51 protein-coding genes (2 of these 51 cut by a window edge) are annotated in these 57,671 nt (G+C 60.6%); 19 read left to right on the top strand and 32 right to left on the bottom strand.

The genetic code is table 11. From position 1 onward, the window contains the following. The 4 genes from ACINK1_RS03905 to uxaC form a co-directional block, all read right to left on the bottom strand. Positions 1–319 carry the start of an ABC transporter permease gene (locus tag ACINK1_RS03905; protein WP_376801028.1) on the bottom strand. 581 nt of this gene lie to the left of the window's left edge, so 319 of the gene's 900 nt are visible here — the first part of the coding sequence; its start codon is at positions 317–319; its stop codon lies off the left edge, out of view. Then, positions 319–1,389, bottom strand: a complete 1,071-nt coding sequence (locus tag ACINK1_RS03900; RefSeq protein ID WP_376801029.1) for an ABC transporter ATP-binding protein — start codon at positions 1,387–1,389, stop codon at positions 319–321. The genes ACINK1_RS03905 and ACINK1_RS03900 overlap by 1 nt, the downstream gene beginning before the upstream one ends. Before the next feature lie 76 nt (positions 1,390–1,465). Next, positions 1,466–2,656 carry an ABC transporter substrate-binding protein gene (locus ACINK1_RS03895; RefSeq protein ID WP_376801030.1) on the bottom strand — a complete coding sequence of 397 codons (1,191 nt, stop codon included), beginning with the start codon at positions 2,654–2,656 and terminating at the stop codon, positions 1,466–1,468. A 38-nt stretch (positions 2,657–2,694) separates the two neighbouring features. Beyond that, positions 2,695–4,095: a glucuronate isomerase gene (gene uxaC / locus ACINK1_RS03890; RefSeq protein ID WP_376801031.1), complete on the bottom strand. Its 1,401-nt coding sequence runs from the start codon at positions 4,093–4,095 to the stop codon at positions 2,695–2,697. 96 nt (positions 4,096–4,191) lie between these two features. Between uxaC and ACINK1_RS03885 the strand changes: the two genes are divergently transcribed. Together ACINK1_RS03885 and uxuA are read left to right on the top strand one after the other, a co-directional pair. Then, complete coding sequence (locus ACINK1_RS03885) at positions 4,192–4,917, top strand: GntR family transcriptional regulator (RefSeq protein WP_376801032.1); 726 nt, start codon at positions 4,192–4,194, stop codon at positions 4,915–4,917. A gap of 14 nt (positions 4,918–4,931) precedes the next feature. Next, on the top strand, positions 4,932–6,131 hold the full coding sequence (gene uxuA / locus ACINK1_RS03880; RefSeq protein WP_376801078.1) for a mannonate dehydratase: 1,200 nt from the start codon (positions 4,932–4,934) through the stop codon (positions 6,129–6,131). Here uxuA and ACINK1_RS03875 read toward each other — a convergent pair. From ACINK1_RS03875 to ACINK1_RS03860, 4 genes are read right to left on the bottom strand one after another with little or no spacing between them, the layout of a single operon-like run. After that, the gene (locus ACINK1_RS03875; protein WP_376801033.1) at positions 6,121–6,729 is read right to left on the bottom strand and encodes a sarcosine oxidase subunit gamma; all 609 of its coding nucleotides are present in this window, start codon (positions 6,727–6,729) and stop codon (positions 6,121–6,123) included. The genes uxuA and ACINK1_RS03875 overlap by 11 nt on opposite strands. Then, positions 6,722–9,706 carry a sarcosine oxidase subunit alpha family protein gene (locus ACINK1_RS03870; RefSeq protein WP_376801034.1) on the bottom strand — a complete coding sequence of 995 codons (2,985 nt, stop codon included), beginning with the start codon at positions 9,704–9,706 and terminating at the stop codon, positions 6,722–6,724. The genes ACINK1_RS03875 and ACINK1_RS03870 overlap by 8 nt, the downstream gene beginning before the upstream one ends. Next, a complete protein-coding gene (locus ACINK1_RS03865) occupies positions 9,703–9,984 on the bottom strand; it encodes a sarcosine oxidase subunit delta (RefSeq protein WP_376801035.1) in 282 nt (93 codons plus the stop codon). Before ACINK1_RS03865 ends, ACINK1_RS03870 begins: the two co-directional genes overlap by 4 nt. A 12-nt stretch (positions 9,985–9,996) precedes the next feature. Further along, the gene (locus ACINK1_RS03860) at positions 9,997–11,247 is read right to left on the bottom strand and encodes a sarcosine oxidase subunit beta family protein (RefSeq protein WP_376801036.1); all 1,251 of its coding nucleotides are present in this window, start codon (positions 11,245–11,247) and stop codon (positions 9,997–9,999) included. A 163-nt stretch (positions 11,248–11,410) separates the two neighbouring features. On the opposite strand from ACINK1_RS03860, the gene ACINK1_RS03855 reads away from it, so the two are divergent. Together ACINK1_RS03855 and ACINK1_RS03850 are read left to right on the top strand one after the other, a co-directional pair. After that, positions 11,411–12,001, top strand: coding sequence for a helix-turn-helix domain-containing protein (locus ACINK1_RS03855; RefSeq protein WP_395759973.1), 591 nt, complete (start codon positions 11,411–11,413; stop codon positions 11,999–12,001). Continuing rightward, a complete protein-coding gene (locus ACINK1_RS03850; RefSeq protein ID WP_376801038.1) occupies positions 11,998–12,516 on the top strand; it encodes a GNAT family N-acetyltransferase in 519 nt (172 codons plus the stop codon). Before ACINK1_RS03855 ends, ACINK1_RS03850 begins: the two co-directional genes overlap by 4 nt. A 12-nt stretch (positions 12,517–12,528) precedes the next feature. On the opposite strand, the gene ACINK1_RS03845 is transcribed toward ACINK1_RS03850, so the two are convergent. Further along, a complete protein-coding gene (locus ACINK1_RS03845) occupies positions 12,529–13,611 on the bottom strand; it encodes a BMP family ABC transporter substrate-binding protein (protein WP_376801039.1) in 1,083 nt (360 codons plus the stop codon). 104 nt (positions 13,612–13,715) lie between these two features. Next, the gene (locus ACINK1_RS03840) at positions 13,716–16,130 is read right to left on the bottom strand and encodes a transketolase (protein WP_376801040.1); all 2,415 of its coding nucleotides are present in this window, start codon (positions 16,128–16,130) and stop codon (positions 13,716–13,718) included. Positions 16,131–16,324: 194 nt separating this feature from the next. Between ACINK1_RS03840 and ACINK1_RS03835 the strand changes: the two genes are divergently transcribed. Next, positions 16,325–17,974: a SulP family inorganic anion transporter gene (locus tag ACINK1_RS03835; RefSeq protein ID WP_376801041.1), complete on the top strand. Its 1,650-nt coding sequence runs from the start codon at positions 16,325–16,327 to the stop codon at positions 17,972–17,974. On the opposite strand, the gene ACINK1_RS03830 is transcribed toward ACINK1_RS03835, so the two are convergent. Further along, positions 17,971–18,768 (bottom strand): SDR family NAD(P)-dependent oxidoreductase, encoded by a 798-nt coding sequence (locus ACINK1_RS03830; RefSeq protein WP_376801042.1) that lies wholly within the window; start codon positions 18,766–18,768, stop codon positions 17,971–17,973. The two genes, ACINK1_RS03835 and ACINK1_RS03830, sit on opposite strands and share 4 nt — an antisense overlap. A gap of 77 nt (positions 18,769–18,845) precedes the next feature. Here ACINK1_RS03830 and ACINK1_RS03825 point away from each other — a divergent pair, with 77 nt between their 5' ends. Then, positions 18,846–20,123, top strand: a complete 1,278-nt coding sequence (locus ACINK1_RS03825) for an FAD-dependent monooxygenase (protein WP_376801043.1) — start codon at positions 18,846–18,848, stop codon at positions 20,121–20,123. Between the two features lie 12 nt (positions 20,124–20,135). Here the strand turns inward: ACINK1_RS03825 and ntrC are convergent, their stop codons facing one another. Genes ntrC through dusB form a run of 3 tightly spaced genes read right to left on the bottom strand, consistent with a single transcriptional unit; the run spans position 20,136 to position 23,732 of the window. Beyond that, complete coding sequence (gene ntrC / locus ACINK1_RS03820; protein ID WP_376801044.1) at positions 20,136–21,584, bottom strand: nitrogen regulation protein NR(I); 1,449 nt, start codon at positions 21,582–21,584, stop codon at positions 20,136–20,138. 4 nt (positions 21,585–21,588) lie between these two features. After that, positions 21,589–22,719, bottom strand: coding sequence for a nitrogen regulation protein NR(II) (locus tag ACINK1_RS03815; RefSeq protein ID WP_376801045.1), 1,131 nt, complete (start codon positions 22,717–22,719; stop codon positions 21,589–21,591). After that, the gene (dusB, locus tag ACINK1_RS03810; RefSeq protein WP_395759972.1) at positions 22,716–23,732 is read right to left on the bottom strand and encodes a tRNA dihydrouridine synthase DusB; all 1,017 of its coding nucleotides are present in this window, start codon (positions 23,730–23,732) and stop codon (positions 22,716–22,718) included. Before dusB ends, ACINK1_RS03815 begins: the two co-directional genes overlap by 4 nt. A 118-nt stretch (positions 23,733–23,850) precedes the next feature. Between dusB and ACINK1_RS03805 the strand changes: the two genes are divergently transcribed. Continuing rightward, positions 23,851–25,083, top strand: coding sequence for a bifunctional 2-C-methyl-D-erythritol 4-phosphate cytidylyltransferase/2-C-methyl-D-erythritol 2,4-cyclodiphosphate synthase (locus ACINK1_RS03805; RefSeq protein WP_376801047.1), 1,233 nt, complete (start codon positions 23,851–23,853; stop codon positions 25,081–25,083). A gap of 4 nt (positions 25,084–25,087) precedes the next feature. Continuing rightward, positions 25,088–25,573 carry a CinA family protein gene (locus tag ACINK1_RS03800; protein WP_376801048.1) on the top strand — a complete coding sequence of 162 codons (486 nt, stop codon included), beginning with the start codon at positions 25,088–25,090 and terminating at the stop codon, positions 25,571–25,573. A 47-nt stretch (positions 25,574–25,620) separates the two neighbouring features. Here ACINK1_RS03800 and ACINK1_RS03795 read toward each other — a convergent pair whose 3' ends face one another. The 12 genes from ACINK1_RS03795 to eno all read right to left on the bottom strand — a co-directional run bounded on the left by ACINK1_RS03795 (position 25,621) and on the right by eno (position 39,073). Continuing rightward, on the bottom strand, positions 25,621–27,873 hold the full coding sequence (locus ACINK1_RS03795; RefSeq protein ID WP_376801049.1) for a spermidine synthase: 2,253 nt from the start codon (positions 27,871–27,873) through the stop codon (positions 25,621–25,623). Positions 27,874–27,939: 66 nt separating this feature from the next. After that, positions 27,940–28,407, bottom strand: a complete 468-nt coding sequence (locus ACINK1_RS03790) for a type II toxin-antitoxin system RatA family toxin (RefSeq protein ID WP_376801050.1) — start codon at positions 28,405–28,407, stop codon at positions 27,940–27,942. Beyond that, positions 28,407–29,369: a lipoyl synthase gene (gene lipA / locus ACINK1_RS03785; RefSeq protein WP_376801051.1), complete on the bottom strand. Its 963-nt coding sequence runs from the start codon at positions 29,367–29,369 to the stop codon at positions 28,407–28,409. The genes ACINK1_RS03790 and lipA overlap by 1 nt, the downstream gene beginning before the upstream one ends. Positions 29,370–29,577: 208 nt before the next feature. Then, positions 29,578–30,642 (bottom strand): sensor domain-containing diguanylate cyclase, encoded by a 1,065-nt coding sequence (locus tag ACINK1_RS03780; RefSeq protein ID WP_376802922.1) that lies wholly within the window; start codon positions 30,640–30,642, stop codon positions 29,578–29,580. A gap of 214 nt (positions 30,643–30,856) precedes the next feature. Further along, positions 30,857–31,279, bottom strand: a complete 423-nt coding sequence (locus ACINK1_RS03775) for a hypothetical protein (protein ID WP_376801053.1) — start codon at positions 31,277–31,279, stop codon at positions 30,857–30,859. Between the two features lie 55 nt (positions 31,280–31,334). Beyond that, on the bottom strand, positions 31,335–32,774 hold the full coding sequence (lpdA, locus tag ACINK1_RS03770; protein WP_376801054.1) for a dihydrolipoyl dehydrogenase: 1,440 nt from the start codon (positions 32,772–32,774) through the stop codon (positions 31,335–31,337). Positions 32,775–32,798: 24 nt separating this feature from the next. Continuing rightward, a complete protein-coding gene (locus tag ACINK1_RS03765; protein ID WP_376803762.1) occupies positions 32,799–33,377 on the bottom strand; it encodes a hypothetical protein in 579 nt (192 codons plus the stop codon). A 16-nt stretch (positions 33,378–33,393) separates the two neighbouring features. Continuing rightward, positions 33,394–34,722 (bottom strand): pyruvate dehydrogenase complex dihydrolipoamide acetyltransferase, encoded by a 1,329-nt coding sequence (locus tag ACINK1_RS03760; RefSeq protein ID WP_376801056.1) that lies wholly within the window; start codon positions 34,720–34,722, stop codon positions 33,394–33,396. Between the two features lie 12 nt (positions 34,723–34,734). Continuing rightward, on the bottom strand, positions 34,735–36,165 hold the full coding sequence (locus tag ACINK1_RS03755; RefSeq protein ID WP_376801057.1) for a pyruvate dehydrogenase complex E1 component subunit beta: 1,431 nt from the start codon (positions 36,163–36,165) through the stop codon (positions 34,735–34,737). A gap of 15 nt (positions 36,166–36,180) precedes the next feature. Continuing rightward, entirely contained in the window at positions 36,181–37,227 is a 1,047-nt protein-coding gene (gene pdhA / locus ACINK1_RS03750) for a pyruvate dehydrogenase (acetyl-transferring) E1 component subunit alpha (RefSeq protein ID WP_376803761.1), read from the bottom strand. 165 nt (positions 37,228–37,392) lie between these two features. Then, positions 37,393–37,725 carry a septum formation initiator family protein gene (locus ACINK1_RS03745; RefSeq protein ID WP_376801059.1) on the bottom strand — a complete coding sequence of 111 codons (333 nt, stop codon included), beginning with the start codon at positions 37,723–37,725 and terminating at the stop codon, positions 37,393–37,395. 76 nt (positions 37,726–37,801) lie between these two features. After that, a complete protein-coding gene (gene eno / locus ACINK1_RS03740; RefSeq protein WP_376801060.1) occupies positions 37,802–39,073 on the bottom strand; it encodes a phosphopyruvate hydratase in 1,272 nt (423 codons plus the stop codon). 133 nt (positions 39,074–39,206) lie between these two features. Between eno and queF the strand changes: the two genes are divergently transcribed. Beyond that, positions 39,207–39,659, top strand: a complete 453-nt coding sequence (gene queF, locus ACINK1_RS03735; RefSeq protein ID WP_376801061.1) for a preQ(1) synthase — start codon at positions 39,207–39,209, stop codon at positions 39,657–39,659. On the opposite strand, the gene ACINK1_RS03730 is transcribed toward queF, so the two are convergent. The 5 genes from ACINK1_RS03730 to tpiA all read right to left on the bottom strand — a co-directional run bounded on the left by ACINK1_RS03730 (position 39,644) and on the right by tpiA (position 44,722). Next, positions 39,644–40,831 (bottom strand): MFS transporter, encoded by a 1,188-nt coding sequence (locus ACINK1_RS03730; protein ID WP_376801062.1) that lies wholly within the window; start codon positions 40,829–40,831, stop codon positions 39,644–39,646. The two genes, queF and ACINK1_RS03730, sit on opposite strands and share 16 nt — an antisense overlap. Next, positions 40,828–41,670, bottom strand: a complete 843-nt coding sequence (gene kdsA, locus ACINK1_RS03725; RefSeq protein WP_376801063.1) for a 3-deoxy-8-phosphooctulonate synthase — start codon at positions 41,668–41,670, stop codon at positions 40,828–40,830. Before kdsA ends, ACINK1_RS03730 begins: the two co-directional genes overlap by 4 nt. Before the next feature lie 82 nt (positions 41,671–41,752). Beyond that, complete coding sequence (locus ACINK1_RS03720) at positions 41,753–43,381, bottom strand: CTP synthase (RefSeq protein WP_376801064.1); 1,629 nt, start codon at positions 43,379–43,381, stop codon at positions 41,753–41,755. 114 nt (positions 43,382–43,495) lie between these two features. Beyond that, a complete protein-coding gene (secG, locus tag ACINK1_RS03715) occupies positions 43,496–43,882 on the bottom strand; it encodes a preprotein translocase subunit SecG (protein WP_376801065.1) in 387 nt (128 codons plus the stop codon). Between the two features lie 84 nt (positions 43,883–43,966). Beyond that, positions 43,967–44,722, bottom strand: a complete 756-nt coding sequence (gene tpiA / locus ACINK1_RS03710) for a triose-phosphate isomerase (protein WP_376801066.1) — start codon at positions 44,720–44,722, stop codon at positions 43,967–43,969. Between the two features lie 156 nt (positions 44,723–44,878). Between tpiA and ACINK1_RS03705 the strand changes: the two genes are divergently transcribed. From ACINK1_RS03705 to lexA, 8 genes are all read left to right on the top strand, one after another. Beyond that, positions 44,879–46,768, top strand: coding sequence for a SurA N-terminal domain-containing protein (locus ACINK1_RS03705; protein WP_376801067.1), 1,890 nt, complete (start codon positions 44,879–44,881; stop codon positions 46,766–46,768). Then, on the top strand, positions 46,768–48,282 hold the full coding sequence (trpE, locus tag ACINK1_RS03700; RefSeq protein ID WP_376801068.1) for an anthranilate synthase component I: 1,515 nt from the start codon (positions 46,768–46,770) through the stop codon (positions 48,280–48,282). The genes ACINK1_RS03705 and trpE overlap by 1 nt, the downstream gene beginning before the upstream one ends. Before the next feature lie 45 nt (positions 48,283–48,327). After that, positions 48,328–48,933 carry an aminodeoxychorismate/anthranilate synthase component II gene (locus tag ACINK1_RS03695; protein WP_376801069.1) on the top strand — a complete coding sequence of 202 codons (606 nt, stop codon included), beginning with the start codon at positions 48,328–48,330 and terminating at the stop codon, positions 48,931–48,933. Positions 48,934–48,940: 7 nt separating this feature from the next. Then, the gene (gene trpD / locus ACINK1_RS03690; RefSeq protein ID WP_376801070.1) at positions 48,941–49,969 is read left to right on the top strand and encodes an anthranilate phosphoribosyltransferase; all 1,029 of its coding nucleotides are present in this window, start codon (positions 48,941–48,943) and stop codon (positions 49,967–49,969) included. Between the two features lie 3 nt (positions 49,970–49,972). Then, positions 49,973–50,788 carry an indole-3-glycerol phosphate synthase TrpC gene (trpC, locus tag ACINK1_RS03685; protein ID WP_376801071.1) on the top strand — a complete coding sequence of 272 codons (816 nt, stop codon included), beginning with the start codon at positions 49,973–49,975 and terminating at the stop codon, positions 50,786–50,788. Next, positions 50,785–51,282: a cyclic pyranopterin monophosphate synthase MoaC gene (gene moaC / locus ACINK1_RS03680; protein WP_376801072.1), complete on the top strand. Its 498-nt coding sequence runs from the start codon at positions 50,785–50,787 to the stop codon at positions 51,280–51,282. The genes trpC and moaC overlap by 4 nt, the downstream gene beginning before the upstream one ends. Next, positions 51,276–52,472: a gephyrin-like molybdotransferase Glp gene (glp, locus tag ACINK1_RS03675; RefSeq protein ID WP_376801073.1), complete on the top strand. Its 1,197-nt coding sequence runs from the start codon at positions 51,276–51,278 to the stop codon at positions 52,470–52,472. The genes moaC and glp overlap by 7 nt, the downstream gene beginning before the upstream one ends. A 113-nt stretch (positions 52,473–52,585) precedes the next feature. After that, the gene (lexA, locus tag ACINK1_RS03670) at positions 52,586–53,305 is read left to right on the top strand and encodes a transcriptional repressor LexA (protein ID WP_376801074.1); all 720 of its coding nucleotides are present in this window, start codon (positions 52,586–52,588) and stop codon (positions 53,303–53,305) included. Between the two features lie 125 nt (positions 53,306–53,430). On the opposite strand, the gene ACINK1_RS03665 is transcribed toward lexA, so the two are convergent. After that, positions 53,431–55,632, bottom strand: a complete 2,202-nt coding sequence (locus ACINK1_RS03665) for a ComEC/Rec2 family competence protein (RefSeq protein ID WP_376801075.1) — start codon at positions 55,630–55,632, stop codon at positions 53,431–53,433. 104 nt (positions 55,633–55,736) lie between these two features. Between ACINK1_RS03665 and gltX the strand changes: the two genes are divergently transcribed. Next, positions 55,737–57,158, top strand: a complete 1,422-nt coding sequence (gene gltX, locus ACINK1_RS03660; RefSeq protein ID WP_376801076.1) for a glutamate--tRNA ligase — start codon at positions 55,737–55,739, stop codon at positions 57,156–57,158. Between the two features lie 199 nt (positions 57,159–57,357). Continuing rightward, positions 57,358–57,671, top strand: the 5' end (the start) of a protein-coding gene (gltA, locus tag ACINK1_RS03655) for a citrate synthase (RefSeq protein WP_376803760.1). The gene runs 979 nt beyond the window's last position; the window shows 314 of its 1,293 coding nt (coding positions 1–314); the start codon lies at positions 57,358–57,360; the stop codon falls past the right edge of the window.

The following is a 57,671-nucleotide window of genomic DNA, read 5'->3' as shown; positions in this document are numbered from 1 at the left end:
GACGACGCATCAGCCGGACCCTGAGCGCGATGGGGACGGCCATGACGAGGTTGAGCAGGGTCACCGGCAGTGACAGCCACAACGTCTTGGCGATCGTTTCATAGAGAAACGGGTCGGAAAAGAATGTCGCGTAATTGGCGAGTATCCCCCCTGCTTTGGGTGTCAGTGACAGCCACAGGCCATAGGCGAACGGATAGATAAACAATCCCAGCACCAGCAACAGCGCCGGCACCACCAGCAGCGTCAGCCCGTCGAGACCATGCCCGGACAGCAAGGCGAGAATCGACCGGCGCTCGGCGCTTTGGCTGGCCGGCACCATCACGACACCTCCGGAAAAACGACTGCCCGCATGGGATCGGCAGCCAACTGGATCCGCGCGCCATTGGTAAGGGGGTGATCAGACACAAATGCCAGCGCCGCCCCCTCCTCGCTCATTGCAAAGCCGACGAATTCACGGCCGCGAAATTCGCTGGATATGATCTTTGCCCTGATCGGCCCGTCTGGTGACGGTGTCATATCCTCGGGGCGCACCGCCATCACCGCTTTCTGTGACATCGCCAGGCGTCCGCGCGCCTGTCCCGATACCTGCTTGCCACCGGCAACCGTTAAGCCCGCCAGATCGCCATCCTGCCTCGACACCGTGCCGCTGATCACATTGCGAAAGCCCATGAACGCGGCAACGTCGAGATGATCAGGTCTGGCGTAGAGCGCATCCGGAGCGCCGACCTGGCGTACCACCCCGTCTTTCAGCACGACGATGCGGTCGGCCAGCGACAGCGCTTCCTCCTGATCATGGGTGACATAGATCGTCGTTGCCCCCAGCGTTTGATGAATGCGCTTGATCTCGGCCCTCATCTCAAGACGCAGCTTGGCATCAAGATTGGATAGCGGCTCATCCATCAGCACCAGTGGCGGCTCGATGATAATGGCGCGCGCAATCGCCACCCTTTGCTGCTGCCCGCCCGAGAGCTGCCCCGGCAATTTATGCTCCTGCCCCTGCAGATGGACGAGCGCGACCGTCTCCCCAACCCGCCGCGCGATCTCGTCGCGCGCTATTCCCCGCATCGCCAGGCCAAAGCCAATATTTTTAGCGACACTCATATGTGGAAACAGCGCGTAATTCTGGAAAACCATACCAAAACCGCGCTGCTCAGGTCGCAAGCTGTCGATGCGCCGCTCATCGAGAAAAATGCTGCCGCTTGTGGCAGCAAGCAGACCAGCCAATATGTTGAGCGTCGTCGATTTGCCGCAACCCGACGGGCCAAGCAGAGCGATGAATTCGCCTTGCGCAATCGACAGGCTGACATCGCGCAAGGCGGCGACGCCGCCAAAGGTTCTGCCAAGACGCTCAAGGCGCAGTTCGCGGAACTGGCCGGCATGGATGCTCATGATGATTTCCGTCGCAAGATGAGGCAGCGGGCGCCGGCATGTCGCGCGCCAGCGCCCTCAGCGTTTTCGGCCATGATCAGCGCCGTTTGGAGCCACCAACCTGCTCGTCCCACAGGCGGAAGGCCTGCACCATGACGTCCGGATCAAGCGGCAGCTCGACCGGGCTGCCGGCGATCATCGCGTCATATTCCGGCCGCCCGAATTCCTTCAACGCGTCCTGACTGGCCTTGGGCGCCATGGCGAGCGTCACCCCCTTGACCGCCGGACCGGGGTAGAAGTAGCCCTCATCATAGGCATAAGCCTGCTGGGCTGGCTGCAGCATGAAGCTCATCAAATCGAGAATAACCGCCAGCTTTTCCTCGCCGAGTCCCTTGGGAACGCACATATAGTGCGCATCCGCCACCCATGAGAAGCCAGCCAGCGAGAAGACCGCCGCTTCCTTCGGAACGATGCCAAGCACGCGCGGATTGATGTCCCAACCTGTCGTCGTCACCACCATGTCGCGGGTGCCATCACCGAATTCCTTCATCGTCGGCGTCGTGCCGGAAGGATAGTATTCGATGTTCTCGCCCAGCGCCTTCAGATAGGCCCACGTCTTGTCCCAACCCTTCACCGGATCCTTGGGGTTGGCATCCTTGAGAATATAGGGAAGCCCCATCATGAAGGTGCGGCCGGGCCCCGAATTGGCGGGACGCGCGTAGATGAGCTTGTTCTTGTTCTGCTTGGACCATTCCAGCAGCTCCTCCGCCGTCTTCGGCACGTTGCGCACGCGCGCCGGCATGTAGGAGAGCAGCGGCCCCGACGGGTAATAGGTCACAACCACCCCCTGCCCGCGCGCCAGTCCCTGCATGCGCGCCGCCGGTTCGAGATAGATATCCTGCAGTTTCGGCAAGCCGCCAGCGTGGGCTGGCAGCAATTCCACCCAGAGATTTTGATCGATGCCGGCAGACAGCGCATCGGTCCCTGTCAGCACCAGATCGATATCGACGCGGTTGGCCGCCTGCTGGGCCTTGAGCTTGGCCGGCAATTCGGGCGCCGGCGCCTTGGTGTAGGTCATGCGCGACACAAGATTGGGCTTTGCCGCACGATAGGCTTCGAGCGCCGGTTGGGTCAGTGCAAGATTGCCGGCCACATCGATGATATTGAGGGCCACAGGTTGCTTGGGCAAAGCCAGCCCCTGCGCCAGCGTCGTGCCATTGAAAAGGCCCGCTCCGGCCATTCCCGCACCAAGCACACCCAATCCACGCCGTGTGATCAAGTCCGTCATCGTAAATCCTCCCTTACGTTCTTGTTTTCAAGTCAAATTCAAAGGCGGTAGGCGTTTTCTGCCAGATGCAAGGCAAGGTCGGCAGCGACCTCATGCGCTTCGCTGATATCGAGCCGGTGTTCGCTCACGAGTTTAGACAGAAATGCGCAGTCACACCGCCTTGCCATGTCATGGCGTGCGCCGATCGACAGGTACGCGCGTGTATCATCATTAAAGCCGACAGTATTATAAAAGCCGGCGGTTTCGGTTGTCAGCTCACGAAACCGGCGCATGCCTTCGGGTGCGTCGAAAAACCACCAGGCAGGCCCAAGCTTCAACGCCGGATAGACACCGGCAAGCGGCGCGAGTTCCCGGCTGTAAGCGCTCTCATCGAGCGTGAAGACGATGATCGTCAGCCCGCGCTCATGGCCGACAGCATCAAGAAGGGGCTTCAGCGCCCGTACATAGTCACCTGGTGTTGGAATATCAGCGCCCTTGTCGCGCCCAAAACGCGCCAGAAGCTGCGGACTGTGATTGCGCATGGAGCCGGGATGAAGCTGCAATACGAGCCCGTCATCAAGGCTCATGCGCGCGAATTCGGTGATCATCTGTCCACGGAAAGCGTCGGCGTCATCCGCGCTGGCAGCCCCGCCGGCAACCTTGCGAAACAGCGCCTCGGCCGCCGCCCTGTCGAGGTTCATGGTACGTGCGGTTGCGTGACCATGGTCAGAGGCGGTCGCACCATTGGCGATAAAATAGGCGCGGCGCTGCCGGTGCGCGGCCAGGTACCCCGACCAGCTGCGTGCATCTTCGCCCGTCATCTCCCCCAGATGATCGAGCTGATCCTGAAAGCCAGCGAACTCAGGATCAACAACCGCGTCCGGCCGGTAACAGGGCACCACCCTCCCATGCCAGCCGGAGGCGCGGATCGTCTGATGATGGGCAAGATCGTCAAGCGCGCCATCCGTCGTCGAGATCGCCTTGATATTGAACCGTTCATAGATCGCGCGCGGCCGGCAGGCAGGGGTCACGAGCGCGTCTGCAATGCAATCAAACAAACGGTCTGCATTGTCAGGGCACAGACGCTCATCAATGCCAAAGACATCTTCGAGCGCCTGCTCGAACCATAACCGGGTTGGCGTGCCGCGAAAGAGATACCAGTGCGCTGCAAAGCGCCGCCAGATTTGACGCGGGTCCGTCTCCACCGGCCCTCCATCGACGCGCGCCACCCCCAAATCCTCAAGCGCCACACCTTGCGAATAAAGCATGCGGAACACGTAATGATCTGGCTTCACGAAGAGAGAGGCAGGATCGGAAAACGGCGCATCGAGCGCATACCATGCCGGGTCGGTATGCCCGTGCGGACTGACGATCGGCAGCCCCTTGACCTCCGCAAAGAGTTCTCGAGCGATGGCGCGCTGTTGCGGTTCGGCGGGAAACAATCGGTCAGGGTGCAACATTTTGCGCGGCATTACTCATTTGACGATCAATCAAACGATACATTAGTATATTAGTATGTCAATGTCGGGCGGTATCTCGCCCCGATCATTGGACTGATGGCGTCGGAGCATGTGAGGGATATGAAGAGCGCAACCGACATCACCCGCGCGCGCGCCGCGCGCCCGGCGCGCGAAACAGCGGCCTCGGTGATTCTGGCGCGATTGCGCACCGCCATCCTCGACCTGAGCCTGCCGCCTGGCACGGCATTGATCGAAAAGGACCTGACCGAGCGCTTTGGCGTCAGTCGTACCCCTGTCCGGGAAGCGATCATCCGGCTTGCCGAGGAACGCCTCGTCGATATTTTTCCCCAATCTGGCACCTTTGTCGGGCGCATCCCGCTGGCTGCCCTGCCTGAAGCAGTCATCATCCGCAAAGCGCTCGAAACGGCCGCCCTCGATCTGGCTGTCGATCGCGCCGATGCCTCGTCATTTGCAGCCTTTGATGCCTTGATTGCGCGCCAGACTGCCTTGGCTGACCTCTCTGACCAGAATGGGTTCCATGCCGCCGACGAGGAGTTTCATGAGCTGATCGCCCTCACCAGCGGTCACCCCGGCATCTGGCGCGTGGCGCAGCAGGCAAAAATGCAGATCGACCGCTGCCGGCGACTGACGCTCCCCGAACCGGGGCGCATGCACCAGGTGATCGCCGAACACCGCGCCATTCTGGCAGCCCTTCGCGCAGGCGAGCGCAAGGTGGCCAGAAATGCCCTTGATACCCATCTGTCTGCGGTTATTCCCGATGCCGACGCCATCCGCCGCCAATATCCCGATTACTTCACCTGACGGAGCAAATAATGCTGAGACAAGCCTGGCGCTGGTTTGGTCCCCGTGACCCGGTACCGCTCGACCATATCCGCCAGGCCGGCGCGCACGAGATCGTCACCGCCCTGCACGACATCCCCATCGGCGACGCGTGGAGCGACAAGGCCGTCTACGAGCGCAAGGCGTTGATTGAAAATCGCGCGCCGGGCCTGACGCCGCTCAGCTGGACGGTGGTTGAAAGCATTCCCGTTCCTGACGATATCAAGCGCCTGGGTGGGGCGGCCAAACACTCCATCGCCGCCTGGATCGCCAGCCTCGAGGCAGTCGCGCGCCAGGACATCAGGATCGTCTGTTATAATTTCATGCCGGTCGTTGACTGGGCGCGCACCGATCTCGACGCGCCGCTGCCCACCGGCGCCACCGCGTTGCAGTTTGATCATGTGCGCTTTGCTGCCTTTGAGCTGTTCATCCTCCAGCGTCCCGGTGCCGAACATGATTTCGACGAAGCAACAAAAATCGCCGCCAAAGCTGCCTATGAGGCGATGGAGCAGAAGGATGTCGACTATCTGGTGATGGTGATCGCCAGTGCGCTCCCGGGATCGACCACTGAACCGCTGACCATTCCCGCATTCCGGGACAGGCTGGCGCAATACCGTGATATCGATCACAAACGGCTTGCTGCAAATCTCCACGAATTTCTTGTTGAGGTTGCACCGGCTGCCGAAGGGCTGGGCGTGACGCTGACCCTCCATCCCGACGACCCGCCGCGCTCGCTCTTTGGCCTGCCGCGTGTCGCCTCGACAGCAGATGACTATGCTGCCCTGTTTGCTGCCGTTCCGTCACCTGCCAATGGAATGTGCTTTTGCACCGGCAGCCTTGGCGTGCGCCCCGACAATGACCTTGTATCGATGGCGGAGCGGTTTGCGCCCCGTATCGCCTTTGCTCATTTGCGGGCAACCCGGCGCGCGGATGACGGGCTGTCGTTCCATGAAGCCGACCATCTGGATGGCGATGTCGACATGATTGCGGTGCTTGGCGCGCTCATGCGCGAAAATGCCAGGAGGCGCGAGGCGGATCGTATTGTCATGCGTCCCGATCACGGGCACCGCATGCTGGATGACCTCGCCAAGCGCGTAACGCCAGGCTATTCAGCCATCGGGCGCTTGAAAGGGCTGGCCGAGCTGCGCGGTATCATGACGGTGCTCGATCAGGACATTCGCGGCGTCAGACGCTGATATCACAGCCGTACTCGCCGCACGACGAGGTGAGCCACGACCACAGGCTGCCGGCCGTGCTGGCTGCCGATATCATTTCAAACGTCGGTTTGTCGTCAATCAGCGCCAGGTGCAGCCCGATATGAGAGGCACTTGTCTGTGCAGCCGCGCCAACCTTGAAGGCGCCAGGATGCAGATCGATGGCGATGCCCTTGGCAAGCGCCGCCCGCGCCCGTGGACCTGAGATGTCCGCAAGAAAAAGTCCGTCGCCAAGTTCGGTGACCACCGCAGATTCCTGCAATTCGGCGATCGCCGCGCGCAGCGTCGCTTCGCTGTTGTGACCGCGCACCACCAACCGCCACTGACCGGGCGAAATACCGGTAATCGACAGCGTATCCCTCGCCACGCGCTGCGGCTGATCGGCAACCGGCGCGCCGACCATGCGGGCCAATACCAGAAGTAATGCCGCATTCTGGCCCTTGCGCGCGCTCACATGCGCAACCGCGATGTCGCCAACCACGCGAATGGTAACGCCCGCTTCACCGATGAGCTTGCCATGGCGGCCGGGCACCATGATGCCGGCAAGCGCGAAGCGCTTTGTCAACATTGCCTCAGCCATGGAGCCGCTCCCCCTTTGGATCAAAGAAGACCGGGTTGCATACCTCGACCTCGACCTCGCTCTGGCGCAGAAGATCGCAGGCGCGGATGATCTCGCCGTGACGCTTGTCGCCGGCCGACAGGAGACCAAGGCCGATCCATTGCTCGAGCATCGGCGAATAGCTGGCCGATGTCACATAGCCCTGATCATTGGCGGTGACGGCTGGCTCATGCCGGCCAACCAGATGCCCTCCAGCCTTGAGCCGGTGCGAGCGGTCAACCGGCTTCAGGCCTACCAGCTGCCAGCGCCTCTCATCACGCAGTGCCGGGCGCTCTTCCATGACGCGTCCGATATAGTGCTTTTTCGTCGACATCATGCGGCCAAGACCAAGGTCCCGCGCCGTCGTCGTGCCATTGAGTTCACTGCCCGTCACATGGCCCTTCTCGATGCGCATCGCGTTCAATGTCTCAAGACCATAGGGCGTGATGCCAAATTCACCGCCCGCCGCCATCAGCGCCCGCACTGTCGCATCGCCATAGCGCGCCGGAACCGCGAGTTCATAGGCAAGCTCGCCCGAAAACGAGATGCGATAGAGCCTGGCCGGCAAACCGCCTGAAATGGTGATCTCGCGCGCGCCCATATAGGGAAAAGCCTCATTGGAAATATCGTGCTGGCGATCGACCAGTCGTTGCAACACGTCCCGGGAGCGCGGGCCAGCCAGCGAATATTGCGCCCAATGCTCGCTCACTGATACCATGTGGAGATCAAGATCCGGCCACAGCGCCTGATGACAGAATTCGAGATGCTGCATCACCTTCGATGCATTGGATGTCGTTGTTGTCATGAGGAAATGGGCGGGTGCCAGACGCGATGTCGTGCCGTCATCCATCACGAACCCGTCTTCGCGCAGCATCAACCCGTAACGCGCCCGCCCGACCGCCAGTGTCGAGAAAGTGTTGCAATAGACCCGATCCAGAAACACACCGGCATCCGCCCCCTGAATGTCGATCTTGCCGAGTGTCGACACATCGCACAGACCGACTGACGAGCGTGTAGCCTTCGTCTCGCGGATGACACTTTCAACCCAATCGCTTTCGCCGGCCTTGGGAAACCAGGCAGCGCGCATCCACGCGCCGGCTTCCATGAAGACCGCGCCCTGCTCTTGCGCCCAGTGATGAGCTGGCGTCAGCCTTGTCGCACGAAAATCCTTGCTGCGATGATGGCCGGCAAGGGCGCCGAAACTGACCGGCGTATAGGGCGGGCGATAGACCGTTGTGCCGGTCTGCGCGATCGATTTGCCACGCGCTGCCGCCAATAAGGCCATGCCGTTGATATTGGCTGTTTTTCCCTGATCCGTCGCCATTCCAAGTGTGGTGTAGCGCTTGGCAAGCTCGGGCGAGGAATATCCTTCGCGCGCCGCCAGAGCGATATCCTTGGCGGTCACATCGTTCTGAAAATCGACAAAGACCGGGCCGGCAGCCGTGCGCGGCAAGGTTATCACGCCGACCGCCGCAGAGGTTTCAGGACATAGAATTGGCTCGGCCGCCGGCGCGCTGAAACCACAAGCCTGCGCGGCCTCGATCCCCGCCCTCTGCCCGGCCGCTATACAGGCGCCCAGCGCGAAATCACCGCAAGCTGCCCCCGCAACCGCCAGTCCCGCGGGAAGGTTCTGGCCAGGAACGAACGCCTGCAGCTGCTCATCCCATTGCGGACGCGCGCCCAGATGCGAGGTGAGATGGATAAGCGGACTGAAGCCACCCGACATCCACACCCCGTCGCAGGCATGACGCGTGTTAGAGCCAGTCGCATTGCGGATGGTAATTGCGCCAACGCGGTGGCCTCCATGCGCCTTGACGACGTCGCCGCCGCAATAAATCGCTGCCCCGCTGCGCCGGCCAAGGCTCAGCAGCGCCTCATCAACCTCGCTGCGCGTGTCGACAATCGCAGCGATCGCCACACCAGCCGCCAGCGCCGCATCGACGCTTGCCCAGCCATCATCGCATGAGGTCGCGATGACCACGCGCCCGGCAGGCTTCACCGCAAAGCGCTGGAGGTAGGTCCGCGCTGCACTGGCCAGCATGATTCCCGGCAGATCATTATTGGCGAACATGAGCGGGCGTTCGCCGGCGCCAGACGCCAGCACGGCGCGCCGCGCATGGATACGCCAATGGCGCTGGCGCGGCTCGAAGGCGGGTACCGACAAGAGATGATCGTTGACCCGCTCGACCGCGCCGTAGGTCGCCCCATCATAGACGCCGTAGATGGTTGTGCGCGGCATGATCTGCACATGAGGCATGGCGGCAAGCTCGGCGATCACGCCATTTACCCATGCCGCCGCCGCTGTTCCATTGATGTTGCCGCCATCGCCATGGAGTTGGCCACCGGCTGCAAAATCCTCATTGGCGAGGATAATTCGTGCGCCCGCCCGCCCTGCCGTCAGCGCCGCCATCAGCCCGGCCGGCCCGGCGCCAATCACCAGAATGTCGCAATGGGCAAACGATTTTTCGTAATGATCAGGATCATCCGCGCCGGCCGCACGGCCAAGCCCGGCGGCACGGCGGATCAGCGGCTCGTAGACCTTCTCCCAGAAGGATGCCGGCCACATGAAGGTTTTGTAGTAGAAGCCGGCCCCCAGAAATGGTGCTGCCCAGCGATTAAGCGACAGCAGATCAAACCCCAATGACGGCCAACGGTTCTGGCTCTGCGCCTCCAGCCCGTCGAAAAGCTCGATGGTTGTTGCCCGCGTATTGGGCTCACGCGCGGCGCCACGGCGCAATTCAATGAGCGCGTTGGGCTCCTCGGCGCCGCTCGATAACAGGCCGCGCGGGCGATGATATTTGAACGAGCGCCCGACCAGCGACACGCCGTTTGCCAGCAGGGCAGAGGCAAGCGTATCGCCAGCAAAGCCGGTATACTCGCGCCCGTCGAAGCGAAAGTGACAGGGGCGTTTGCGGTCGATAAGGCCGCCTGTCGCGAGGCGATACGGTTGAGCGCTCACGAGGCGGCCTCGATGTCTTGCGCTGCACACCGTGCCGTCTCGACACCATGCACCGCATGGGTCAACGTATCCCGGGTCACTACCAGCCATTGTCGGCATCCGCCCTGATGGTACCAGAGCTCACGATGGCGTCCGGCGGGATTATCGCGCAGATAGACGTAATCATAGAAGAGCGCGAACGTCGCCTCAGCCGGGTGCTTCATCATTGCGTCAGCATCGCCAAGAACGACGAATTCGTCATTCCATCGCTCGCCGCAATAAGGACAGCCGATACGCATCCTTATCTCTCCTTAATGCTGATTGGGCTGGGCGCCGGTGCCGCGCTCATCGATGAGATGACCGGTGGCGAAGCGATCAAGACGATAGGCGGCGTTCAGCTGATGCGGCTCGTTGCGGGCAATGGTGTGGGCAAAACACCAGCCAGACGCCGGCGTCGCCTTGAACCCGCCATAGCACCAGCCACAATTCACATAGAGGCCGTCAATCGGGGTCAGCCCGATGATGGGGGATCCATCCATACTCATATCCATGATGCCACCCCATTGCCGCAGCATGCGCAGACGCCCGAGTCCCGGCCACATCGCCATACCAGCCTCGAACACATCCTCGATGGTGTAGAGATTGCCGCGCTGCGCATAGGTGTTGTAGCCATCGATATCGCCACCGAAAACCAGTCCGCCCTTATCCGACTGGCTGATGTAAAAATGTCCGGCGCCATATAGGATAACCTGATTGATCAGAGGCTTGACCCCTTCGGACACGAAAGCCTGCAAGACATGGCTCTCGATCGGCAGCCGTAAACCGGCCATGGCGGCAACCCGCGAGGAATTGCCCGCGCAGGCAAGGCCGATCTTTCTGGAACGGATGAATCCGCGGCTGGTTTCAACCCCGACCGCCTTGCCATGTTCAACCTTGATCCCAGTGACCTCGGTATTCTGCAGGATATCGACGCCGCGCTGATCAGCGCCCCGCGCATAGCCCCAGGCCACCGCGTCATGGCGTACCGTCCCGCCGCGCCGCTGCAGCAGGCCGCCATGGATGGGAAAGCGCGCATTGTCGAAATCGAGAAAGGGCGCAAACGAGCGCACGCCCTCGCGGTCAAGATATTCCGCCTTTACCCCTTCAAACATCATCGCATTACCGCGACGCACGTAGCGGTCGCGATCTGAATCACTATGGAAGAGGTTGATGACACCACGCTGGCTTACCATGGCGTTGTAGTTGAAGTCCTGCTCCAGCCCTTCCCACAGCTTCAGCGAGTGTTCGTAGAAGGGGATATTTCCCGGCAGAAGGTAATTCGAGCGGATGATCGTCGTGTTGCGACCGACATTGCCCGAGCCGATATAGCCTTTTTCGATCACCGCTATGTTGGTGAGCCCATGCTCTTTTGCCAGATAATAAGCGCTCGCCAGCCCATGGCCGCCACCGCCAACGATGATCGCATCATATTCGGCCTTGGGCTCCGGATCACGCCAGGCAGGCGTCCAGCCCTTGCCTCCACTCAGGCCCTCGCGCAAAACCGACCACAGCGAATAATGCATCAAGGCAAGTCCCGAAATCAGAGAAAGTTCACCATCCCGCGTAGCTGATCCCTCGTTCCTGTTCAACCGGGCATACGCCGCTGCCGAACAACTCGACAGCACGAGGGAATGTACTAAATCCATTATAATGGACAATCGCGCATTCGTCTTTTATATAAGACAGATGATCGATGGCGTGAACCTCCTGTTGTCTGAGCGCTTGAAGATCGAGCGCATGGCGAAGGGCTGGTCGCTTGCACAACTCTCTGAAAAATCGCAAGTTTCGCGTGCCATGATTTCGCGCATCGAGCGTGGCGAAGTCAGTGCCACAGCCTCGCTTCTGGCCAAGCTTGCCGACGCTTATGGCCTGGCCCTTGCCGATCTTTTTGCCCCCCGCCATCCCCGCAACGTCGTTTCACCGCTGCGGCGGCGAAGCGAACAGACCGTTTGGCAAGACCCGTCCTCGGGTTATTCCCGGCGAGCGATCGTCAACAGCGCCCCCTCCTGCCCGCTCAATGTCGTCGAAATTGACTTTCCGGCAGGCGCGACCGTGTTATTCGACCATTCCGGGGATGGCGGGCAGAAGCAAAATGTCTGGCTCCTTGAAGGCAGTTTACGCATGACCATTGGCGAAGATATCTACGACATGTGCCCCGGTGATTGCCTGACCATGGCGCTTGACCGGCCCCTCGCCTTTCACAATCCCGGAAACAGGCCGGCCCGCTACGCCGTCATCCTGTGGTCTACAACGAAACCAGACGCTTTGACGCCATGACAGTCACCATCCATCGCCTCGATCACGAAACACCCGAAATAATTGCCGCGCTGGCCGATCTGCTGCGCGACTGTGTGGCCGCTGGCGCATCTGTCGGCTTCATGCAGGCGCTCGATCCGGCCGACGCACGTGTCTTCTGGCGCACAGCAATCGCAGCCGCGCTCGCAGGCGAACGCACGCTGATGATTGCCCGCCTGGACGACAGGGTCATCGGCACAGCGCAGATGATCCCGGCAACCATGCCCAACCAGCCGCACCGCGCCGATATCGCCAAGGTTCTTGTATCACCCGAGGCGCGGCGCCGAGGCGTCGGTGGCGCATTGATGCAGGCTTGCGAGGTGGAAGCCCTGCGCCAGGGTCGCTGGCTGCTGACGCTTGATACCGTCATCAACAGCGCCGGCGAAGCGCTTTACACCGCGCTTGGCTGGCAGCGCGCCGGGCCCATCCCCGACTACGCCCTGATGCCTGATGGTAGCCTGTGCACTACCATGTTCATGTGGAAGCGCCTGACTTGACGCAAAACAGCGTCAGCTCGGGATTTTGTCCTCGATGCCTTTCACATACCAATTCATCTTATGCAGATCATCATCGGCCATCGTCTGCCCGGCGGCAGCCTTGAGCGCCCCCGACTGATCCATGATCGGGCCGGTGAAGGGATGCAGCGTCTTGGCCTTGATGGCTGATTGAGTCGCGGTTGCCATCGCCTTGACGTCGTCCGGCATGTTGGTATAGGGCGCCATTTCGACCATGCCGCTGTCAAAGCCGCCCCACACCGATCCGCTCTTCCAATTGCCCTCGAGCATCGCTTTGACGCGCGACACATAATAGGGCGACCAGTTATCGATGATGGCGGTCAGTTGTGCCTTGGGTCCGAAGCGCTCCATATTGGAGGCCTGACCGAAGGCCTTGAGACCGCGCTGCTCGGCCACCTGCATCGGCGCCGGGCTGTCGGTATGCTGGGCGATCACATCAACGCCCTGATCAGCCAGAACTTTCGCGCCGTCTGCCTCCTTGCCCGGATCATACCATGAGCTGACCCACACCACCCGCATCTTGATGTCGGGGCGTACCGATTGCGCGCCCAGCATGTAGGCGTTGATGCCCTGGATCACTTCGGGAATGGGAAAGGCGCCGACATAGCCGATGATGCCGGTCTTCGACATTTTGGCAGCAATTTGCCCGGTAACATAACGGCCTTCGTAAAAGCGCGCATCGTAAGTGGCGAGGTTATCCAGCCTCTTGTATCCTGTTGCGTGCTCGAAGAGGACGCCAGGGGTGCGTTTTGCCACCGCTTCCGTCGGGTTCATAAACCCGAATGACGTGGTGAAGATCAGCTTGTGGCCGGTCCGCGCCAACTGGGCGATGACCCGCTCGGCATCCGGCCCCTCGGCGACCTTCTCGACAAAACTGGTCTCGACCTTGTCCTTGAATGCCGCCTCGATCGCGAGCCGCCCCTGATCATGCTGATAAGACCAGCCATGATCACCCACCGGGCCGACATAGATGAAACCGATCTTCGTTTTCGCCTGCGCCCAGGCGCCACCACCAAGACCAGCGCCCGCCAGCGCCGTTCCGCCCGCCAAACCCAGAAAACCGCGCCGTGCTATCATCACTCTGCTACTCCCTTTGCGAAAGCCAATATCACCAGACTAATCGACAAATCTGGCGTTGCGAAGCGATCATTTTAGGCAAATCACAACTCATCGTTTCCGCCTCAGCGCCGCCGCTTCGGCCGCGCTGACAACGCGGCACGGGCTGCTTCAACGATTGCCGTCTTGTCGATCCGGTGCAGACGGTAGGCATCAGCGATCGTGCCGGTCTGACCGAAATTCTCGACGCCGAGGCCATGAACGGCGTGGCCGTGAACACCACCAAGCCAGGCAAGCGTGGCCGGGTGACCATCGATCACCGTCACCAGCCGCGCATCGCTTGCAAGCGGCGCGAGCAATTGCTCGATATGCGCCGGCGCGTCAAAGGCGCCAAGCTGGCGCGCCCGCTGCGCTGCCGTCCACCCGGCATGCAAACGATCAGCAGACGTTACCGCAAGCAGGCCCGCACCAGGGCAAAAGGACAGGATCTCCCCCACCGCCGCTGCAGCATCGGGCGCGACAACGCCCTGGTAAATCACCGCCAGTGGCGAGCCCTCCACAGGCGGGCGCAGCCAGTACGCGCCATCGATAATCGAATTGCGCAGCGGCTCATCCATGGAACGGATAAGCTGGTCGAGCGGGCGCGTCGACAGGCGCAGATAGACCGAGCCCCCTTCCCGCTCATGGACCCAGTCGCCAGCCTTGGCTTTCCCTTCGCGCTGGATATAGGCAAAGCCCCATTCAAGGATGGCGGCCAGTTCGTCAACAAAAGCGGGCTCGAACGCCGCCAGCCCGTCTTGCGACATGCCGATGAGAGGCGTTGCAATCGACTGATGCGCCCCGCCTTCGGGCGCAAGCGTGACCCCCGACGGGGTGGCGACCAGGACAAAGCGTGCATCCTGATAGCAGGCGTAATTCAACGCATCGAGACCACGCGAGATAAACGGATCATACAGCGTACCAATGGGGATCAGGCGCTCGCCAAAAAGCGTATGCGACAGGCCAAGCGCCGCCAGCATCAAAAACAGATTGTTCTCGGCAATTCCCAGTTCGATATGCTGGCCGCGACTGCTCGCTTCCCAACGCTGCGGCGACATCAGCTTGCGCAGGGCAAAAATATCCTCGCGGGCATTGCGCGCGAAAAGCCCACGCCCGTTGACCCACGGCCCGAGATTGGTCGAGACCGTCACATCGGGCGATGTCGTGACGATGCGGTCGGCAAGGGCGGAATTGCTTTTGGCGATTTCAGCAAGAAGTTTTCCAAAACCCTCCTGCGTCGACATGGCGCCCCGAATGGCTGGTAGCGGCACTGTGCCAACCGGCACCAGCGGCGCGGACAAGCGCCGCGGTCCTTTTTGACTGAAGGGCACCGTGGTCAGCGCTGCTTCCAGATCGGCTTGCGCTCTCTGCATGCCTGAAAAACGCTGCCATTCAGCGCCATCCAGGATGCCCATGTCATCGCGCAGTTTTGCCCACTGGTCCTTTGTCATCAGACCGGCATGATTGTCTTTGTGCCCGGCAAAAGGCAGACCATGACCCTTGATCGTGTAGGCGATGAAGCACACCGGGCGATCGCTTGGCGCATTTTCGAACGCCTCGACGACCAGCGCCATGTCATGACCGCCGAGATTGGTCATCAGGCGATGCAACTCGCCATCATTATAGCCTTCAATCAGCTTCAACGTGGCTGTTTCGCCGGAAAGATCGGCCTGCAGCTGATTGCGCCAGGCCGCGCCGCCCTGGAATGTCAGGGCTGAATAGAGGAGGTTCGGGCATTCATCGATCCATTGGCGCAGCCGCTCGCCGCCCGCCTCCTTGAAAGCAGCCTCCAGGAGGTAACCATATTTGAGGGTGATGACCTCCCAGCCAAGATCGCGGAACACCGATGCATGCTTTTGAAAGAGCTGGTCGGAGACGATCGAATCGAGGCTTTGCCGATTGTAATCGATCACCCACCAGCAATTGCGGATATTATGTTTCCACGCCTCCAGCAGGCACTCGAAGATGTTACCCTCATCGAGTTCGGCGTCCCCCATCAACGCCACCATGCGCCCCGGCGCCCATCCTTTCATAAGCCCCTTTTCACCCAGATAATCCTGCACCAGCGCCGCAAAGGCGGTAACCGCAACGCCAAGCCCGACCGAGCCGGTCGAAAAATCGACGTCGTCGATATCCTTGGTGCGCGAGGGATAAGACTGAGCCCCGCCAAGGCCACGAAAATTCTGCAATTTCTCGACGGTCTGGTTTCCGAGCAGATATTGAATGGCATGAAACACCGGGCTTGCATGCGGTTTCACCGCCACCCTGTCCTCGGGCCGCAGGATACGCAGATAAAGCGCCGTCATCACTGTCACCAGCGAGGCGGAGGAGGCCTGATGACCGCCGACCTTTATACCATCATCATGGTGGCGAGCATGATTGGCATGATGGATAGTATGGGCAGCCAGCCACAGAATTTTTCGCTCAAAAGCCTCGAGTGTGGCAATGTCCATCACCCTATCAGCCCCCGCTCCGGCGGCCTGTCTTGCACGTGCTGGCATGAATTCCTCAAGTGTCTGGCAGCGTTGGGCTTTACAATTCGCGCTCGCCGGATGCACGCTTGAGCGCTTCGCAGCAAGCGCGTACCAACAACCGCCGGCCGATCATCCATGAACCTAACCGGAAAGTCCAAGGGGGCAAGGCATTGAATAACAGGACTATTGACGGCACGCGCCACTCACTGAACCGGCAAAAGTTGATCGGGCAGTTCACGCCCAAGCTCGTTTCAGTATTTCGCGAGGGCTATCGCTGGGATGATCTGCGCGCCGACACGTTCGCCGGCTTGACGGTGGCGATTGTCGCCCTGCCGCTCGCCATGGCAATCGGTATCGCATCGGGCACGACGCCCGACCGTGCTCTGATCACGGCCATCATCGCCGGAGGCCTCATCTCGGCACTGGGCGGCTCGCGGGTGCAGATCGGCGGTCCGACGGCTGCCTTCATCGTCGTCGTTTTCAATGTCATCCAGACGCACGGCATCGATGGGCTTATCCTTGCCACCTTTATCGCCGGCCTGATGCTGATATTGGTAGGCTTTCTGCGTCTAGCCGTTCTCATCAAATACATTCCCCATCCGGTGATCGTCGGCGTGACAGCGGGCATCGCCGTATCCATTTTTGTCTCGCAGATCCGCGAACTGCTCGGCGTCAACGTCAACATTCCCGGCGAATTCCTGGGCAAGATGGAAGTCCTTTGGGCCGCCCTCCCTCAGACGCGCCCGCAAACAGTGCTGGTTGCAGCGCTGTCACTGGCGCTGGTGCTGGGCATCAAACGCTACCTGCCGCGCCTGCCCAACATGTTGACAGCTGTTGTCATCGGCTCTCTGGCCGTCAGCATGCTCGGCCTTGACGCCGACACCATCGCTACCCGCTTCGGCGGAATTCCTTCGAGCTTTCCCTCGCCCGTTTTTCCATCGATCGATCTGCCCCGCATCATCGCTATCCTGCCAAGCGCTGGAACGATCGCCCTTCTCGCCGGTATCGAATCCCTGCTGTCGGCCGTCATCGCCGACGGGTTGACCGGGCGGCGCCACCGCTCCAATTGCGAATTGGTGGCGCAGGGCGTAGCCAATTGCGCCAGCGCCCTTTTTGGCGGCATCTGCGCCACCGGCGCCATTGCGCGCACCGCCACCAACATCCGCGCCGGCGGGCGAACCCCGGTTGCCGGCATCGTGCATGCCGTCTTCCTGCTTTTGTTTATGCTGGTCGCATCGCCCCTGCTGTCCTACATTCCTCTGGCGACCCTCGCAGCCATCCTCTCCGTCGTTGCCTGGAACATTGCGGAAGTACATGCCATTGGTGACATCCTGCGCCATGCCCCGCACGGCGACAGGCTGGCGCTGGTGGCAACCTTTTTTCTTGCCGTGTTCACCGATATCACCCAGGCGATTGAAATCGGCATCATCATCTCGGCGCTCTTCTTCATGCATCGTATGGCCGAGACTGTCGGCATCAGGCAGCATCGAGAAGACACCGTGCCGCCGGACCAAGAGCGATTTGATGCGGCGTTGACGAATAATGACTATGTCGTTTTTCGCATTCTCGGGCCTTTCTTTTTCGGTGCCGCCTCCAAAGTTATCCAGACGATGGAGGACACAGGCATCAGCCCCAGAGCCTATGTACTTGATTTCAGTGAGGTCCCGTTTGTCGATTCGACCGCTATGGCAGCCTTGACCGGGTTTGCCAGCAAGGCGCGCAAGAGCGGATCACGGCTGATCATCGCCGGCGCCGCGCCGGCATTGAGCACCAAGCTGACAACCATGAACGGCGAGCTGAGTGGAATGGAACATGCAGCCTCCGTGGCAAGCGCTGTTGCCAGCCTCCACCGCGCCGCCAGCCAGGCTTAAAACCCGTCATACCCTTCTACCGGCCCGACGAAGTGCCGGTATGTCTGTGCCACCAGCCAGCCGGCATCAACCGGCAGGGTATGCCCGGTGATGGCGGCTGACTGTTTTGACAACAGAAACAAAATCCCGTCGGCGATGTGCTCAGGCATCACCTGCATGTCGAGCGCATGCGCCCTGCGAATACGTTCACCATCACGCTCGCCCGTCTGGATCTTGGCCAGCAAGGGCGGCGTCATTGTGTAGGTCGGCGCCACCGCATTGACCCTGATGCGATGGGGACCGTATTCCACCGCCAGCAATTCGGTCAGGCCGCGTATCGCCACCTTGGACGGATTATAAGCCGGCAAAGGAAGAGGTTTGAAGGAATTGATCGAACCGACATTGACAACCGCCCCGCCACTGCCTGCCGCGATCATGCGCGGGCCGAGTGCGCGGATCATGATGTAGGTGCCACGGTAATTGACCCGCCAGATTTCATCGTGGCGGTCCATGTCCGATAACCATGACACCTTGGGCGCTTCCAGAATTCCGGCGCAGTTGACAAGACCATAGGGTACGCCGCGCTGGGCGATGATGGCTGAAACGGCCGCCTCGACGCTGGCATCATCGCGGACATCAACCGGCTGGAAAGTGACCTGCTCTCCCTCCCTGGCAAGTTCATCAACCGTCTGACGCCCGTGCGGCGTGTCGAGATCGGCCACCACAACGCGATAGCCTTCAGCCGACAGTTTTCTGACGGTTGCCAATCCGATACCGCTCGCTCCACCGGTCACCACCACCAATGCATCCTGCACCTGACCCGTCTCCTTGTGTTTGCCTGCGCCAACGCGGCACGTTGCGGGAACGCTCACTTCGTGGAAAACAGTAGCACATGGAGATTATTGGCAGGCAAGGGCAAAGCCCCGCGCCGACAAGCGAACCAAAGACCGACGATCACTTTGATTGTCTGGTGCTGGGCGGCGGCCCCACCGGCCTCGTTACCGCGTTGCTGCTGGCCCATCAGGGGTTGCGGGTTGCGGTGCTGCGCCCGGTGACCCGCGAGCCGGCGCAATTTGCCCGCACGACCGCCTTGCTGACGTCATCGATCACCCTGGTTCGTCATCTGCGTATCTGGCCGGCCCTTGCCGATGCGGTTGCGCCGTTGAAAAAAATGCGCCTGATCGATGATCGGGATCGCCTGATCAGAGCGCCAACGGTGACCTTTGATGCTGGCGAACTCGGTCTTGAGGAATTCGGCTTCAACATTCCGAATGCCGCACTCAATAGGGCGCTTGAAGCGGTTGCCGCTCAGACAGCCGGCCTCACGCTGATCGGAGGCGAAGCCACGGAGATTGCCAGCGACCGCGATAACGCGCACGTCCTTTGCGCCGATGGTCGCTCTCTTTCCGCAAATCTCGTCATCGGCGCCGATGGCCGGCAATCTATCGCCCGCAAGGCCAGCGCTATCGCGACCCGCTCCTGGCGCTATCCACAAACGGCATTGACGGTCAATCTTGCTCACAGCGTCGATCATCTTGGCATATCGAGCGAATTTCACACACGCTCAGGGCCTTTCACTCTGGTGCCCCTGCCAGGGCAGGCTTCAAGTCTCGTTGCCGTGGTATCGCCAGATGACGGTCAACGCCTGATGAGCCTTGAGCCGGATGTGCTCGCTCAGGAACTCACGCGTCGCGCGCATCATCTGCTTGGCCCTCTGACGCTGACGTCAAAGCCGGCGGCCTTTCCTCTCAGCGGCCATGCGGTGACAGGCTTTGCCCGCGGGCGCATCGCGCTTGTAGGGGACGCCGCGCATGGCCTGCCGCCGATTGGCGCACAGGGCCTTAATCTCGGATTGCGCGATGCCGTGCATCTGGCCGACGCTGTTCTGGCCGGACGACGCCACTCCAGTGACGTTGCCCATCCTGCCGTTCTGTCCGCCTATAACCGCTCACGACGCGCCGATGTGTGGAGCCGCACCGCCGCCATCGATATCGTCAACCGCAGCCTGCTGGCTACGCTGCTGCCCTTTGACGCCGCGCGCAGCCTGATACTGTCAGCCGCGCGTGACATTCCCCTGCTGCGTCGCCAATTGATGCAGGCTGGCCTGCCACCACCTGCCTTCGAAGCAGCGATGCGGCGCCTTGGCATTCGCGCTGATGATGCGAGCTGACCAGTTGCCGCGCTAAAGGCGCGGGCTGCGCGACACGTGCAGGTCAAGGTCGCGGATTTTCTTGCGCAACGTATTGCGGTTGAGACCCAGCATCTCGGCAGCCTTGATCTGGTTGCCGCGCGTCGCTTCGAGCGAAGCGGCGATCAACGGATATTCAAGGTCACGCAGGATGCGATGATAAAGACCGGGCGGCGGTAATTTATCACCAAACCCCACAAAGTAATTTGTCAGATATCGCTCGATGGCCGTCGACAGCGTCTCATCACTCTCACTGATGAGATCGCCAGCGCCAATGACGGTCGGCTGAGCCAGTTCCTGATCAATCAGCGCCGTCGTCACCACATCCTGCGGGTAGAGCGCGGTCAGGCGCCGGATCAGGTTTTCAAGTTCGCGCACATTGCCAGGCCAGCGGAAGCGCTTCATCCGCTCCAGAGCGGCAGCCTCGATGTCCTTGCGCGGCAATCCTTCCTCGGCGGCACGCGCAAAGAAATGACGCACCAGATCGGGAATGTCTTCCACCCTTTCGCGCAACGGCGGAATTCGGATGGGGACAACATTGAGCCGGAAGAACAGATCCTCGCGAAACAATCCCTGATTGATCAACTGACGCAGATCCTTGTTGGTCGCAGCGACGATCCGCACATCCGATTTGATCGGCGTGCGCCCGCCCACGCTGGTGTATTCGCCCTGCTGGAGGACGCGCAATAACCGGGTCTGAGCCTCCATCGGCATGTCGCCGATCTCATCAAGGAACAGCGTGCCACGCTCTGCTTGTTCAAAGCGACCCACCGAGCGCGCCTGCGCCCCGGTAAATGACCCCTTTTCATGCCCGAAAAGTTCCGATTCAATGAGATCACGCGGAATGGCAGCCATGTTGATGGCAATGAACGGGCCATTGCGTCGCTTGCCGTAATCATGAAGCGCGCGTGCCACCAGCTCCTTGCCGGTGCCCGATTCTCCGCTGATCATCACCGTCAGATCGGTTTGCATGAGGCGCGCAAGAATGCGGTAGATTTCCTGCATCGCCGGTGAACGGCCAATCAGCGGCAGCCGCTCGACATCCTCGTCAATTTCGGGCTTGCCCGCCTCGCGCCGCGGTTCGGCCAGGGCTCTGCCAACGATGCTGATCAATTCCTTCAGATCGAACGGTTTGGGCAGATATTCATAAGCGCCTTTTTCCGACGCACGGATCGCTGTCATGAAAGTATTCTGGGCGCTCATGACAATGACCGGCAATTCGGGGCGCAGCCGACGAATACGTGGCAGGATTTCAAACAGATTGTCATCTGGCATGACGACATCCGAAATCACCAGATCACCATCGCCATTCGAAACCCAGCGCCATAATGTTGCGGCGTTCGACGTCAGGCGCACATCATGCCCTGCCCGCGACAGCGCCTGGTTGAGCACCATGCGGATTGCCGCATCATCATCGGCTACCAGAATACATCCGCGCGACATGTGTTTATCCCTTGATTTCAGGAGCGGAACGACGAAATTTCGGCAACAGCACGCGAAACGTTGTGCGTGACGCCTGCGGATCAAGTTCGATCACGCCACCATGCGAGCCGATGATCTTGGCAACCAGCGCCAGCCCCAGCCCGGAGCCGGAGACCTTGGTCGTGACGAAGGGATCAAACAGACATCCCCGCATATCTTCAGCCACGCCCGGGCCGTTATCGCGTACACAAAATTCAAGCGGCAGGCTGACGCGCTCGCTCGATCCGGGAAGCGTCAGCCGCACACCCTGCCGGAAGGCTGATGACAACGTGATTTCCGGATCCTTGACGTCGCGCACCGCTTCGGCAGCGTTCTTCACGAGATTAAGAAAGACCTGCACCAGCTGATCGCGATTGCCCATGACAGATGGCAGCGACGGATCGTAATCCTCGACAAAACGCACACCTTTGGCAAAGCCCGATTGGGCAATGCGTTTGACATGCTCCAGCACCATATGGACGTTGACCTGTTCTCGTTCGATCGGTCGCTCGTCGGAGAAGACTTCCATGCGCTCGACCAGCCGGACGATACGATCCGCTTCCTCGGTGATGAGCGTGGTCAGGCTGCGGTCATCGCCTGAAACAGCCGTCTCGAGCAGTTGCGCGGCACCGCGAATGCCCGACAGAGGGTTTTTGATTTCATGCGCCAGCATGGCGGCGAGCCCCGTCACCGACCGCGCCGCGCCGCGATGCGATAACTGCCGGTCGATTTTTTCGGCAATTCCCCGCTCCTGCAACATGACGACAACATGATCGGGCGGCACAGCCAGCGGCGCTGCGTAGATATCGACGATCCGCCCCGCTCCCAGGCGCGGGCTGCCGATGTCGACGCGATATTCGTTGACCGGAGCGTGGCGCTGCCGTGCCTGCTCGACAAGTGACAACAACGGACTGCCGAAGGGAGCGATGTCATCGAGCGTCTGGCGGCGCAGCAGCGACAATGACGTCTGCAGAAAGCTTTGCGCCGCATCATTGGCCGTCACGATCAACGCTTGCGGGTCAATCAGCAGAACGGGATGCGGCAACGCATTGAGGATAGCATCGTCAAACGATACGAATGGAAAGGATACCAATTCACTGCTCGTCTGCGGTATCATGCAGCCCTCCTCTGTGGCGGGCTGTCAAACAGATCGTCGATGGCCTGCTGAACGCCGGCAGGGTCATCTGCGGACAATAATCGCTGCCGCACATCGCCCGCGATGTCATCGCGATGGAACAGCCGGTTCACATAAGCGGCAAGATGCTTGCGCACGATCCGCCGCCCCAGCACCGTGCCATGGTGCGCGAGACTGTCATCATAATGGGCACGCATGATCAACCTGATCTCGTTTGCTGTCGGTTGCACGCCTGGACCCTCTATGCCCGCCAGGCTTTGGGCGATGTTGCCAACCAGCCAGGGCTGACCGATCGATGCGCGCCCGATCATCACGCCATCGGCTTTGCTCAACGCCAACGCGTTCTGCGCGCTGGCCACATCGCTGACGTCACCATTGACGATGACAGGAACCGATACTGCGGCTTTGACCGCGCCGACCGCCAGCCAATCCGCCTGGCCCTGATAGAACTGCGCTCGCGTACGCCCATGAACGGTCAGGGCGGCAGCGCCTGCCTCGGCGGCGCGCCTGGCAATGAGCGGCGCATTGCGCGATGCGTCATCCCACCCCAGCCGCATCTTGACGGTGACGGGTATGGCGACTGCAGCAATCACCGCTTCCAGCAGGCGCAGTGCCTGGTCAGGCTCGCGCATGAGCGCCGCGCCCGCCCATCCATTGATCACGCGTTTTGCCGGGCAGCCCATATTGATATCGATGATGTCGGCACCCTCGCCTTCCGCCAGACGCGCCGCGCCCGCCAGGCTTGTCGCGTCGCACCCCGCGAGTTGAATGATTTTTATTCCAGCGCCGCTTGCCGCAATCTTGCGCCGCACGGCCGCTGTCTGCTGGAGCATCTCCCCACTCGCCACCATTTCCGCGACGACCGCCGATGCGCCAAACCGCATGGCGAGTTTGCGGAACGGCGCGTCAGTGACGCCAGCCATCGGCGCCAGCAGCACCCGGCCTGCCAATGCGATCCCACCAATTTTCAGCTTTGTGTCAGACAAACGCACCATCGACTGCTTAATTATTAATCATATCATCTACTGCCCAGACCTTAGCCATATCCCTTTTGCGCTGCAACATCATTTTAATCGTGATACGACAGCCCGTTTTTGTCTGTCGGGGTCCTTCATGAATGAGTCTTCTGCACAAGGCGCAAATGCGGCTCTGGTTGTCGCGGCCGGGCGTGGTGTCAGAGCCGGCGGTGGCCTGCCCAAGCAGTATCGCACCGTGGGTGGCCAGCCGATCTTGCGGCGCACCATCGAAAACTTGCTGAATATGCCTTTTTTTGCACGCGTTTTATGCGTCATTCATCCCGATGATGCCGCTTTATACGCGATGGCGATCGACGGCCTGAGTGGAGCGGAGCGGCTGCTCCCGCCCGTTACAGGCGGCGCCAGCAGGCAGGCATCGGTCAAGGCGGGTGTCGAGGAACTGGCAAGACTAGAATTCAAGCGGATCGTAGTCCATGACGCGGTGCGTCCCTTTGCCACTGCGACCTTGTTCGAGCGGGTTATTGAGGCCTTGGCAGGAGCGCCGGGGGCGATCGCCGCGCTGCCGGTGAATGACACATTGAAGCGCGGGTCAACCGGTCACATGATCACTGATACTATTGACCGCGCCGGATTGTTTGCCGCCCAGACACCCCAGGCCTTCCGTACCGATGCCTTGCTTGCGGCTCATCGTCTGGCAGCAACAGCCCAGCGCGAGGATTTTACCGACGACGCTTCGCTTCTCGAGTGGCAGGATCAGCCCGTCGCTCTGGTGGATGGTGAGGTTGATAATTTCAAGATAACCGCGCCCGCTGATTTTGCCCGCGCCGAGCGCCTGCTGTCGGCCCATGAGCGGCAGATCATCCGCACCGGCCTTGGCTATGATGTCCACGCCTTCACCGACGGTGATCACGTGACGATTGGCGGCATCAAAATTTCTCATAATCGCGGTGTTCTTGCCCATTCCGATGGTGATGTCGTCCTCCATGCCCTGACCGATGCCATACTGGGGGCTTTATGTGATGGTGATATCGGTCGCCATTTCCCACCATCCGATGAACGGTGGCGCAACGCACCCTCTGATCAGTTTCTTGCTTTTGCCGCCGCAAGAGTGCGCGAGAAAGGCGGTTTACTCATCAATCTGGACGCCACTTTGATCGCCGAAGCCCCGCGTGTCGGCCCGCATCGCGAGGCGATCCGTCGCAAGATCGCCGAGGCGGCGATGCTCCCGGTCAACGCCGTCTCGATCAAGGCGACCACCTCGGAACAGCTTGGTTTTGTCGGCCGACGCGAAGGTCTGGCCGCCATGGCGCTCGCGACCATTTCGCTGCCGGCCTCGGCGCCGAACGGCAATGACGCGGGCGATGAGTGAGGCCATGGACACAAATGAAGATATCGCTTCGCAGGTGATCACCCTTTGCCGGGCACAAAACATCAGGATCGCAACGGCTGAATCATGTACAGGCGGTCTCATCAGCGCCGCCCTTACCGCAATCCCGGGCTCATCCGACGTCCTCGACTGCGGCTTCGTCACCTATTCCAACCTGGCAAAAATGGCCATGCTCGGTGTTTCTGAAACCGCTCTCGCGCGTCATGGCGCGGTCAGCGAGGAAGTCGCGCGCGCCATGGCCGAGGGGGCGCTGGCGCGCTCGCCTGCATCCCTCGCCGTTGCCGTCACCGGCATTGCCGGGCCTAATGGCGGTTCGGCAGAAAAGCCGGTCGGACGGGTGCATGTTGCCGTTGCGCGCCATGGCAGGCCAACCATCCATGAGCGGCTCGACCTTGGCGATCTGGGTCGCTCAGCGGTGCGCGAGCGGACCGTCAACCGCGCCCTGGAATTGCTCAGAAACGCCGTTGCTTAGAAAATGCCGCGAAAAAGAGGAAAGCGGCTTTTCGCTAACAGCATGCGCTAGCGCTTCGACCACAACCGGCGATAGATGGCGGCTGGCAGATCGGTAAAATCATCGCTCCATGGCTTCACGTCAGCCACCGGCGCAAGTGACCACCATTTCGCGCGCTGTATCAGGTCATCAAGATCGGCAGGGGCGCGGGCAAGCGCGATCACATCGGCTGCTGACCGATACGTGTTCTTAAAATCATCGTTGGTGGATAAGCGCCTTGCGCCCGTCAAGCCCAGTACCTCGGCATTTGCGGCAACCACCGAGGCCAGTTCGAGATTACGATTGCTCACATGCATCAGGAGCAGCCCGCGCGGCGCCAGCTTGCGTGCATAAAGGCTCATCGCCTCAACCGTCAAAAGATGAGTGGGAATTGAATCGGAGGAAAAAGCGTCAAGTACAATCAGATCCTGCGACCCATCGCCAAGCGAGGTCAGCGTCAACCGTGCATCGCCGATCGAGATCTTGCGGCGATCGTCGGGGGACATGAACCCGAACTGCCGCTGATCAAGCGCGATTTCGACGACAGCGGGATCGATCTCGAAATAGCGCCAATCGTTCTGGTCGCGCCCGTACCACGCCAGCGCACCTGCGCCCAGCCCCACGATGCTGGCGGAAAACTGCGCCTTGCGACGCCGCACGCTGTCAATGGCATCGGCAAACGGACTTTCGGGATGATAATACGTCGTCGGCGGCGCGTCTTTGACTATCGCTCCAGCGCTGTCCGTCATCTGCCGCGCGCCATGCAGTGTCGTTCCGTGGAAAAGAAGGCGAAAGCGACCATCAGTGCTCGCAACCATCCGATGGACACCAAAAAACGAACGCACGCTCTCGGCCTTGCCATTTAACGGGCTGAGCCAGGCTTCACCCGCCAGCAGCGCTATCGCCACTGTCAGGGCAGCCAACATGTGCCGGTACAGCAGAACAAAACTCATGACCGCCATCACCAGACCCAACACCAGAACCGGCTCCCGCTGCGGGCCGGTGACGTCAGGAAAAGCATAGAGGCAGGAAACGATCGCGCCACCGATGACGATACCAAGCGCGAGCGCTTTGCCCGTCTTCGCCCAAGTCGGTGGTGCCAGAATGAGTGGAGTTGCGAGGCAAAGCAGCAGAGTGATCGGGAATTCGGCAATCGACGAAAACAACAGAGGCGCCAGTAATGCCGTGAAACTGCCACCCAGCACGCCACCAAGTGACATTGACAGATAAAACAGCGTCAGCCTTTCCTTTTCGGGCCGCAGAGCAACGAGCGCGGCATGCGCGCTCATTGCCGCGATGAAGAGAGCCGCCAGATCGAGCAGGACGCTCACTGCGATATCCGGCGTCAGCGCGAAGCTGCGCGCCACGATCACCATGCCGATGATGGCAAGTTGCAACCGGTGCAGAACCTCGGACGATACCAGCGGCGTTTTGCGGAACGTAAGTACAAACGTCAGCAGGAAGAGCGCCAGTGGCACCACCCACAGGAAAGGCGCGGCAGCAATGTCGGATGAAATATGCGCAGTCACCGCCACGAGCAGTGCTGAGGGAATAAAGGCGAGCGCGATCCATTGGCACACACGCCGGAACGCCAGCGGCGCAGCGCTTGTCACACGCGCGATAATCGCCTTGGATTGCGCCTGACCAGCGGTAATCCCCGCCGCCGCGATCAGGACCGCAAGCGCTGCAAAACCAAGCGACCACAGGCTGCTTTGCGCCACCAGCCCGAAATTTGGCTCAACGATCAGCGGATAGCTCAGAAGGCCGACAAACGACCCGATATTGGAGGCGGCGTAAAGATGATAGGGATCTTCACCCGCCGCGTGCTGGCTGCGCGCAAACCACGCCTGAAGCAAGGGCCCATTGCCGGCAACGGCAAGGAAGGGTACGGCTACCGCCATCAAGAAGATTGTCACGAACCACATCACCGACCCCTCGCCCGCCGGAAGCGCAGCGTTGCCTGGCAGGGCAATCGGCAGGAAGGCGGCAGCGGCGGCCATCAACGCGACATGGATCACCGTGGCGCGACGGATCGAGGCACACGACGACAGCGCGTGCGCATAGGCGTAGCCGGCAAGCAGGACGGCCTGAAACATCACCATCGCTACCGACCACACGGAGGGTGACCCGCCAAGAACGGGCAGCACCATGCGGGTGAACAACGGCTGGATGGAAAACAGCAAGGCGGCGGAAAGAAAAAGAGCCGCAACCGTCAGCGGCAACAAGGCAAACCGCACTGCAAAATTTGGCGATGACGCCGGTGAAAGGGTGGAAATAGCCATGGAGGACGCCCGCTGAGGTAAATCGATGGCATCACCTCACCACAAAGCTCTCAACAAAAGCTTGCGTCAGCCAGCAATTTTACGCGCACCGTAGACGGTGTCTGCGCGCTTTTCGAAGGCCTCGGCGAAGCGCCCGAACACCCTGTCGAAGACGCTGCCCATGACCATGGCAAGCGTGCGCGAGCGCAACTCATACGACAGTTTGAAATCGACGAGACATCCCTGTGGCCCATCGGCGCCGAACGACCAACAATTTTCGAGGCTCTGCAAAGGCCCGTCGACATAGGTGACGATGATCGTCAGTTGCGAGCGATCGAGAGCAACGCGGCTGGTAAACGTCTCGCGGAAGAGTTTGTAACCAATCGTCATTGCCGCGGTCACCAACTCACTGCCATCTTCCCTCTTGCGGCGCGAGCGGATGACGAGCTTCTCGCACAAGGGTACGAAGTGCGGATAACTTTCGATGTCCGCCACCAGATCAAACATCTGCTCTGGCGTGTAGTTGACGCGCCTCTGGCTGGTGATTTCCGGCATCAGACTTTGGCAGCACGCGCCTGCCGTGCCACCTTCAGACGGGCGAAATCCTCGCCCGCATGGTGCGAGGAGCGCGTCAGCGGCGACGATGACACCATGAGGAAGCCCTTGGTGTAGGCAATCGTCTCGAAGGCTGCAAACTCGTCCGGCGTGACAAAGCTGATCACCGGATGATGCTTGCGGCTGGGCTGAAGGTATTGGCCGATAGTGATGAAGTCGACATCGGCCGAGCGCAGATCATCCATCAATTGCAGAACCTCGTTCCGCTCTTCCCCAAGGCCGACCATGATGCCCGATTTGGTGAAGATCGACGGGTCAAGATCCTTCACCCGTTGCAGCAGGCGCAGCGAGTGAAAATAACGCGCGCCAGGGCGCACCGTCAGATAGTTCGAGGCAACCGTTTCCAGATTGTGGTTGAAGACGTCTGGCTTTGCCGCGACGACCGTTTCCAGCGCCCCCTCTTTGCGCAGGAAGTCAGGGGTGAGAATTTCAATCGTTGTCGTTGGCGAGGCGGCCCTGATGGCACGGATGGTCTGCGCGAAATGCTCGGCCCCGCCATCATCAAGATCGTCGCGGTCAACCGAGGTGATCACCACATGGCTCAGCCCGAGCTTGGCGACCGCCTCGCCCACATGCGCCGGCTCATGGGCATCCAGCGCCCCCGGCAGGCCGGTCTTGACGTTGCAGAAGGCGCAGGCCCGCGTGCAGGTATCGCCCATGATCATGAAGGTGGCGTGCTTCTTTTCCCAGCACTCCCCGATATTCGGGCAGCCTGCCTCCTCGCACACGGTAACGAGCTTGTTCTCCTTCACGATCGCCCGCGTCTCGGCATATTTGGGCGAGCCCGGCGCCTTCACCCTGATCCAGTCGGGCTTGCGCAGCACCGGACTGTCCGCCTTATGCGCTTTTTCAGGATGGCGCGGGCGCGGATCGGCATGCAACGTATCAATCAGATTTGCCATGGACCTACCGTCAGAACACTCACCCGTAAAACGGGTGCGGAAACAGCGCACGCAACGACAAAGGCGTCGGGAGCGACCGCCGATCCTGTCAGATCGCTGTCCGCTCCAGCGGCACGAACAGCACCCTATATCATTTACCCCCGCGAGCGAAGTAGCCCGCTGGCCCCTGAGACACCATGTCAGCCGACGGGCAGCAGATGAGGCCGTATCAATTGGCGTTCATCTGCAACGCCGTGACCGTACCGAAACGGCTGACATGATCGTCAATATGTGACGTGATCTGGCGGCAGACACACTGATCTTTGCCTGATGACTTGGCCGCATACATCAGCGCGTCAGCGACAGCGATGGCGCGGTATTCATCTTTCGGGGGCTGGGCGAACAGGGCCCCGCCCAGCGATGCCGTCGCAGAAAAACCGTTGATCAGCATATCATCCTTGATCGAAAGCCGTATCCGCTCGCAGATTTTGGCCAAGGCAGACAGCGTCGCAACATTGACAAGGCAGGCGAATTCATCGCCGCCCAGCCTTGCGACGCTGTCTTCACCGCGCACCGCTTTCGCAATCGCCTTCGCAGCAACCACCAGCAACCGGTCGCCAGCCGCATGGCCCTCCTGATCATTAACGCGCTTCATGCCATCAAGATCGATATAGACGATCCCGAACGGGTGCCCATCGCGCTTCTGTCGCTCGATCGATTTCGACATCTGCGATAGATAGGCCGTGCGATTGGGCAGTCCTGTCAATTGGTCCGACAATGCCAGCGTCCCGACGGCGCGCATCGTCTGGCGCAGATCAAGGGCGGTTACGATCGATTGCGCCAGCACACGCAAGGCATCCAGCTGGTAAGTGTCAATCGTCCGCGGTTTGGTATCAACCACGCACAACGTTCCAAGGGGAAAGCCCTGTTTGGTAATCAGCGGAATGCCTGCGTAAAATCGAATTCCAGGGGGGCCGACGACCAGATCATTATCGGAAAACCGGCAGTCCTGAGTGGCATCTGTCACGATCAGCGGTTGCGATGCATCAAGGATAGCGTGAGCACAGAATGACAAATCGCGATGCGTTTCGCTGACTTCCAGCCCAACCTTTGACTTGAACCATTGACGATCTGAATCAATCAAGGAAATAAGGGCCATCGGGCAATCGCACAAGCGTGCCGCCAACCGTGTAATGTCGTCGAAATTCTGTTCGCAAACGCTATCAAGGATCTCATAATTGTGCAGCGCCTTCAGGCGCATCGCTTCATTCAAGGGAATAGGCGCCCGGCTCATCTTGGTTTTCCCGCTTATGTTTTGCGGTAACATATATATGATTCGACACTTAATTAAAAATTAGCCGCGATTTCGTCGTTCGATTACATGCATCTTTATACTCTGCCGGGCTTCGATTATTGGTGTTGATGATGTGTTGATGATGTGTTGGTGATGCGTTGCTGAAACGATCAGCGTCGCAAATCCGCGGTATCTGCAAACCTGAGGAAATCAATTAACCTCGCGCGCGGCCGTTGACGAAATGCAGTATTCTTTTAGGCCGCATCTTCGGGACGACAGGGATGGACACGCTCGCCTCCGTCGATCCGGCGGGTGGTTGATCAAGCCTGATGACGATCCCGCCCTTGATCTGCTCTACCGATAACGGTCGCGGTGCGTTCTGCGCGTCGAATGCCAGTCGCGGTTGCGTGTTGGAGGCCGAGATGTGGACCTGCCAAACGGTCCCGATCGTGCCGCCGCATTGCGCCTCCTGGATACGCCAGAACATCCCGTCGCTGAAATAGCCATCGGCCAGCGTCACGCGCGGACAGGCATCCTGCACCGCCCACCAGCGCACCAAAAGCGGCGCCACGCTCAAACCCAGCGCCACCAGCCCGAAAGCCAGCAGAACGGCGCGACTTCTGGTCAGTTGTGGCATTGCTGGGACCGCCTCGCCAAAAGCGACCAGACCGCGCCGCTCAATCGGCGCACGCTCAAGCGTTCAGCACCCTGCCATAGGCATCAAGCACGCTCTCCTTCATCATTTCCGACAGTGTCGGATGCGGGAAGATGGTGTGCATGAGGTCTTCTTCCGTGGTCTCGAGGTTCATCGCCACCACAAAGCCCTGGATCAATTCGGTCACTTCCGCGCCCACCATATGCGCACCCAGCAATTCACCGGTTTTCTTGTCGAAGATCGTCTTGATCAAACCATTATCCTCGCCAAGGGCGATCGCCTTGCCATTGGCGGCAAACGAGAAGCGCCCGACGCGTATCTCGCGGCCCGCTTCCTTGGCCCTGGCTTCGGTGAGACCGACAGAAGCCACTTGCGGGTGGCAATAGGTGCAGCCGGGGATCTTGTTTTTGTCCATCGCATGGACCGGCAATCCCTTGATGTGCTCGATGCAGATCACCCCTTCATGTTCAGCCTTGTGGGCCAGCATGGGTGGTCCCGCAACGTCGCCGATGGCATAAACACCCGGCACATTGGTGCGCCCGTAGCCGTCAATGACGACGCAGCCGCGCTCGCTCTTCACGCCCAGCGCTTCCAGCCCGAGATTCTCAATGTTGCCAACGACACCCACCGCCGAGATCATACGCTCCGCCGTGATGGTCTGCTTGTTACCCTTGTCGTCTTCGACATGCGCCGTGACGCTGTCCTTGCCTTTCTCGACCTTCGTGACTTTGGTCGAGGTGAGGATTTTCATGCCCTGTTTCTCGAACGCCTTGCGGGCAATCGCCGACACCTCCGCGTCTTCAACCGGCATCACCTGGCCCAGCACTTCCACCACCGTCACCTCCGCCCCCATGGTGCGGTAGAAGGACGCAAACTCGATGCCGATCGCCCCGGAACCCATAACGATCAGCGATTTTGGTATCGCCGGCGGCACCATTGCCTCGAAATAGGTCCAGATGAGCTTGCCGTCTGGCTCCAGCCCGGGCAGCACGCGCGGACGGGCACCCGTGGCAACAATGATGTGCCTGGCCGTATACGTACCGGCTCCCTGCGTGCCCTTGGGTATCGGATTTTGCGGCAGCATGGGTGCCTTCTTGCTATCCGCAACGATGATCTCGCCGGGCTTGGTGAGCTTTGCTTCACCCCAGATGACGTCGACCTTGTTCTTCTTCATCAGATACCCGATGCCGCCGTTAAGCCGCGCCGAGACACCGCGCGAGCGCTTCACGACATCGGCTGCCTCGAACCCGATCTTGCCCTCGATCTTGAGGCCGTAATCCTTGGCATGCTGCATGTAATGATAGATTTCAGCCGAGCGCAGCAGCGCTTTGGTCGGAATGCACCCCCAGTTGAGGCAGATACCGCCCAGATGCTCCCGCTCGACAATCGCCGTCTTGAAGCCAAGCTGGGCTGAGCGAATGGCTGTCACATAGCCGCCCGGTCCCGAACCGATAATGATGACGTCATAAGCGGACATGGGGGCGACCTCTCGTCTGGCGGATCACAACAGGCGACGTTGCGCTGATTTCGCGCAATCGTCGTTCAGGGTGGTGAATGTTTCGTCGATCGACGCAAACAGGCTTGCAAATTCATCCGGTGACAACGTTTCGGCTTCCTTGGCAACCCGCAGCATATCCCAGGACAGCTTGGCATAAAGCCCGCGGACATCATCTTCACGAAAATTGGCAAGGAAGGTGCTGAGTGCGCCGAAATGGTAGGCAAGCGTGCGCAAATCAGTCGGGCGCGACGCATCGGCGAGCCTGGCGTTGGCATCTTCTGCCTTCAGCCGAAACTGAAAAAAGACATCGATGATGTCGCGGCAGGTGCGCAGATTTTCTGCCCGCAGCACGTTGCGCTGGACCGAGTCGATGCTGCGGGAATAATTCCATGACTGATAGGCTGAAGACAGCACCGAGCACAGCGCGACGACGAGTGAAATATTGGTCGCCGTAAAGATTTTCCGCAATCGCCGCGCCAGCAGGAAGCGCGGGCGATCACCAGCACCCTTGCGCCCGGCTTCCGGCGCTTCGCCAGACCCCGAGAAGCGTTGTCCGGCACCTGGAATGGGATCCTCCGACATCAGGCCTCGACGGTCGTCAGACAAGCATGCTCATCGGCCGTTCGATGAACCCTTTGAAAGCCTGCAACAGCTCGGCTCCGAGCGCTCCATCAACGGCGCGATGATCGCATGACAATGTGACCGACATGACGGACGCTGCGGTCAACTGGCCATTGCGCACCACGGCGCGCTTTTCGCCAACTCCCACGGCCAGAATCGTCGCGTGCGGCGGATTGATGACAGCCGTGAACTGCTTGATGCCGAACATGCCGAGATTGGAGATCGCCGTCGTTCCGCCCTGATATTCGGTTGGCAGGAGTTTGCGGATTTTGGCACGTGCGGCAAAATCCTTCATGTCAAGGGAGATCGCCGACAGGGATTTGCGCCCGGCATCGCGCACGATGGGCGTGATCAGCCCGTTGGGGATCGCCACCGCCACACCGACATCGGCCCGTTTATGTTTCAGCATCGCCCCTTCGGTGAAGCTGACATTGGCATCTGGAATGGCATGTAGCGCCATCGCCATCGCCTTGATGACGAAATCATTCACCGACAGCTTGAAAAGCGGCTTGCCATCCCTGAGCGGCGCGCCGGCATTGGCCTCTTCACGCAGACTAAGAAGCAGATCGAGATCGCAATCAGCGGTCAGATAGAAGTGCGGAACATTCTGCATCGATTCAGTGAGGCGCCGTGCAATCGTGCGTCGCATATTGTCGTGCGGAATTTCGTCGTAGCTGCCTGGCTCGAAGAATTTCTTGATCTGCTCATCCGGCGGCAGGCTGGACACCGCCTTTGCCGGCGCGGGCGCGACGGCGGCGCTTGCCGGTCGTGCTGTGCCGGACGCCATGGCGGCGCGCACATCGCGCTCCACGATACGCCCGTGCGGGCCGCTCCCTGCAAGCCCCACCAGGCTCAACCCGGCATCTTTGGCAATGCGTCTGGCAAGCGGCGAAGCAAACACCCGGGCGCCGGTTGCTGCCATTGCCGCGCCGGTTGCAACCGGGGCCGAAGGCGCAGCCGCGACCGCGATTGGTGCGGCAGACGCCGCAGGCGCACTCACGGCTGCAGGCATTGCAGCAACGGGCTTCTCGGCCGATGGAGCGGCGACGGCGGTCACATCTTCCCCCTCGCCCGCAAGCACCGCGATCAACTGATTGACCGGAACGTCGGCTGTACCTTCCGGCACCACAATGCGCGCCAGCACGCCTTCATCGACCGCCTCGACTTCCATCGTCGCCTTGTCGGTCTCGATCTCGGCGATCACATCGCCGGATTTGATCTTGTCGCCTACTTTTTTCAGCCATTTGGCAAGATTGCCCTTTTCCATCGTCGGAGAAAGGGCGGGCATCAGGATGTTGGTTGGCATGACCCGCTCCCCTCAACGATAGGTGATGGCGCGAACCGCCTGGACGATCTCGGCTATCGTCGGCAACGCCAGCTTTTCGAGATTGGCGGCATAAGGCATCGGCACGTCCTTCCCCGAGACACGCAGCACCGGTGCATCCAGGAAATCGAAGGCATGCTCGACGATGCGCGACACCACTTCCGCGCCAACGCCCGATTGCTGCCAGCCTTCCTCGATGACGACACAACGCCCCGTCTTGCGGACCGAGGACAAGATGGCGCCGGTGTCCATGGGCCGGATGGTGCGCAAATCGAGGATCTCCGCATCGATCCCGAGCTTTTCGAGTTCAGCGGCTGCCTTGCTGGCATAGGTCATGCCAATCGACCAGGCAATCAGCGTCACGTCCTTGCCCGCCCGATGGAGGCGCGCCTTGCCGATCGGTTCAACAAAATCATCATTCTTCGGCACCGGCCCGCTGACGCCATAAAGAATTTCATTTTCCAGGAACACCACCGGATTGGGATCGCGGATGGCTGCCTTGAGCAGGCCCTTGGCATCCGCTGCATTCGACGGCGCCACCACCTTCAGACCCGGCACATTGCTGTACCACGGCGTGAAATCCTGGCTGTGCTGGGCGGCAACACGGGCTGCCGCGCCATTGGGGCCGCGAAAGACGATCGGGTTCTTCACCTGTCCACCCGACATGTAGAGCGTCTTGGCCGACGAATTGATGATCTGGTCGATAGCCTGCATGGCGAAATTGAACGTCATGAATTCGATGACCGGTTTCAGGCCCGCCATCGCCGCGCCCGCGCCCAGGCCGGCAAAGCCGTGCTCGGTGATCGGCGTGTCAATCACGCGACGCTCGCCGAATTCCTGGAGCAGCCCCTGGGTGATCTTGTAGGCGCCCTGATATTCCGCGACCTCCTCGCCCATGACGAACACCAGCTCATCACGGCGCATCTCTTCTGCCATCGCATCCCGCAGCGCCTCGCGCATGGTGATGTCGGACGTCTCGGCACCCGCTGCCATCCATGCCCAGGGTTGGGCTTTATCCCACGACCACGGACGACCATCATCGCTCGCAGCATCCATAGCCGGTTCATGTTCGGCTGATGCCATGGCAGGCATGATCGCCGGGGCAGCGATCGGCGCCGCTGAGGCGGCTGCCGGTGGCGGAGCGCTTGCAGGCGCTGCAACCTGAACGTCGCCAGCGCTTTCCCCTTCACCGATCAGAACGGCGATCGGCGTATTGACCAGAACGTTCTCTGCGCCTGCTTCGATCAGGATTTTTCCCAGAACCCCTTCATCGACCGCCTCGACCTCCATGGTCGCCTTGTCGGTCTCAATCTCGGCGATGACATCGCCCGACTTGACGCGGTCGCCTTCTTTTTTAAGCCATTTGGCGAGTTTTCCCTGCTCCATCGTCGGGGAAAGCGCCGGCATCAGGATGTTGGTTGCCATCTCTCTTCTCTCCCCTTACGCGTACACATCCGTCCACAATTCGGACGGATCAGGCTCAGGGCTGGTCTGGGCGAATTCAGCTGCCTCGGTGACGACCGCACGCACCTCAGCATCGATCTTCTTCAGATCATCTTCGTTGGCGACCTTGTTGGCCAGAAGCCGCGTTTTGACCATCTCGATGGGATCGTGCTCGTCACGCATTTTCTGGACTTCATCCTTCGAGCGATATTTGGCCGGGTCCGACATCGAGTGCCCGCGATAGCGATAGGTCTGCATCTCGAGGATGATCGGTCCATTGCCGCCGCGACACCATTGGGCGGCACGCTCGACGGCATCCTTGACGGCGCGCACATCCATGCCGTCAACCTGTTCACCGGGAATATCAAACGAAATGCCGCGGCGCGAGAAATCCTTCTGCGCCGAGGCGCGCGACACCGCGGTTCCCATAGCATAGCGGTTGTTTTCAATCACATAGATAATCGGAAGCTTCCACAGCTCCGCCATGTTGAAACTCTCGTAGACCTGCCCCTGATTGGCCGCGCCATCACCGCACGAGGCGACGCACAGATTGTCATTGCCGCGATACTTGTTGGCAAACGCTAACCCGGTGCCAAGCGAAATCTGGGCGCCGACAATTCCATGCCCGCCGAAAAAGCCCTTCTCGATGGAAAACATATGCATCGAGCCGCCCTTGCCACGCGAATAGCCGCCGCTGCGCCCGGTCAACTCGGCCATCACCCCCTTGGGGTCCATACCGCATGCCAGCATATGGCCATGGTCGCGGTAGCCCGTGATCACCTGATCGCCGGGCTTCAGCATCATCTGCGTGCCGGTGACAACCGCTTCCTGCCCGATATAGAGGTGACAGAAACCACCAATGAGCCCCATGCCATAGAGCTGGCCGGCACGCTCCTCGAAGCGCCGGATCAGCAGCATCTCGCGATAGGCAGCCATGTCTTGCTGATGAGTCCACGAGCCGACGCTTTTATGACCAATGCGCGGACTGTCCGCTGATTTTGCATTCGTGCTGGCTTGAGATGCCTTTTTCGCCGCGACTGCCATCGTTCCTCCCGCAACCGTGAACAAACATGACTTAACCCAATAACCGAACTTGCCGGCAAAAGCGAGCCGTCAGCGCTGCCTGACGATTAATCACAAATCCTTACAGGCTTTGACAAATTAACCTTCTGGCGCCACTTCAGTTTGTTCAATGCCCACAGGCGGATGCTAGCGAGACTGCGACGAATGCGCGTCGCGCTCAATGATCACAACATCGTTGCCATGAGACCAGTTGAGGGCGTCCCGGGCCTGCTCCTCGAGAAAATCAGGATCGAGCTTGTCAGCGCTCAGAAGGTTGACGCGCCGCTCCCACAAGGCGCGTTCGCTACGAACCAGGCCGTGCTCGTTCTTCAACTCAGCGATCCGCGTGATCAGCTCTCCGCGCGCCTTCAGGCCAAAACGTCCATGGTAGGCATGGTAGACAAAATAGCCGCTACCCCCTGCAAGCACGACAAGCAGGATCGCAGCAAGCTGCCATTGGCGCATCGAACGGCGGACCATCGCTCTCTCTTTTCATGTTAGCACTTCGATATTGGCGTGCGCATTATTGAGAAAACGTTGACGCAACCGGGCTGACTTAACGCAGAACCGTTTTTCCCGGATAAAGCGCGCTCGCACCAAGCCCTTCTTCGATACGCAGCAACTGGTTGTATTTGGCCGTCCGGTCAGAGCGCGCAAGCGAGCCGGTCTTGATCAGTCCGCAATTGGTGGCAACCGCCAGATCGGCGATCGTCGCATCCTCGGTCTCGCCCGAGCGGTGTGACATCACCGAACGGAAGCCTGCCTTATGGGCCATGTCGACTGCGGCCAGCGTTTCGGTCAGCGTGCCGATCTGGTTGACCTTGACGAGAATGGCGTTGCCCATTTTCTGCTCAATGCCCAGCGTCAAGCGTTTGGTATTGGTGACGAAGAGGTCATCGCCGACCAGCAGCGCCTTGTCGCCGACCGCCTGGGTGAGTGCCGCCCAGCCAACGAAATCGTCTTCCGACATGCCATCTTCAATCGAGACGATTGGATAGGAGGCGACGAGCTTTGCCAGATACTTCACTTGCGTATCGATGGAGCGCGTCTTTTTCTCGCCCTCATAGACATAGGCGCCGCTCTTGAAGAATTCGGTGGACGCACAGTCGAGCGCGATGGCGATATCCTTGGCCGGCTTGTAACCGGCGGCGGTGATCGCCTCGAGAATGAAATCGAGCGCGGCTTCCGCATTTTTCAGATTGGGAGCAAAGCCGCCCTCATCGCCGACGCTGGTGCTGTGCCCCTTGTCGTGAAGCTTCTTCTTCAGCGTGTGGAAGATTTCTGAGCCCCAGCGCAGGCCTTCGGCGAAGCTTTTCGCTCCCACCGGCATGATCATGAATTCCTGGAAGTCGATGGGATTGTCAGCATGCGCACCACCATTGATGATGTTCATCATCGGCACCGGCATGGTGCGTGCGCTGGTGCCGCCGACATAGCGGTAAAGCGGCAGGTTGGCACTTTCGGCAGCCGCCTTGGCGACAGCGAGCGAGACACCGAGAATGGCATTGGCGCCTAATTTTGATTTGTTCGGCGTGCCGTCAAGCGTGATCATCGCCTGGTCGATAGCCACCTGATCATCAGCGCCAAGCCCCACCAGTTCGCTGGCGATCTTGTCGTTGACGGCGGCCACCGCCTTCTGCACACCCTCGCCAAGATAGCGCTTGCCGCCATCGCGCAGCTCAACCGCCTCATGTGCGCCCGTGGACGCGCCCGACGGCACCGCCGCCCGGCCGAACGCCCCATCCTCCAGCACGACGTCGACCTCCACCGTCGGATTGCCCCGGCTATCGAGAATTTCGCGGGCGTGGATGTCAACTATGGCGGTCATTTCAAGCTCCTTGCGCAAGATCGGCGTCGTCCTTTTAGCTGAGATGACGAAGATTTCCAGCCATGCGTGATTGCTTTGCCGCGCTCCCTGACCTATCGAGGCGCCGCATTGCCAAGCGTGCCGGGAGACAGAGATGAGCGAGACCACCCAGTTGCAGCTAGGAAAATCGGTGGCGCTGCCGGCCTCGCCTGATGAGGCAATTCTCGATCGCGTCCCCAATCCGCATGCTGACACGGCCTATCTCGCGCGTTTTACGTTTCCTGAATTCACCTCGATATGCCCGGTCACCGGCCAGCCTGATTTCGGCATTCTCGTCATCGACTACGTGCCGGGCGCATGGCTGGTCGAATCGAAATCCCTCAAGCTTTATTTTGGCTCCTTCCGCAATCACGGCGCCTTCCACGAAGCGTGCACGGTTGGTATCGGCAAGCGGTTGAACGAGCGCCTGGCGCCGAAATGGCTGCGGATTGGCGGTTACTGGAACCCTCGGGGCGGTATGCCGATTGATGTCTTCTGGCAGACCGCCGCCCCGCCGGAAGGTCTGTGGCTGCCCGATACGGGCATCGCCACCTATCGCGGGCGCTGAGAAATTCCAAGCAGGGCGGGCGCCGCCAGACCGATGATGATAAGGGCGCAGCCATAAGCGATGAGCGAACTGGCCGCGCCGATAAAATGATAAAGCGCGCCAAACATCGCGGGACCCAAGCCGTTGCCTACAAAAAAACTGGCCGCGAAGAGACCAACAGCCGCGCCGCGATGTGTCGTTGACAGTTCGGTACTGTAGGTCTGCAGATTGTTGTGCAGCAGGTAGAACGAAAACCCGTGAACGAAGAACAGGCCAAGCGCCGTCCACCACGGCAGCTCCAGGCTGAAGGCGAGCAGCGATAATCCCATCAGAATTCCGCCGAGGCGCGTCATCAGGCGCACCCCGAGCGTGTGGACAATACGGCGCACCATGATGGCATAAAGAATGCCACCGACGCCGGCCATGCCGATGACCAGACCTGCTTCGCTTGGTCCCGTCCCTGCCCGCTCGCCAAGAATGCCGGCGATATAGGGGAAGAACCCGTAGGCAACCGCCCCCTCGACCATGACCAGGAGATAAAGTGGCACCGTGCGCGGATTGGCAAAGATGCCGCGATAGCCGCGCATGACCGGGCCAAACTGCGGCATGGTGCCGCTCGCTTCCTTTTGAGAGGGAAGGAACAGCGTCGCCAGCGTGCCGGCTGCCAGCGCCATGAGGGCAGCCAGAACAAAAACCGCGCGCCAGCCAAAATGGTCGGCAACGAACCCCGACGCCGTGGCACCCATCATCTGCCCGAGAATGATCATCGCCAGGAAGCGGCCGATGGCAATCTGGCGTTCAGCAAGCGGCACCGCGTCCCCGATCGCTGCCAATGCGAGCGGAATGATCCCGCCCCCGACCGCGCCGGAAACGGCGCGCAGGAAAAACATGAGCGAATAGCCGGAGCTAAACGATGTGAGCAGGAGCAGGCCGGCCAGCGCGAAAACTGAAAAGCGGATCATCCGCGTCTTGCCGATCGCGTCACCAAACGGGCCGAGGATGGGCTGGCTCAGCGCATAGCTGAGCGCAAAGCCGGTCGAAAAAATAGCGATGTCGCCAAGCGGTCGCTGAAATTCCAGCGCCAGCTCCGGGACAATCGGATCAAGAAGACGCATGGTGAAGGTCGAGGCAAAGCCGCAGGCGCCGAGCACGGCGATGATCCTGCCGATCGGTGCGGCGGGGCTCGTGCTCACACGTTTAACGGCCGCGCCTTGGCGAGCGCATCAAAGGCCATGAGATCAGATATCAGCGCTTCAAACTGCGACAGCGGCACCATATTCGGCCCGTCGGACGGTGCCGTTTCAGGATTTTCATGCGTCTCGATAAACACTCCCGCCACCCCGACCGCGACTGCCGCGCGCGCCAGCACCGGCACAAAGGCGCGCTCGCCGCCAGAAGTCCCCCCCTGCCCGCCCGGTTGCTGGACCGAATGGGTCGCATCGAAAATGACTGGCGCGCCATCACGTTTGAGGATCGGCAAGGCACGCATATCCGACACCAGCGTGTTGTAGCCAAACGAGACGCCACGCTCGGTCACCATCACATCCACGCCACCAGCCGCAGTTACCTTGGCCACGACATGGGTCATATCCCACGGTGCGAGAAACTGCCCCTTCTTGACGTTGACACAGCGTCCCGTACGCGCCGCAGCCACCAGAAGATCGGTCTGCCGGCTGAGAAAAGCCGGGATCTGCAGAATGTCGACAACCTCGGCCAGAGCAGCGCATTGAACCGGTTCATGCACGTCGGTCAGCACCGGCAGGCCGAATTTTTCCTTGATCTCGGCGAAGATCGGCAGCGCCTGCTTCAGGCCAATGCCGCGCGCTGAGCCGGAGCTGGTGCGGTTGGCCTTGTCAAAAGAGGATTTATAGACGAGGCCAATGCCAAGCCGGCGGGAGATATCGTGGAGTGCTGCGGCCATCTCCAGCGCATGCGCCCGGCTTTCCATGGCGCACGGGCCGGCGATCACTGCCAAGGGCAGATGATTGGCAAATGCCACCTTGCCAACAGTAACGATCCTGTTTGGACGCACGCTTCTTGGGCCTTTCTCGACGCCTTCGCGAGACTTACATAGGCTTTGCCGTTCGCGCAAAGTGGAATTCGCTCGCCAGCGCTCAGACGAGACGCGATTGGTCCTTTGCTGCCGCAATGAACGAGCGAAAGAGCGGATGCGGCTCAAACGGCCGCGATTTCAGCTCGGGATGAAATTGCACGCCGATAAACCAGGGATGATCCTCATACTCGATGATTTCCGGCAAGAGGCCGTCAGGTGACAGGCCCGAAAAACGCATGCCCTTTTTCTCGAGTTCATCACGATACGCGGTATTGACCTCGTAGCGGTGGCGATGGCGCTCGCTGATCTGCCGTGCCCCGTAAATCTCGGCGACCCGCGAGCCTTCGCCAAGAAGGGCGGTGTAGGCGCCAAGCCGCATCGTTCCGCCAAGATCGCCACCACTGGCCCGCGTTTCAAGCTCGTTGCCGCGCATCCATTCGGTCAGCAATCCGACAACCGGCTCCCGGCAGGGGCCGAATTCTGTCGAGCCCGCCTCGGCGATGCCCTGGAGATGGCGCACGCCTTCGATGACGGCCATCTGCATGCCAAAGCAGATGCCGAAATAAGGCACCTTGCGCTCGCGCGCGAAGCGCGCTGCCAGAATCTTGCCCTCCGAACCACGAACGCCGAAGCCACCCGGTACCAGAATACCGTTGACGTGTTCGAGGAAGGGGCTTGGATCTTCGTTCTCGAAGACTTCCGATTCAATCCAGTCGATCTTGACCTCGACCCGGTTGGCAAGCCCGCCGTGAACAAGCGCCTCGATCAGCGATTTATAGGCATCCTTGAGCCCGGTATATTTGCCCACAACCGCAATCGTCACGGACCCTTCAGGGGCATGCAGCGATTGCGTGATCCCCTGCCAGCGCTGGAGATTGGGCTGCGGCGCCGGCTCAATGCCAAAGGCACGCAATACCGCATCATCAAGGCCCGCATTGTGATATTGCTGCGGCACATCGTAGATCGACGCTGCATCGCGCGCCTCGATCACCGAATCTTCCCGCACATTGCAGAACAGGCCAAGCTTGCGCCGCTGGTCGGCAGGGATTTCACGATCACTGCGACACATCAAAATATCGGGCTGGATGCCAATTGAACGCAACTCTTTCACCGAATGCTGGGTAGGCTTCGTCTTCATTTCCCCCGCCGAGGCGATGTAAGGCATCAGCGTCATATGGATGTAGATCGAATGCGCGCGCGGCAGATCGTTGCCGATCTGGCGGATCGCTTCGAAAAACGGCAGGCCCTCGATGTCGCCGACCGTGCCGCCGATCTCGCACAACACGAAATCGATGCCCTCATTGCCATCGAGCACGAAGGCCTTGATGGCGTCCGTCACGTGCGGGATGACCTGTATCGTCGCGCCAAGAAATTCGCCGCGCCGTTCCTTGCCCAGGATATCACGGTAAATGCGTCCGGCCGTTACATTGTCCATGCGGTTGGCCGGGCGCCCGGTGAAGCGCTCATAATGGCCCAGATCAAGGTCGGTCTCCGCACCGTCATCGGTGACGTAGACTTCGCCATGCTGATAGGGGCTCATCGTGCCCGGATCGACGTTGAGATAGGGATCAAGCTTGCGCAGACGCACCGAATAGCCGCGTGCCTGCAACAATGCGCCCAAGGCGGCGGCGGCAAGGCCCTTCCCGAGAGAAGAGACCACGCCGCCGGTAATGAAAATGTACCGTGCCATGGGATGCCATCAGTAGCCCCCGTCCATCGATTCGACGAGAGGCATGTTGCGTGAATTCACGGAAAAAAACCGGACTGCAACAAATCCGTCACAGCCCGGCGAAAATAACTGTTTTTACCTTGAAAGCGGTGCCTGCGGTCCCTGGTCAGGCTGCGGCGCGGGAGCTGCCGGCTGCTGCGGACGCAACTGGTTCAACTGATCAAGGATGCCTCCGCCCTGACCGGAAGGCGCTGTCTGCCCGGCCGGCCGCGGCGCGCTGTCGAGAATCGAACGCGGCTGACGGCTTTGCGATCCCAGTACCGACAAAATGATCGAGGTAAGAAAAAAGAGCCCGGCGAGAATGGCCGTCGTGCGCGTCAGCACATTTGCTGAACCGCGTGCAGTCATGAAGCCGCTGCCGCCGCCGATACCCAGACCGCCGCCCTCCGATTTCTGCAACAGAACAAGCCCGACAAGGACCAGTACGATCAAAAGATGAATGACGATAAGGACTTCGGCCATTGTTATGTTGCTTTTCCCTGGAGATTTCGCTGGCTGACTACACGATCCACGCCGGAAATTCAATCAATCAGCTGACAATCGTCCTCACTGAACGTTGGCAGAGCGAATGATCTCCAGGAACTCGACGGTTTTGAGGCTGGCGCCGCCAACCAGCGCGCCACCAACATGGGGCAAGGCCAGAATCCCGCGCGCATTCTGAGGATTGACTGAGCCACCATACAAAACCGGCTTGGCCGCAAGCTCCGCACTGATTTTTGTCAGACATGTGCGGATGAAGCTGTGCGTTTGCTCAATTTCCTCATTTGTCGGTGTCTTGCCGGTACCAATAGCCCAGACCGGCTCATAGGCGATCGTCAGGTCGTCTTTGGCAATTTTGTCATCCAGAACGCTGTCGAGCTGTCCCGACAGTACGCGCAGCGTCTCGCCTGCCTCGCGCTGGGCAAGCGTTTCGCCGATGCAAAGAATCGGATGAAGACCGGCGCGCCACGCAGCTTTGAGCTTGGCGGCGATCAGATCATTGCCCTCATGATGGTATTGGCGGCGCTCGGAATGGCCAATAATCACGAAGGTCGCGCCCGCATTCTTCAGCATTTCAGCCGAGATATCGCCAGTAAAAGCACCTTTTGCCGCGTCATGACAATCCTGCCCCCCCAGATGCACCTTGCCGCGACCGGCTGAGGCGAATGTGGCAAGCAGGCTCACGGGCGGACACAGAAGGACATTGGCTGGCGGCTCCTCCTTGTCGAGCGTGGCAACCAGCGTCTGAAACCCGCTGAGACTGTCCACCAGCCCATTCATTTTCCAGTTGCCGGCGATCAGCTGGCGGGAGTTCGTTTTCATCACTCGACCTTCGGTGCAACGTCATGTGCTGGATGTTATACGGGCAATAACACGGAGATCGTGGCGTTAAAATCGTAAAAAAGGCCGTGCCATGCTTGAATGTTGATGCCATGCTTTGCTATGCCGCAGGCTCTTTCTCTGATGGAGGCTCAATAAATGTTGGACGCATTGCGTCGGGGCGCTGCCTCCTGGGTGGCGCGCATCTTTCTGGGCATCCTCGTTGTCAGCTTCGGCATCTGGGGTATTGGCGACATTTTCCGTAATGTCAGCCGGGAAAATTTCGCCCGGATCGGCGCCACCCAGCTGTCGTCTGAAGCATTTCGTCTCGCCTATGATCGCGAGCGTCAGCAATTGTCCCGTCAAAGCGGTCGGGCCGTGTCGCTGGAACAGGCGCGGGCTCTGGGCCTGCATACCGAACTGGCGCGCCGCATGGTGACGGAGGCGCTTTTTGACGAAGAAGCCCGCAATCTGTCGCTTGGCGTGAGCGAGCGCGAGATTGCCCGCGCGATTGTCGATGATCCAAATTTTGCGCCCGCCGGCTCCGGCGGTTTTTCGCGCCCCTATTTCCAGTCGCTGCTGCGCGAGAACGGTCTGACAGAAGCAGGCTACGTGACCCAGCGCCGCTCCTTGACCCTGCGCCGGCAGATTGCCGACGCGCTGACCGGGAGTTTCCTTGTTCCGGCCATCTACAACGACATTGCCAACCGCTTTACCAATGAACGGCGCGCAGCCGTCTATTTTATCCTGCCGCAAGCCGAATTTGCCCAAATCGAGGCGCCTGATGAAGCAACGCTTGCGACCTATTACGACATCGTCAAAGGAGCGTTCCGCACGCCGGCGCGGCGCATCGCCGAAGTGTTGCGCGTATCGATTGCCGACATCGCCGCCAAGATCGAGGTGAGCGACGATGACGCGAAAACCATCTACGAAAACCAGAAAGCACGCTTCGGTCGTATCGAGAAACGCAACCTCGCCCAGATCAGTTTCGCCACGCCCGAGGCGGCAAGCGAGGCACTGGCCCGCCTGAAAGAGGGCAAGTCATTTGATGAACTGGTTGAATCGCTTGGCAAAAAGCCGGCGGACGTCGATCTTGGACTTGTGAGCGCTGAGGAAGTGATCGATCCGGCAGTGCGTGCGGCGGCATTTGCTCTGGCCGAAGGTGCCACCAGCGAGGTTGTCGCCGGCAGCTTCGGGCCCGTCATCCTTGCTGTTAGGGCAATCGAGGCGGGCACCGTCAAATCGTTCAGCGAGGTTGCCAGTGAGATCAAGGGCGATCTGGCGCGGGAGCGCGCGCGCAAGGCCGTGCTCGACCTCGTGGACAAGGTCGAGGATGAGCGCGCCGGCGGCGCCCGCCTGGGCGAAATAGCAACAAAACTCCAGATCACCTTCCAGGCGCTTCCAGCGATTGATCGCAATGGCGTTGACGAGACCGGTAGCGATAAGGCCTCACTTGCCGGCGGCCGGCAGGTGATCGATGCCATTTTCCGCGCCAGTGCGGGAAATGACGCTGACGCCGTCCGCCTCGGCGATGGCGGCTATGTCTGGTTCGACGTTCGCGAGATCATCGCTGAAAAGGAGCGCCCTCTCGCCGACATCCGCGATGACGTCATCGCCCGCTGGACGGGTGAAAAACAGCGCGCCGCCTTGCTCGCCAAGGCTGATGAGCTGATTGCGCGCCTCAAGGCCGGCGAACTGATCGACGTGGTCGCAACTTCTGTATCGCAGACAACAAGACAATCAGCGCTGGTCACCCGCAACGGGACGCTCGCTGAATTTTCCCGGACGGGCGCTGAAGAACTGTTTCGTGTCACCAAGGATGGCTTTGGGACGACGCTCGCCGAAAATGGCAGCGATCGCATCGTCTTTACCGTCAACGATCTTGAAGCCGCCGGCACCGCGCCACCAGACGAAAAACTGATGAAGGACCTGCGCGAAAGCATGCGCAATGACGTGTTGACGGGTTATATCGCAGCCCTTGAGCCGGAAATCGGCGTCAGCATCAATCGAAGCATCGTCGACCGTCTGGCGAGCGCTGGCGGTTCGTGATGTCGCTGAAGCCTGAACGCGATGAATTTGCTGCCACCTATCAGTCAGGAAAGCCGCAGATCGTCTGGACGAAACTGGTTGCAGACCTTGAAACGCCGGTCAGCGCCTTCCTCAAACTCTCGGCTGGCCGCACCATGCCGTTCCTCCTGGAATCGGTTGAGGGCGGCACGACGCGCGGGCGCTATTCGATCATCGGTTTTGCCCCCGATGTGATCTTTCGTGCCGATGGCGACCAGCCCAGCATCAACCGCAAGCCAGCAAGCGATCCCGATTCGTTTGAAGCTATGCCCGGCGGCACGCTGGCAGCGGTCCGCGCGCTGCTGGAGGAGAGCCGGATAGATCTGCCGGCGACGCTTCCGCCCATGGCGGCCGGCGTTTTTGGTTATCTGGCTTACGATACGATCCGCCTCATCGAGCGGATCGGCTCGCCAAAACCCGACCCGCTGGGTGTGCCCGATGCCATTCTCATACGCCCGACGATTATCGTCATCTTCGATGCCGTCAGCGACGAGATCACGATTGTAACCCCCGTGCGCCCAAAACCCGGTATCGGAGCCACGGCCGCCTATGCGCAGGCGTCCGAGCGATTGTCGCAGGTGGTGGACGCACTTGATCGCGGCATTTCAAAGGAACTCGACCAGACGAGCGCGATGAACGCGGTGCCGGCCATCTCGAACACAAGCCCGGCCGAATATCTGGCCATGGTGGCACGCGCCAAGGACTACATCGCCGCCGGTGACGCCTTCCAGATTGTGCTCTCGCAGCGCTTCGAAACGCCATTCGACCTGCCGCCCTTTTCCCTCTATCGCGCGCTACGACGCGTCAATCCGTCGCCCTTTCTCTATTTTCTCGATTTCGGCACGTTTTCGATCGCCGGCTCATCGCCTGAAATCCTCGTGCGCGTGCGCGATGGCGAGGTGACGATAAGGCCGATCGCCGGCACCCTGCCGCGCGGCAAGAGCGAGGCCGAGGATCAGGCCAATGCGGCGCGCTTGCTGGCCGATCCCAAGGAGCGGGCCGAACATCTGATGCTGCTTGATCTCGGGCGCAATGATGTAGGCCGTGTCAGCCGCATCGGCACGGTGAAAGTAACCGACAGCTTTTTCATCGAGCGCTATTCCGAGGTCATGCACATCGTCTCCAATGTCGTCGGACGCCTTGCCGAGGGCTGCGATATTCTGCAGGCGCTCTTTGCGGGTTTTCCGGCCGGGACGGTGTCCGGCGCCCCCAAGGTCAGGGCCATGCAGATCATCAACGAGCTGGAAAAGGAAAAGCGAGGCATCTACGCCGGCTGCGTTGGCTATTTTTCTGCCAGCGGCGACATGGATACCTGCATTGTCCTGCGCACCGCCATCCTCAAGGATGGCAAGCTTTACGCGCAGGCGGGCGCCGGCATCGTCGCTGACTCAGTGCCGGAAAGCGAGCTTGCCGAATGCGTCAACAAGGCCCGCGCCCTCTTTCGCGCCGGCGAGGAAGCAATCCGTTTTGCTGGCAGCGCCAGACGCGGCCAGTGAACGCGCGGGGTTGACGCTAGGAGCGGCCCGTCGGATAGGTATGTCATGATCCTTGTCATCGACAATTACGACAGCTTCACCTTCAATCTCGTCCATTATCTGGGCGAACTGGGCGCTGAGACGCGTGTCGAGCGCAATGACGCATTGACCGTCGATGAGGCGATGGCCCTCGACCCCGAGGCGATCGTTATCTCGCCCGGCCCCTGCACCCCATCTGAAGCTGGCATTTCACTACCCCTTGTCGCTCGCGCCGGCGCAAAGATTCCACTGTTTGGTGTTTGCCTTGGCCATCAGGCGATCGGCCAGGCCTTCGGTGGCTCCGTGGTCCGCGCCCCCCGACCAATGCATGGCAAGACCAGCCGCATCCTTCATCGCGGGCGCGGCGTGTTTGCCGGCATCAACGGCCCCTTCGAGGCCACCCGCTATCACTCGCTCATCGTTGCCCGCGATAATCTGCCGACTGATCTGGACATTACCGCTGAAAGCGATGATGGCATCATCATGGGTTTCTCCCATCGCCATCTGCCCATCCACGGCGTGCAGTTCCATCCCGAGAGCATCGCCTCCGCCCACGGCCATCGCATCCTCAAGACATTCCTCGAATTAGCCGCGCGCTGGAATGCCGAGCAGCGCGTCGATGTCTCCGCCTGAGGTCGCGATGATCCAGCCCGCCGCAACCGATCTCAAACCCTTCATCGCCAAAGCCGCAGCCGGCCTCGCGCTGACCCGTGACGAGGCTCGCCAGGCCTTCAACGTCATCATGTCGGGCGAGGCGACGCCTTCGCAGATCGGCGGCTTCCTGATGGCGCTTCGCGTGCGCGGCGAAAGTATCGACGAGATCGCCGGCGCGGTCGAAGTCATGCGCTCCCGGATGCTGCGGGTGAGCGCGCCTGCCGGCGCGCTCGATATCGTCGGGACCGGTGGCGATGGTTCAGGCTCACTCAATATTTCAACCGCGTCAGCCATCGTCGCGGCAGGATGTGGCGTACCGATTGCCAAGCACGGCAATCGCGCCCTGTCCTCACGCTCCGGCGCCGCTGACACGCTGGCCGCCCTCGGTGTCAAGATCGAATTGGGGCCGGAGGCTATCACGCACTGCATCCGCACCGCTGGTATCGGCTTCATGTTCGCACCTGCCCATCATGCGGCGATGAAACATGTCGGCCCGACGCGCGTTGAACTTGCAACCCGCACCATCTTCAACATGCTGGGGCCCTTGTCGAACCCTGCCGGCGTCAGGCGCCAGCTCGTCGGCGTCTTTGCTGAAACATGGGTTGAACCGCTGGCAATTGTTCTGGGCCAGTTGGGCGCAGAGCATGTGTGGGTGATGCATGCCAGCGACGGCCTCGACGAAATTACCGTGAGCGGCGAAACCTCCGTTGCCGAGTATCGCGACGGCACTGTGCGTCTGTTTTCCGTGAAGCCCGAAGATGCGGGGCTCAAACGCTATCCGCGTGGTGCGCTTGCGGGCGGAGACGCCAAGCATAATGCCGAGGCCATCCGCGCCATGCTCGATGGCGACCCAGGTGCCCATCGCGATGCCGTGCTGCTCAATGCAGGCGCCGGCCTCATCGTCGCTGGAAAAGTCAGCTCACTTGCCGAGGGGGCGGCCATGGCAGCGCAGGCCATCGACAATGGCAACGCGAGCGCGGTCCTCGCCCGCCTCATTGCCGCCTCGCAGGAGTGAGCGATGGGCGATATCCTCACCCGCATCGAAGCCTATAAGCGCCGTGAGATCGCCGCAGCAAAGCTTGCACATCCACCTGCCGCACTACGCGAGGCTGCTATCGCCGCCGCCGCTCCGCGCGGTTTCGTCGCAGCCCTGGCCAGGCGCAAGGCCGCCGGTTCGACCGGCCTCATCGCCGAGATCAAGAAGGCAAGCCCGTCCAAGGGCTTGATCCGTGCTGATTTTGATCCCCCTTCCCTCGCCGCAGCCTATGAGGCGGGCGGTGCTGCCTGCCTGTCGATCCTCACCGATGCGCCCTCGTTCCAGGGCGCGCTTGATTTCATGACAGCCGCCCGCGCGGCGACAAACCTGCCGGTGCTGCGCAAGGATTTTCTCTTTGATACCTACCAGGTGCTGGAAGCGCGCGCCGCCGGTGCGGACTGCATTCTGGTCATCCTCGCAGCCGTCGAGGACAGGCTGGCGGCTGATCTTCTGAACTCGGCTGCCGAGCTTGGAATGGACGCGCTGATTGAAATCCATGATGCCGAGGAAGCGCGCCGCGCGGTTGATCTCGGCGCCACCTTCATCGGCATCAATAATCGCAATCTGCGGACGTTTGACATCTCGCTTGCAACCACGGAAACGCTGGTGCCGCTGCTGCCGCCGGACGCGCTCATCGTCAGCGAGAGCGGTATTTTCAACCCTGCTGACATTGCCCGCATGCGAGCCTGCGGCGTCTCGACCTTTCTGGTCGGCGAAAGCCTGATGCGCCAGAGCGACGTGGCCGCAGCAACGCGGGCGCTGCTGACACCGATTTCTCATCCGGCGTTGATCTCATGACGAACCCAGCCCTCTCACATCTCAACGCCGCCGGCGAAGCTCACATGGTCGATGTCGGCGCCAAGCCCGTCAGCGAGCGTGTGGCGATTGCCAGGGGCCATGTGGTGATGGCCGCCGCGACCATGGCAATCATTGCCTCCGGCAACGCCAAGAAAGGCGATGTGCTGGGTACCGCGCGCATTGCCGCCATCATGGCCGCCAAGAAAACCCATGAGCTGATCCCGCTCTGCCACCCCTTGCTGCTGAACGCCATCACCGTTGATCTGGCCATCGATGAGAATCTGCCCGGCATCAGCGTCACGGCGAGCGTCAAAGTCGCCGGCCAGACCGGTGTCGAGATGGAGGCATTGACCGCCGTCTCGCTTGCCTGCCTCACCATCTACGACATGGTGAAGGCGGTTGATCGCGGCATGCGGATCGAGGGCATTCATCTTGTTGAAAAGAGTGGCGGGCGCTCGGGTCATTTCATCGCCCAGGATCAGTCCGCGTGCTGAGCGTTGAGGAGGCGCGCCGCCGCATTCTGGCCGGCGTCAACCGTCTGCCTGCCGAAATCACGTCAATCGACGACGCGCAGGGACGCGTTCTCGCCGACCCTCTACTGGCCCGGCTGTCGCAACCTCCCTTCGTCGCTGCCGCGATGGATGGTTACGCGATACGAGCGATGGATGCAGCTCAGGACGCCTCGTTTCGCGTCATTGGTCAATCGGCGGCCGGAAGCCCTTTCGCCGGCAGTCTTGGCGAACGTCAGGCGGTGCGCATTTTCACCGGCGCGATCGTCCCCGCCGGTGCCGACAAAGTCATCCCGCAGGAGTTCGCCAGCCGCGAGGGCGATGACGTCCGTTTTCCTGCGCTGCCATCCTCTCCCTTTGTCCGCGCGCTCGGACTTGATTTCAGCCTCGGTGATGTGGTCCTGGAGGCTGGCCATCAACTGGATGCGGCCGCCATCGGTCTGGCAGCGGCGGCCGATCATCGCCAGCTCGCCATCGTCAGACGCCCGCGCATCGCCATTCTTGCGACCGGCGACGAGATCGTACCGCCCGGAGCGATACGGGCCGACGGCCAGATCCATTCCTCCTCACTCTATGCCGTGCGCGCTGCCTGCCTTGCCGCCGGCGCCGAGGTGATCAATCTTGGTATCGCTCGCGACGAGAGAGAGCTGCTGGCACAGCGTTTTGCGGCAGCAATCGCCATACCAGCCGATGTGATGATCACGCTTGGTGGCGCGTCGGTCGGCGATCATGATCTGGTCCAGGAAACCTTCGCGCGCGCTGGTGGCGAACTCGGTTTCTGGCGTATCTCCATGCGCCCCGGCAAGCCGCTGATCTTTGGCACTGCCGGGTCGCTCCGCCTTCTTGGACTGCCCGGCAATCCGGTGTCGTCGTTTGTATGCTGCTGGCTTTTCGTTCTGCCACTGATACGCGCCCTCCTCGGGCTTGCATCTGAACCAAAGCAGTGTCTGGCCCGCCTCAGCGCCGATCTGCCTGCCAATGACGAGCGCGAAGACTACTTGCGCGCCCGCCTGGTCAGCGATCCGCACGGCACCATCACCGCCACCGCCTTCTCCAGACAGGATTCCTCGCTGCAATCTGTTCTTGCAGGCGCCAACGGCCTCATCCGTCGCCCTCCCCACGCGCCCGCTGCGCGGGCCGGAGAGATGTGTACCGTCCTGCCATTATCCACCTGAGAGCGCGCTTTTGATCGTTTGATCAATCTTAATTCTTTCTTTACGCTTGCGGAACACAACTAGAACAGGTACAAAAAGTTCCTGATTTGTTTCGCTGTGAGGAATCGCCAGACATGCTGACGCGCAAGCAATTTGAGCTGCTGATGTTCATTCACGAGCGCTTGAAGGAACAGGGCGTTCCCCCCTCTTTCGATGAAATGAAAGAAGCGCTTGATCTGCGCTCCAAATCGGGCATCCATCGCTTGATCACAGCGCTTGAGGAGCGAGGTTTTATCCGCCGCCTGCCGCATCGCGCCCGCGCTTTGGAAGTTCTGAAACTGCCGGATTCGGTCGCGCCCGGCCTCGGCTCTCCGCGCGGGCGGGGCTTTTCGCCCTCGGTTGTTGAAGGCGGTCTTGGCAGGGTGCCAGCGCCACGCGCCGCCGCGCAACCGGTGGAAGACTTCGCCAACAGCGTGATAGCGATCCCGGTCATGGGGCGGATTGCCGCTGGCACGCCCATCAGCGCCATCGAAACCCATTCGCACACGATCTCGGTACCGGTTGATTTTCTGACCAGCGGTGATCATTTCGCGCTCGAGGTACGCGGCGATTCAATGATCGAGGCGGGTATTTTCGACGGAGATACAGTGCTGCTGCGTCGTCAGGACGGCGCGGATAATGGTGATATCGTGGTGGCGCTGGTCGATGATGAGGAGGCAACCTTGAAGCGGTTACGCCGGCGTGGCGCCTCCATTGCCCTGGAAGCAGCAAACCCGACCTTCGAAACCCGTATTTTTGGTCCCGACCGCGTGAAGATCCAGGGCAAGCTTGTGGGCCTGCTGCGCCGCTATTGATCGGCGCGCCGCGCTTTGCCTCGCATGAGGGCATACTGCAAAAATGAAGGAATCGGTTTTCTGTAGCAGTACGTAAAAACAATAAGATAAGTGAAGATTGCGATGCTGTTTGAACGCAGTCTGCCCTAGCTGCCGGGACGCCGCCACCACACGTCACGCGAGCGCAGATCGCTTGACGGACACCACGCTCGCTCACCGCAAGTCTGCGCATTTGATACGATGCGCGGCTGACCGTTGCGCCAGTAGATGACCATTCCAGCAGCCTTGCGGATCACCTGACCGTCGAGGATCAGGCGTGGAAAGGCGCATGACGATGGCGCCACACCATCGGGAATGATCAGGATATCGGCACGGCGGCAATCCTCCTCCACCGCCTCAGGTGTCTTGGCTATCGCCACCAGATGATCACGACCGAGAGGCAGCGTACAACCCAGCGCGTCACATCGCCTGCCGCCGCTCAGTGTCGCCGCCTCAGGCTGGCGCGTATCGCCATCTGCTTCCAGCCAGCGCGACAGTGCAAATCGATCAGCCGGCACCCCATCAGCCCGCAGGATAGATCCGCCATCGCGGACCGCGACAAGCCGACCGCTGGCCGACACATACAGATCAGGTTGTGGCTCGATGAGCCATAGAGCGACGCCAGCCAGATAAAAAACCATGCCGAAAAGGGCTATGCGGGTCTTCCAGAAGCACATCCACATGGTGCCGAAAACCGCACAGAGCATGGCCGCGACGCTGAAGCCGGGAAGCAATGATGTGGCGTGGGGAAAGGCAGCGACAAAACGCGCGATATCAAGCATGCGCGCCACGCCAAACCCGAGCGCATCAATGGCAAAGCCCGCCGGGCCGATGTTGAGCATGATGAGCGTCAACACTGCCATCGGCATGACGAAGATGTCGACGATCAGCATCGCCAGCACATTGCCAACGACGCCAAACCAGGCGATGCGATGGAAATGATGGAGGGTGATCGGCAACATGGCGATCTCAACCAGAATACTGACGATGGCCGTCGCCAGCACCGCTTCGGCGAAGCGGCTGGCAAAGCGCAAGCCGCGGGACTGCTCTCGCGTCGCCAAGCGCGGCAGCAATTTGTGCTCATAAACAGCAATCAGCGTCGCGGTTGCTGCAAACGACATCTGGAAGCTCGGCGAAACGAGGGATGAGGGGTGATAGGCGAGCAGTATCAAGGCGGCCAAAGCCAGATTGCGCATCGTCAGCGCCGGCCGGTCCAGCAGGACTGCGGCGAAAACGATGCAGATCATGATAAAAGAGCGGGTCGTCGCCACTTCCGCCCCTGACGCCACTTCGTAGAACGCAGCCGTCACCAGTGCCACCACCGCCGCGATCTTTTTCAACGGCAGACGCAGCGCCAGCGGGCCAAAACCGGCCAGAACGGCCCTCACCAGCCAGAATGCTCCACCCGCCACCAGCGCCATGTGCAACCCTGAAATCGACAGCACATGGAGAAGGCCCGACGCATTGAACTCGCGATTGATGTCATCAGGGATGGCGGTGCGCTGCCCGGTCACCAGCGCCGCCGCGATCGGCCCGAGTTTCGCGCCAAGACGCTCCACGATCGCCATCGTCATCCGCGTCCGCCAGGCCTCGACTGCCAGCGCCACACGCAAACGAATCCCCGGTTGCGGCAGGTCGATGATCTGCGGTTTGCCACTGACAAACGCATAACCGCCGATACGATCAAAAAATCCGGCAAACCCGGAAGAATAAGCGCCGGGATGCGTTGGCAATGGCAACGGAGCAAGACGCGCCGAAAAGGCGACGGCCTGCCCGATCTTCAGCCCGGCAAGCGAGCGCCCGACCGCGATCAGCCGCCGTGGTGGCGCTGCCTTGGCGCCGATACTGACAATCTCGATCATCAGACGCGGCGCCTTTTCCGACCGCTCCTCGATCCGGCGGACATATCCCGTCACTGTCGCCTTCGGGATCACGCTCTCGATGCGCGGGCCGTCAACCAGGCGGATGGAGATATCCGTGCTGAGAAGCCCGCCCGCCAGCGCTGCCAGGATAAATCCGACATTGGCCAGATGCGGCAGATCGCGCATGGCAAAGCCAAGCGCGAGCGCTGCACCAATCAGCGGATAGAGGAGCATGGCAGGCGGATGGGCGGGAAGCGCCAGGTGCACCAGCACCCCGATCCCCATTGCTGGCGCCAGCCAGAGCGCCGGGCGGCCATAAGCCGTTTCGATATGCCACTGCGCGGCAACGAACCGGCGCCAGTCGAGACCATGCCAGCGTTGTCGCGCCTCGACGCCCAGCGCTTTCGCCAGACCTGCTACACTGACCGGACGCGCTCCTGACTGCACTGGCTGATTGCCTTATCTTCGAATTCGTCCTTTCTCATGCTACCAGACCTCGCGACCGCGCGGCAGCCAGCCGCGAAACGATTCTTTTGCTTGTGGATGAGCCGATGTCCGATGCTGTCATTACGCGTTTTGCCCCCTCACCCACCGGGTTTCTTCACATCGGAGGCGCACGGACCGCACTCTTTAACTGGCTTTTCGCCCGCGCGACCGGCGGTAAAATGCTCTTGCGCATCGAGGACACCGACCGCCAGCGCTCAACCCCGGAGGCTATCTCGGCCATTCTCGACGGGCTGAGCTGGCTTGGTCTCAACTGGGATGGCGACACCATCTATCAATTCGCGCGCGCCGAGCGCCATCGCCAGGTGGCGCATGACATGCTCGCCAGAGGTCGCGCCTATCGCTGCTATGCCACGGCTGCCGAACTCGACGAGATGCGCGAGCGCGCCACCGCCGAAGGGCGCCCGCCACGCTACGATGGCCGCTGGCGCGACCGCGATCCCGCCGAGGCACCCGCAGGCGTCGAACCCGTCATCCGCCTGAAGGCCGAGCGCGATGGCGAAACAATCGTCGATGACATCGTCCAGGGGCGTGTCGTCATTCCAAACAAGGATCTCGACGATCTGGTGCTGCTGCGCTCGGATGGTAACCCGACCTATATGCATGCCGTGGTTGTCGATGATCACGACATGAACGTCACCCACATCATTCGCGGTGTCGACCATCTGACCAACGCCGCACGCCAGATCCAGATTTACCGGGCTCTTGACTGGGTGGTGCCGCAAATGGCGCATATTCCGCTCATTCACGGGGCTGACGGCGCCAAATTGTCAAAGCGTCACGGCGCGCTTGGCGTCGATGCCTATCGTGCCATGGGATACTTGCCGGAAGCGTTGCGCAATTATCTCGTGCGGCTGGGCTGGAGTCATGGGGACGACGAAATCTTCTCAACCGAGGACATGACGCGGCTGTTCACCCTGCCGGCTATCGGCAAGTCGGCGGCGCGCTTTGACGTTGCCAAGCTTGAGAATGTCAACGGCCATTACATCCGCACGACCGGCAATGAGCAGCTTCTGGAGACGATCGAGCAGGCCCTTCCCCACCTGCCGGCTGGCCCGGCCTTTCTTGCGGCCTGGACGGACGAATTCAGGCGCCGCTTCCTCAAAGCCCTGCCCGGCCTCAAGGAGCGGGCAAAAACGCTGAACGATCTGCTTGATATGGCGTCCTTCATGGTGGCGCCCCGCCCCCTCAGGCCAGATGAGAAGGCAGCCCGGCTGCTCGACAGCGATGGCCGTGATCGCCTCAGCGCCATCGTTCCGGTTCTTGAAAGCATTTCCCCGTTCGATGCCGCCACCATCGAGGCAAGGCTTAAATCCCATGTCGAAACAACCGGCATGAAGCTCGGCCAGATTGCCCAGCCTCTGCGGGCCGCATTGACAGGCCGGGCGATGTCACCGGGAATTTTTGATGTTCTGGAGGCACTGGGGCAGAGCGAAAGCCTCGCGCGTATCAAAGATCAGGCCGCATAGTTGTCGCCCGGTCCGGCCATCATGCGCCAAGCCCCATCCGTAACCGGTCGTCTTGCGAGCAGCGGTCAAATCAGTTACCTCAGTGGGGATCACCGACAGAGTTTTTGACGTCATTTTCGTGACTTATCGATTTTCACGTGAGCCTCGAGCCCACCGCATCGATCAGTCGTGATGTATCGCGAGAATAGGGAAACAGGCCATGACACCAAAAAGCGTGCAACTGACCGCAGGCACTCAGACGCTGGATATGCCGGTCAAGGAGGGCAGCATCGGTCCGGCTGTTGTTGATATCGGAAAACTACTGTCGAAAACGGGCATGTTTACCTATGATCCCGGCTTTACTTCAACCGCCAGTTGCGAATCCAAGATTACCTATATCGATGGCGATGCGGGCGTCCTTCTTTACCGTGGTTATCCCATCGATCAGCTCGCCGAACACGGCGACTTTGTCGAGACCTGCTACCTGCTGCTTTACGGAGAATTGCCGACAAAAGCGCAATATGACGACTTCAA

It is taken from the genome of Raskinella chloraquaticus (SeqCode) (assembly GCF_021731865.1).
Classification (GTDB): Bacteria; Pseudomonadota; Alphaproteobacteria; order Rhizobiales; family UBA4765; genus Raskinella; species Raskinella chloraquaticus.
Note: the sequence above shows the minus strand (reverse complement) of the source record. Positions and strands in the feature narration are given on the sequence as shown.

What these genes read in the sequence shown, in the direction of transcription:
- dusB (WP_395759972.1), bottom strand. Translation starts at nt 23,732, where the DNA reads ATGGTGCGTTTGTCTGACACAAAGCTGAAAATTGGTGGGATCGCATTG.
- pdhA (WP_376803761.1), bottom strand. Translation starts at nt 37,227, where the DNA reads ATGGCAGTCGCGGCGAAAAAGGCATCTCAAGCCAGCACGAATGCAAAA.
- ACINK1_RS03755 (WP_376801057.1), bottom strand. Translation starts at nt 36,165, where the DNA reads ATGGCAACCAACATCCTGATGCCGGCGCTTTCCCCGACGATGGAGCAG.
- ACINK1_RS03775 (WP_376801053.1), bottom strand. Translation starts at nt 31,279, where the DNA reads ATGCCACAACTGACCAGAAGTCGCGCCGTTCTGCTGGCTTTCGGGCTG.
- ACINK1_RS03825 (WP_376801043.1), top strand. Translation starts at nt 18,846, where the DNA reads ATGGAGATTATTGGCAGGCAAGGGCAAAGCCCCGCGCCGACAAGCGAA.
- ACINK1_RS03795 (WP_376801049.1), bottom strand. Translation starts at nt 27,873, where the DNA reads ATGGCTATTTCCACCCTTTCACCGGCGTCATCGCCAAATTTTGCAGTG.
- gltX (WP_376801076.1), top strand. Translation starts at nt 55,737, where the DNA reads ATGTCCGATGCTGTCATTACGCGTTTTGCCCCCTCACCCACCGGGTTT.
- lexA (WP_376801074.1), top strand. Translation starts at nt 52,586, where the DNA reads ATGCTGACGCGCAAGCAATTTGAGCTGCTGATGTTCATTCACGAGCGC.
- ACINK1_RS03900 (WP_376801029.1), bottom strand. Translation starts at nt 1,389, where the DNA reads ATGAGCATCCATGCCGGCCAGTTCCGCGAACTGCGCCTTGAGCGTCTT.
- ACINK1_RS03765 (WP_376803762.1), bottom strand. Translation starts at nt 33,377, where the DNA reads ATGTCGGAGGATCCCATTCCAGGTGCCGGACAACGCTTCTCGGGGTCT.
- ACINK1_RS03790 (WP_376801050.1), bottom strand. Translation starts at nt 28,407, where the DNA reads ATGCCGGAAATCACCAGCCAGAGGCGCGTCAACTACACGCCAGAGCAG.
- trpC (WP_376801071.1), top strand. Translation starts at nt 49,973, where the DNA reads ATGGGCGATATCCTCACCCGCATCGAAGCCTATAAGCGCCGTGAGATC.
- ACINK1_RS03800 (WP_376801048.1), top strand. Translation starts at nt 25,088, where the DNA reads ATGGACACAAATGAAGATATCGCTTCGCAGGTGATCACCCTTTGCCGG.
- queF (WP_376801061.1), top strand. Translation starts at nt 39,207, where the DNA reads ATGAGCGAGACCACCCAGTTGCAGCTAGGAAAATCGGTGGCGCTGCCG.
- ACINK1_RS03805 (WP_376801047.1), top strand. Translation starts at nt 23,851, where the DNA reads ATGAATGAGTCTTCTGCACAAGGCGCAAATGCGGCTCTGGTTGTCGCG.
- ACINK1_RS03695 (WP_376801069.1), top strand. Translation starts at nt 48,328, where the DNA reads ATGATCCTTGTCATCGACAATTACGACAGCTTCACCTTCAATCTCGTC.
- lipA (WP_376801051.1), bottom strand. Translation starts at nt 29,369, where the DNA reads ATGGCAAATCTGATTGATACGTTGCATGCCGATCCGCGCCCGCGCCAT.
- trpE (WP_376801068.1), top strand. Translation starts at nt 46,768, where the DNA reads ATGTCGCTGAAGCCTGAACGCGATGAATTTGCTGCCACCTATCAGTCA.
- uxaC (WP_376801031.1), bottom strand. Translation starts at nt 4,095, where the DNA reads ATGTTGCACCCTGACCGATTGTTTCCCGCCGAACCGCAACAGCGCGCC.
- ACINK1_RS03720 (WP_376801064.1), bottom strand. Translation starts at nt 43,381, where the DNA reads ATGGCACGGTACATTTTCATTACCGGCGGCGTGGTCTCTTCTCTCGGG.
- ACINK1_RS03815 (WP_376801045.1), bottom strand. Translation starts at nt 22,719, where the DNA reads ATGATACCGCAGACGAGCAGTGAATTGGTATCCTTTCCATTCGTATCG.
- tpiA (WP_376801066.1), bottom strand. Translation starts at nt 44,722, where the DNA reads ATGAAAACGAACTCCCGCCAGCTGATCGCCGGCAACTGGAAAATGAAT.
- ACINK1_RS03760 (WP_376801056.1), bottom strand. Translation starts at nt 34,722, where the DNA reads ATGCCAACCAACATCCTGATGCCCGCCCTTTCTCCGACGATGGAAAAG.
- ACINK1_RS03865 (WP_376801035.1), bottom strand. Translation starts at nt 9,984, where the DNA reads ATGCGTATCGGCTGTCCTTATTGCGGCGAGCGATGGAATGACGAATTC.
- ACINK1_RS03780 (WP_376802922.1), bottom strand. Translation starts at nt 30,642, where the DNA reads ATGAGCCGGGCGCCTATTCCCTTGAATGAAGCGATGCGCCTGAAGGCG.
- ACINK1_RS03845 (WP_376801039.1), bottom strand. Translation starts at nt 13,611, where the DNA reads ATGATAGCACGGCGCGGTTTTCTGGGTTTGGCGGGCGGAACGGCGCTG.
- ACINK1_RS03855 (WP_395759973.1), top strand. Translation starts at nt 11,411, where the DNA reads ATGATCGATGGCGTGAACCTCCTGTTGTCTGAGCGCTTGAAGATCGAG.
- ACINK1_RS03840 (WP_376801040.1), bottom strand. Translation starts at nt 16,130, where the DNA reads ATGCCAGCACGTGCAAGACAGGCCGCCGGAGCGGGGGCTGATAGGGTG.
- ACINK1_RS03850 (WP_376801038.1), top strand. Translation starts at nt 11,998, where the DNA reads ATGACAGTCACCATCCATCGCCTCGATCACGAAACACCCGAAATAATT.
- moaC (WP_376801072.1), top strand. Translation starts at nt 50,785, where the DNA reads ATGACGAACCCAGCCCTCTCACATCTCAACGCCGCCGGCGAAGCTCAC.
- ACINK1_RS03745 (WP_376801059.1), bottom strand. Translation starts at nt 37,725, where the DNA reads ATGGTCCGCCGTTCGATGCGCCAATGGCAGCTTGCTGCGATCCTGCTT.
- ntrC (WP_376801044.1), bottom strand. Translation starts at nt 21,584, where the DNA reads ATGTCGCGCGGATGTATTCTGGTAGCCGATGATGATGCGGCAATCCGC.
- ACINK1_RS03860 (WP_376801036.1), bottom strand. Translation starts at nt 11,247, where the DNA reads ATGCATTATTCGCTGTGGTCGGTTTTGCGCGAGGGCCTGAGTGGAGGC.
- secG (WP_376801065.1), bottom strand. Translation starts at nt 43,882, where the DNA reads ATGGCCGAAGTCCTTATCGTCATTCATCTTTTGATCGTACTGGTCCTT.
- ACINK1_RS03875 (WP_376801033.1), bottom strand. Translation starts at nt 6,729, where the DNA reads ATGGCTGAGGCAATGTTGACAAAGCGCTTCGCGCTTGCCGGCATCATG.
- lpdA (WP_376801054.1), bottom strand. Translation starts at nt 32,774, where the DNA reads ATGTCCGCTTATGACGTCATCATTATCGGTTCGGGACCGGGCGGCTAT.
- eno (WP_376801060.1), bottom strand. Translation starts at nt 39,073, where the DNA reads ATGACCGCCATAGTTGACATCCACGCCCGCGAAATTCTCGATAGCCGG.
- ACINK1_RS03895 (WP_376801030.1), bottom strand. Translation starts at nt 2,656, where the DNA reads ATGACGGACTTGATCACACGGCGTGGATTGGGTGTGCTTGGTGCGGGA.
- ACINK1_RS03705 (WP_376801067.1), top strand. Translation starts at nt 44,879, where the DNA reads ATGTTGGACGCATTGCGTCGGGGCGCTGCCTCCTGGGTGGCGCGCATC.
- trpD (WP_376801070.1), top strand. Translation starts at nt 48,941, where the DNA reads ATGATCCAGCCCGCCGCAACCGATCTCAAACCCTTCATCGCCAAAGCC.
- ACINK1_RS03885 (WP_376801032.1), top strand. Translation starts at nt 4,192, where the DNA reads ATGGCGTCGGAGCATGTGAGGGATATGAAGAGCGCAACCGACATCACC.